At 65.9% G+C, this 55,851-nt stretch carries 54 protein-coding genes and 1 tRNA gene (2 of these 55 cut by a window edge); 28 read left to right on the top strand and 27 right to left on the bottom strand.

Going from position 1 to position 55,851, the window contains the following annotated elements; all coding sequences use genetic code 11:
- Positions 1-2,567: the 3' portion of a DNA polymerase gene (locus ACODS4_RS09415; protein ID WP_488862962.1), read on the top strand. Its footprint begins 97 nt before the window's first position; 2,567 of the gene's 2,664 nt are visible here — the last part of the coding sequence; its start codon lies off the left edge, out of view; it ends in the stop codon at positions 2,565-2,567.
- A gap of 62 nt (positions 2,568-2,629) precedes the next feature.
- On the opposite strand, the gene ACODS4_RS09410 is transcribed toward ACODS4_RS09415, so the two are convergent.
- Positions 2,630-3,586 carry a hypothetical protein gene (locus tag ACODS4_RS09410; RefSeq protein WP_488862960.1) on the bottom strand — a complete coding sequence of 319 codons (957 nt, stop codon included), beginning with the start codon at positions 3,584-3,586 and terminating at the stop codon, positions 2,630-2,632.
- Between the two features lie 845 nt (positions 3,587-4,431).
- Here ACODS4_RS09410 and ACODS4_RS09405 point away from each other — a divergent pair.
- The 7 genes from ACODS4_RS09405 to ACODS4_RS09375 all read left to right on the top strand — a co-directional run bounded on the left by ACODS4_RS09405 (position 4,432) and on the right by ACODS4_RS09375 (position 10,253).
- The gene (locus ACODS4_RS09405) at positions 4,432-4,875 is read left to right on the top strand and encodes a hypothetical protein (RefSeq protein ID WP_488862958.1); all 444 of its coding nucleotides are present in this window, start codon (positions 4,432-4,434) and stop codon (positions 4,873-4,875) included.
- Positions 4,860-5,405 (top strand): 3'-5' exoribonuclease domain-containing protein, encoded by a 546-nt coding sequence (locus ACODS4_RS09400; protein WP_488862956.1) that lies wholly within the window; start codon positions 4,860-4,862, stop codon positions 5,403-5,405. Before ACODS4_RS09405 ends, ACODS4_RS09400 begins: the two co-directional genes overlap by 16 nt.
- 26 nt (positions 5,406-5,431) lie before the next feature.
- Positions 5,432-6,409: a metallophosphoesterase family protein gene (locus tag ACODS4_RS09395; RefSeq protein ID WP_488862954.1), complete on the top strand. Its 978-nt coding sequence runs from the start codon at positions 5,432-5,434 to the stop codon at positions 6,407-6,409.
- On the top strand, positions 6,406-6,681 hold the full coding sequence (locus tag ACODS4_RS09390; protein ID WP_488862952.1) for a hypothetical protein: 276 nt from the start codon (positions 6,406-6,408) through the stop codon (positions 6,679-6,681). The genes ACODS4_RS09395 and ACODS4_RS09390 overlap by 4 nt, the downstream gene beginning before the upstream one ends.
- A complete protein-coding gene (locus tag ACODS4_RS09385; protein WP_488862950.1) occupies positions 6,682-8,838 on the top strand; it encodes an AAA family ATPase in 2,157 nt (718 codons plus the stop codon).
- Positions 8,839-8,931: 93 nt separating this feature from the next.
- Positions 8,932-9,321 (top strand): helix-turn-helix domain-containing protein, encoded by a 390-nt coding sequence (locus ACODS4_RS09380; RefSeq protein ID WP_488862948.1) that lies wholly within the window; start codon positions 8,932-8,934, stop codon positions 9,319-9,321.
- Between the two features lie 41 nt (positions 9,322-9,362).
- Positions 9,363-10,253, top strand: a complete 891-nt coding sequence (locus ACODS4_RS09375) for a tyrosine-type recombinase/integrase (RefSeq protein ID WP_488862946.1) — start codon at positions 9,363-9,365, stop codon at positions 10,251-10,253.
- Between the two features lie 111 nt (positions 10,254-10,364).
- On the opposite strand, the gene ACODS4_RS09370 is transcribed toward ACODS4_RS09375, so the two are convergent.
- Positions 10,365-10,440: transfer RNA gene (locus tag ACODS4_RS09370), tRNA-Ala, on the bottom strand.
- Between the two features lie 138 nt (positions 10,441-10,578).
- Positions 10,579-10,962, bottom strand: a complete 384-nt coding sequence (locus ACODS4_RS09365) for a TIGR02300 family protein (protein WP_488862944.1) — start codon at positions 10,960-10,962, stop codon at positions 10,579-10,581.
- 206 nt (positions 10,963-11,168) lie between these two features.
- Between ACODS4_RS09365 and aroA the strand changes: the two genes are divergently transcribed.
- From aroA to rpsA, 3 genes are all read left to right on the top strand, one after another.
- Entirely contained in the window at positions 11,169-12,506 is a 1,338-nt protein-coding gene (aroA, locus tag ACODS4_RS09360) for a 3-phosphoshikimate 1-carboxyvinyltransferase (RefSeq protein ID WP_488862942.1), read from the top strand.
- Between the two features lie 17 nt (positions 12,507-12,523).
- The gene (gene cmk, locus ACODS4_RS09355) at positions 12,524-13,180 is read left to right on the top strand and encodes a (d)CMP kinase (protein WP_488863159.1); all 657 of its coding nucleotides are present in this window, start codon (positions 12,524-12,526) and stop codon (positions 13,178-13,180) included.
- Between the two features lie 171 nt (positions 13,181-13,351).
- Positions 13,352-15,058 (top strand): 30S ribosomal protein S1, encoded by a 1,707-nt coding sequence (gene rpsA, locus ACODS4_RS09350; RefSeq protein WP_119830376.1) that lies wholly within the window; start codon positions 13,352-13,354, stop codon positions 15,056-15,058.
- Between the two features lie 79 nt (positions 15,059-15,137).
- Here the strand turns inward: rpsA and ACODS4_RS09345 are convergent, their stop codons facing one another.
- Positions 15,138-15,302 (bottom strand): hypothetical protein, encoded by a 165-nt coding sequence (locus ACODS4_RS09345; protein ID WP_488862940.1) that lies wholly within the window; start codon positions 15,300-15,302, stop codon positions 15,138-15,140.
- Here ACODS4_RS09345 and ACODS4_RS09340 point away from each other — a divergent pair.
- Positions 15,301-16,938, top strand: a complete 1,638-nt coding sequence (locus ACODS4_RS09340) for an HD domain-containing phosphohydrolase (RefSeq protein ID WP_488862938.1) — start codon at positions 15,301-15,303, stop codon at positions 16,936-16,938. The genes ACODS4_RS09345 and ACODS4_RS09340 overlap by 2 nt on opposite strands.
- A 160-nt stretch (positions 16,939-17,098) precedes the next feature.
- The gene (locus ACODS4_RS09335) at positions 17,099-17,566 is read left to right on the top strand and encodes a preQ0 transporter (RefSeq protein ID WP_488862936.1); all 468 of its coding nucleotides are present in this window, start codon (positions 17,099-17,101) and stop codon (positions 17,564-17,566) included.
- Between the two features lie 116 nt (positions 17,567-17,682).
- Here ACODS4_RS09335 and ACODS4_RS09330 read toward each other — a convergent pair whose 3' ends face one another.
- The 3 genes from ACODS4_RS09330 to ACODS4_RS09320 all read right to left on the bottom strand — a co-directional run bounded on the left by ACODS4_RS09330 (position 17,683) and on the right by ACODS4_RS09320 (position 19,229).
- A complete protein-coding gene (locus ACODS4_RS09330) occupies positions 17,683-18,045 on the bottom strand; it encodes a hypothetical protein (protein ID WP_488862934.1) in 363 nt (120 codons plus the stop codon).
- Positions 18,046-18,142: 97 nt separating this feature from the next.
- Positions 18,143-18,517: a response regulator gene (locus tag ACODS4_RS09325; protein ID WP_488862932.1), complete on the bottom strand. Its 375-nt coding sequence runs from the start codon at positions 18,515-18,517 to the stop codon at positions 18,143-18,145.
- 100 nt (positions 18,518-18,617) lie between these two features.
- Entirely contained in the window at positions 18,618-19,229 is a 612-nt protein-coding gene (locus tag ACODS4_RS09320) for a LysE family translocator (RefSeq protein WP_488862930.1), read from the bottom strand.
- A gap of 152 nt (positions 19,230-19,381) precedes the next feature.
- Between ACODS4_RS09320 and ACODS4_RS09315 the strand changes: the two genes are divergently transcribed.
- The gene (locus ACODS4_RS09315; RefSeq protein ID WP_488862928.1) at positions 19,382-19,660 is read left to right on the top strand and encodes a hypothetical protein; all 279 of its coding nucleotides are present in this window, start codon (positions 19,382-19,384) and stop codon (positions 19,658-19,660) included.
- Positions 19,661-19,668: 8 nt separating this feature from the next.
- Here ACODS4_RS09315 and ACODS4_RS09310 read toward each other — a convergent pair whose 3' ends face one another.
- The 8 genes from ACODS4_RS09310 to ACODS4_RS09275 form a co-directional block, all read right to left on the bottom strand.
- Complete coding sequence (locus ACODS4_RS09310) at positions 19,669-21,681, bottom strand: molybdopterin biosynthesis protein (RefSeq protein ID WP_488862926.1); 2,013 nt, start codon at positions 21,679-21,681, stop codon at positions 19,669-19,671.
- Between the two features lie 112 nt (positions 21,682-21,793).
- A complete protein-coding gene (locus ACODS4_RS09305; protein ID WP_488862924.1) occupies positions 21,794-22,951 on the bottom strand; it encodes a molybdopterin-binding protein in 1,158 nt (385 codons plus the stop codon).
- Between the two features lie 37 nt (positions 22,952-22,988).
- The gene (locus ACODS4_RS09300; RefSeq protein ID WP_488862922.1) at positions 22,989-23,906 is read right to left on the bottom strand and encodes a diguanylate cyclase; all 918 of its coding nucleotides are present in this window, start codon (positions 23,904-23,906) and stop codon (positions 22,989-22,991) included.
- A gap of 8 nt (positions 23,907-23,914) precedes the next feature.
- A complete protein-coding gene (locus tag ACODS4_RS09295) occupies positions 23,915-27,670 on the bottom strand; it encodes a response regulator (protein ID WP_488862920.1) in 3,756 nt (1,251 codons plus the stop codon).
- Positions 27,671-27,740: 70 nt separating this feature from the next.
- The gene (locus tag ACODS4_RS09290; protein ID WP_488862918.1) at positions 27,741-28,511 is read right to left on the bottom strand and encodes an RNA methyltransferase; all 771 of its coding nucleotides are present in this window, start codon (positions 28,509-28,511) and stop codon (positions 27,741-27,743) included.
- 154 nt (positions 28,512-28,665) lie between these two features.
- Complete coding sequence (lpxD, locus tag ACODS4_RS09285; protein ID WP_488862916.1) at positions 28,666-29,784, bottom strand: UDP-3-O-(3-hydroxymyristoyl)glucosamine N-acyltransferase; 1,119 nt, start codon at positions 29,782-29,784, stop codon at positions 28,666-28,668.
- 98 nt (positions 29,785-29,882) lie between these two features.
- Entirely contained in the window at positions 29,883-30,713 is an 831-nt protein-coding gene (locus tag ACODS4_RS09280) for an ABC transporter permease (protein ID WP_488862914.1), read from the bottom strand.
- The gene (locus ACODS4_RS09275) at positions 30,700-31,551 is read right to left on the bottom strand and encodes an ABC transporter ATP-binding protein (RefSeq protein WP_488862912.1); all 852 of its coding nucleotides are present in this window, start codon (positions 31,549-31,551) and stop codon (positions 30,700-30,702) included. The genes ACODS4_RS09280 and ACODS4_RS09275 overlap by 14 nt, the downstream gene beginning before the upstream one ends.
- Before the next feature lie 102 nt (positions 31,552-31,653).
- Between ACODS4_RS09275 and ACODS4_RS09270 the strand changes: the two genes are divergently transcribed.
- Together ACODS4_RS09270 and ACODS4_RS09265 are read left to right on the top strand one after the other, a co-directional pair.
- Positions 31,654-32,976: an ActS/PrrB/RegB family redox-sensitive histidine kinase gene (locus ACODS4_RS09270; RefSeq protein WP_488862910.1), complete on the top strand. Its 1,323-nt coding sequence runs from the start codon at positions 31,654-31,656 to the stop codon at positions 32,974-32,976.
- A 2-nt stretch (positions 32,977-32,978) separates the two neighbouring features.
- Positions 32,979-33,575, top strand: a complete 597-nt coding sequence (locus ACODS4_RS09265) for an ActR/PrrA/RegA family redox response regulator transcription factor (protein ID WP_476561130.1) — start codon at positions 32,979-32,981, stop codon at positions 33,573-33,575.
- Positions 33,576-33,645: 70 nt separating this feature from the next.
- On the opposite strand, the gene ACODS4_RS09260 is transcribed toward ACODS4_RS09265, so the two are convergent.
- From ACODS4_RS09260 to ACODS4_RS09245, 4 genes are all read right to left on the bottom strand, one after another.
- Entirely contained in the window at positions 33,646-33,849 is a 204-nt protein-coding gene (locus ACODS4_RS09260) for a YgaP family membrane protein (RefSeq protein ID WP_488862908.1), read from the bottom strand.
- Positions 33,850-33,948: 99 nt separating this feature from the next.
- Positions 33,949-34,614 carry a Crp/Fnr family transcriptional regulator gene (locus tag ACODS4_RS09255; RefSeq protein WP_488862906.1) on the bottom strand — a complete coding sequence of 222 codons (666 nt, stop codon included), beginning with the start codon at positions 34,612-34,614 and terminating at the stop codon, positions 33,949-33,951.
- Between the two features lie 80 nt (positions 34,615-34,694).
- Entirely contained in the window at positions 34,695-35,216 is a 522-nt protein-coding gene (locus ACODS4_RS09250) for an MAPEG family protein (RefSeq protein WP_488862904.1), read from the bottom strand.
- 16 nt (positions 35,217-35,232) lie between these two features.
- Positions 35,233-36,189: an acetyl-CoA carboxylase carboxyltransferase subunit alpha gene (locus tag ACODS4_RS09245; RefSeq protein ID WP_488862902.1), complete on the bottom strand. Its 957-nt coding sequence runs from the start codon at positions 36,187-36,189 to the stop codon at positions 35,233-35,235.
- 158 nt (positions 36,190-36,347) lie between these two features.
- On the opposite strand from ACODS4_RS09245, the gene ACODS4_RS09240 reads away from it, so the two are divergent.
- Both ACODS4_RS09240 and ACODS4_RS09235 read left to right on the top strand, forming a co-directional pair.
- Positions 36,348-37,091 (top strand): class I SAM-dependent methyltransferase, encoded by a 744-nt coding sequence (locus ACODS4_RS09240; RefSeq protein WP_488862900.1) that lies wholly within the window; start codon positions 36,348-36,350, stop codon positions 37,089-37,091.
- A 425-nt stretch (positions 37,092-37,516) separates the two neighbouring features.
- Positions 37,517-38,023: a hypothetical protein gene (locus tag ACODS4_RS09235; protein ID WP_488862898.1), complete on the top strand. Its 507-nt coding sequence runs from the start codon at positions 37,517-37,519 to the stop codon at positions 38,021-38,023.
- 413 nt (positions 38,024-38,436) lie between these two features.
- On the opposite strand, the gene aceB is transcribed toward ACODS4_RS09235, so the two are convergent.
- The 4 genes from aceB to ACODS4_RS09215 all read right to left on the bottom strand — a co-directional run bounded on the left by aceB (position 38,437) and on the right by ACODS4_RS09215 (position 43,488).
- On the bottom strand, positions 38,437-40,041 hold the full coding sequence (aceB, locus tag ACODS4_RS09230; protein ID WP_488862896.1) for a malate synthase A: 1,605 nt from the start codon (positions 40,039-40,041) through the stop codon (positions 38,437-38,439).
- 430 nt (positions 40,042-40,471) lie between these two features.
- Complete coding sequence (gene xerD, locus ACODS4_RS09225) at positions 40,472-41,467, bottom strand: site-specific tyrosine recombinase XerD (RefSeq protein WP_488862894.1); 996 nt, start codon at positions 41,465-41,467, stop codon at positions 40,472-40,474.
- Position 41,468: 1 nt separating this feature from the next.
- Positions 41,469-43,367, bottom strand: coding sequence for a hypothetical protein (locus tag ACODS4_RS09220; RefSeq protein ID WP_488862892.1), 1,899 nt, complete (start codon positions 43,365-43,367; stop codon positions 41,469-41,471).
- A complete protein-coding gene (locus tag ACODS4_RS09215; protein ID WP_488862890.1) occupies positions 43,348-43,488 on the bottom strand; it encodes a hypothetical protein in 141 nt (46 codons plus the stop codon). Before ACODS4_RS09215 ends, ACODS4_RS09220 begins: the two co-directional genes overlap by 20 nt.
- Before the next feature lie 310 nt (positions 43,489-43,798).
- Here ACODS4_RS09215 and ACODS4_RS09210 point away from each other — a divergent pair, with 310 nt between their 5' ends.
- From ACODS4_RS09210 to ACODS4_RS09190, 5 genes are all read left to right on the top strand, one after another.
- A complete protein-coding gene (locus ACODS4_RS09210; protein ID WP_488862888.1) occupies positions 43,799-44,446 on the top strand; it encodes a shikimate kinase in 648 nt (215 codons plus the stop codon).
- 4 nt (positions 44,447-44,450) lie between these two features.
- Positions 44,451-45,575: a 3-dehydroquinate synthase gene (gene aroB, locus ACODS4_RS09205; protein WP_488862886.1), complete on the top strand. Its 1,125-nt coding sequence runs from the start codon at positions 44,451-44,453 to the stop codon at positions 45,573-45,575.
- Positions 45,576-45,719: 144 nt separating this feature from the next.
- Positions 45,720-46,196 carry an SRPBCC family protein gene (locus ACODS4_RS09200; RefSeq protein WP_488862884.1) on the top strand — a complete coding sequence of 159 codons (477 nt, stop codon included), beginning with the start codon at positions 45,720-45,722 and terminating at the stop codon, positions 46,194-46,196.
- Between the two features lie 191 nt (positions 46,197-46,387).
- The gene (locus tag ACODS4_RS09195) at positions 46,388-46,846 is read left to right on the top strand and encodes a CBS domain-containing protein (RefSeq protein ID WP_488862883.1); all 459 of its coding nucleotides are present in this window, start codon (positions 46,388-46,390) and stop codon (positions 46,844-46,846) included.
- Positions 46,847-46,976: 130 nt separating this feature from the next.
- Entirely contained in the window at positions 46,977-47,576 is a 600-nt protein-coding gene (locus ACODS4_RS09190; protein WP_488862881.1) for a DUF2889 domain-containing protein, read from the top strand.
- 92 nt (positions 47,577-47,668) lie between these two features.
- Here ACODS4_RS09190 and ACODS4_RS09185 read toward each other — a convergent pair whose 3' ends face one another.
- A complete protein-coding gene (locus tag ACODS4_RS09185) occupies positions 47,669-48,685 on the bottom strand; it encodes a fumarylacetoacetate hydrolase family protein (protein WP_488862879.1) in 1,017 nt (338 codons plus the stop codon).
- Between the two features lie 49 nt (positions 48,686-48,734).
- The gene (locus ACODS4_RS09180) at positions 48,735-49,859 is read right to left on the bottom strand and encodes a homogentisate 1,2-dioxygenase (RefSeq protein WP_488862877.1); all 1,125 of its coding nucleotides are present in this window, start codon (positions 49,857-49,859) and stop codon (positions 48,735-48,737) included.
- Positions 49,860-50,033: 174 nt separating this feature from the next.
- Here ACODS4_RS09180 and ACODS4_RS09175 point away from each other — a divergent pair, with 174 nt between their 5' ends.
- Entirely contained in the window at positions 50,034-50,558 is a 525-nt protein-coding gene (locus ACODS4_RS09175; RefSeq protein ID WP_488862875.1) for a MarR family winged helix-turn-helix transcriptional regulator, read from the top strand.
- Position 50,559: 1 nt separating this feature from the next.
- Here ACODS4_RS09175 and ACODS4_RS09170 read toward each other — a convergent pair whose 3' ends face one another.
- Entirely contained in the window at positions 50,560-51,177 is a 618-nt protein-coding gene (locus ACODS4_RS09170) for a phenylacetic acid degradation protein PaaY (protein WP_488862873.1), read from the bottom strand.
- Between the two features lie 210 nt (positions 51,178-51,387).
- On the opposite strand from ACODS4_RS09170, the gene ACODS4_RS09165 reads away from it, so the two are divergent.
- The 4 genes from ACODS4_RS09165 to ACODS4_RS09150 all read left to right on the top strand — a co-directional run bounded on the left by ACODS4_RS09165 (position 51,388) and on the right by ACODS4_RS09150 (position 55,193).
- Entirely contained in the window at positions 51,388-53,043 is a 1,656-nt protein-coding gene (locus ACODS4_RS09165; protein WP_488862871.1) for an FAD-dependent oxidoreductase, read from the top strand.
- A 34-nt stretch (positions 53,044-53,077) separates the two neighbouring features.
- On the top strand, positions 53,078-53,275 hold the full coding sequence (locus ACODS4_RS09160; RefSeq protein ID WP_488862869.1) for a DUF2783 domain-containing protein: 198 nt from the start codon (positions 53,078-53,080) through the stop codon (positions 53,273-53,275).
- A 212-nt stretch (positions 53,276-53,487) separates the two neighbouring features.
- Positions 53,488-53,748 (top strand): hypothetical protein, encoded by a 261-nt coding sequence (locus tag ACODS4_RS09155; protein WP_488862867.1) that lies wholly within the window; start codon positions 53,488-53,490, stop codon positions 53,746-53,748.
- A 188-nt stretch (positions 53,749-53,936) separates the two neighbouring features.
- On the top strand, positions 53,937-55,193 hold the full coding sequence (locus ACODS4_RS09150) for a TIGR03862 family flavoprotein (protein ID WP_488862865.1): 1,257 nt from the start codon (positions 53,937-53,939) through the stop codon (positions 55,191-55,193).
- On the opposite strand, the gene ACODS4_RS09145 is transcribed toward ACODS4_RS09150, so the two are convergent.
- Positions 55,172-55,851, bottom strand: the end of a protein-coding gene (locus tag ACODS4_RS09145; RefSeq protein ID WP_488862863.1) for a transglycosylase domain-containing protein. 1,573 nt of this gene lie beyond the right edge of the window; the window shows 680 of its 2,253 coding nt (coding positions 1,574-2,253); its start codon lies beyond the right edge, outside the window — the gene reads right to left on this strand; the stop codon is at positions 55,172-55,174. The genes ACODS4_RS09150 and ACODS4_RS09145 overlap by 22 nt on opposite strands.

The following is a 55,851-nucleotide window of genomic DNA, read 5'->3' as shown; positions in this document are numbered from 1 at the left end:
AGGCCGCGCTGACCGGCCTCGACATCGAGACCCACGACGCCGACCGGCACGAAGGGCTGAACCGCTTCATGCGGTGCGACGGCGACGGGCGCAAGGCGAAGAACCGCAAGCTGGTCTTTGACGCCCGTCGCACCACCGTCACGGGCCTGTCGCTCCACCCGGACGGCGCCGATTACGCCTTCTACTTCAACCTCGCCCACGCCGACGTGGAGAACCGCCTGACCTGGGCCGAGGTGAAGGGGGTGCTGGATGCCCGGCCCGAGACCGGCTACTGGGTGATCCACAACGCCGCCTTCGAGCGGGTGATGATGCGCGCCGCGCTCGGCTACGACGTGACCCGCTACATCTGCACCCTTCAGATGGCGGTGTCCGCCTACGGGCCGGACAATTACGACCTCAACCGCTTTTACGCCGCCGACTTCGCCCCCGTCCGGCCGCTGCTGTCCGACGCCCAGACGCTGTTCAGGACCTACAGCTACGGCGACGAGATGACCACGCCGCAGGCCGAGCTGTTCGCCAAGATCGTCGGCAAGGAGAGCGACGCCAGCTACTCCTACAACGGTCTGGTCCACGGCATCGCCTGGGGCTATGGCCTGAAGCAGGCGGTCAAGTCCTGGTTCGGCCACCAAATGTCCAGCTTCGCGGAAACCCTGGGCGAGAATGTCCATATGGGCCAGCTCACCGGCGCCGAGGTCTCGGAATACGGGGCCGAGGACGCCTTCTGGTGCCTGAAGCTGTACCACCGGCTGCTGGACTTCATGCTGCGGGACAACCCGCAGGCCGCCCAGGCGTATTTCACCCAGGAACTGCCGGCGGTCGAGGTCTTCGCCGACATGAATCACCAGGGCTGGCGCCTGAACCATCCCGCCGTCGAGGCCCGCCGCTTGGTCGAGCGGGTCGAGACCGCCAAGGTTCTTCGCCGCCTGCGCGCCGCCTGCGCCGTGCTGCTCCCCTTCCCGGACGACCCCCACGAACGGCTGACGACGCAGGAGAGCTGGTATCGGAAATCCTGGGCGAAGAAACGCCGGGCCATCGAAAGCTGGGTCGCGCTGGGCGACAGCGCCGACGACTGCACCGAGGTGACGCGGCTCGCCGGGTCGATGTCGGAGGGCTGGTCGGGGGCCAAGACCAAGGGCGCCCTGAACCTCACCTATTGGCAGACCGCAAGGGCGCTCCTCTACGATCTGTGCCGGGAAAAGCCCATCGTCATCCAGGGCAAGGTCCAGTCCGACGCCGATTGCCGGGGCAAGCTGGTCATCCGCCTCCAGAAACGGATCAAGGAGGAGGGCGAAACCCCGGAGACCACGGCCAAGCTGGCGGTGATCGCCGGGCTGTCGGCCCTGGCCTCCATCGAACAGCGCTCGAAACTCTACATCGAGCCGTACCTGATGCTGTGCGACCCGGAAACGGGCCGCGTCTACCCGACGATCTCCTCCAAGCTGGCGACCCGGCGCATGGCGATGGAGACCCCGAACGGGCAGCAGCTCGCCAAGCGCGGCGAGTCGGTGTTCGTCCGGGGCTTCTTCCTCGCCGACAACGACCGTGAGGTCCAGGTTTCCGAGGACTGGTCGAGCATCGAGCTGGTCACGATTGGCGAGATGTCCCAGGACCCCGAATTCAAACGGGTGTTCGGCCAGCTTCCCTACGAGGATCTGCATCTGGGCGCCGCCGCCGACGCCCTGGCCGTCGTGATTCCCGAGATGACCGAGGAGCTGCTGAAGGCGCTCGACGGCATGGACGTGGCCGCCGTCCAAGCCATCAACCCGCGCATCCTGATGAACCGGGCGGGCGAGGTGATGGACCCGGCCAAGGCCAAGAAATACTGGCGCACCGAGGTCGGCAAGGGCAGCAACTTCAACTACTGGTACTCAGGCGCCCTGTCCAGCGTCGGCGAGCGGCTGGGCTGGTCGCCCGACCAGATGTGGGAAGCAACCGACCGCTACCGGAACCGCTTCCAGACCGCCGAGGCGTGGCGCACTGACCTGATCGCCTTCGCCCGCCGCCACGGCTACGTTCAGCTCCCGGACGGCCACCGCCGGGTGCGCTTCGAGGCGACCGACCATTGGGCCACGGCGATGCGCCAGAAGTTCAGCCAACACCTGACCCAGAAGGGGCCGAACGACTTCTTCGCCAAGCTGCTGTCGGCGATCCAACGCCGGGCCTGGAACCAGTCGGTCAACGCGATGATCCAGGGCACCTGCGCGGCGATGATGAAGCGCACCCTGGTCCGGCTGCACAGGGAGGCGCGGGCGACCGGCTGGTTCCGGCTGATCGCCCCGATCCACGACGAGGTCGTGGCCTCAGTGAAGGTCAAGCACCTGCACGACTACATCCGCCTGAGCCGGGAGATCATGTGCGACCACCCCGACCTGTTCCCAACCCTGCCGCTGCACTGCACGGTGTCGGTGGGCAAGACCTTTGAACCCTTCGACGCCGTGAAGGCGCCGAAGGGGCAGATCGAACTGGACGAGGCGCCGAAGGTCGATTGGTTGCCGAGGGAGAAGTGGGGCACAACTCTAAACGAAGAGCATGTGGATAGGTTGATTTCACACATTATTTTACAGTGACGAAGTGCCGGTATGTTAAGAATGTGATTCTTACCTTCATTGCACCGAAGCTTACCAGAGATTTACTCATCTTGGTAATCATACATATCACTCCCATACTCTCTAGCAATTTCTTCTATGTCTATGTAATTCATAGGATCTATGTCAAATAGCTCGATAGGATCTAGGTCATCAACTGTATAGAACTCATGTTGGAAGCCAGATGATATGAGTTCATCCAGACCATTAATTTTAAGATTACAACACTTGCAGACAAAAGATATTGGAGAAACCCTAACTTGCTTAATTATTATTTTTTCTTTTAGAATAGGAGAACTTTCCCCCACAGTAGATCCTACGAGAAATCCAAGTTCCGCACAGGACGGGCACTTTTCTTTCTTGACATGCATCTTATTCTTTAACACTGCGGACTCGAAGTCCACTTTAGCCTTTTCTCTCAGATCTCTTTGATCTTCTTGAGATAAACTGAAAAATCTATCCTTATGAAGTCTGATCCAATCTCTCATCCTAGCGTTTCTGTCTCTAGCTATTGCCTTGGCAACATCAGCGGCCTGCTTTCCCTCTTCTTCACCTAATAGAATATTAATGTCCTGATTGGCTTTAGCGCAAGACTTCACGATGAAAGAATATATGCTTGGCATTATATTTTTTGAAGAAATTTGCGCAAACTCCAGAGTATCCCCATGAAGTTCCTGATTACGGGTGTCGATAAGCAGAGCAACCTTCTCCACTTCTGATTTTGTTAATTCGGGTATTATCTTTTGCAAACGATCCAGTGCCTGCCGAAGTTCAATAGTCTTGGGAGGGCTTTGCGAAGGTATTCCGCTTGCATACAGAATGCTATCACTATCGCTCGAAGCGTTTAGAGCAGGATTAACTGACGTTATGGTCCCCCTTATTATAAATTCGCATGAAAAGGCAACATTCAGCAAAAATTGGTCAGACTCTCGCTCAACTGCGGCAGCCCTCTCCCAATAAGTTTGCGCTTTTGTGAAGTATTTTTCCGCGCTCCAGGTCATCCCATCACTCCCATTGCAAACCGCCAAAGACCACGTTTATCGCTTCTATCCATAATTTCCTCCCTTGAATGCAAGCATCTCCAGTTGTCGATTATAGCACATACATATTTGCTCCAGTCAATTTCGATTGAAGCCCTCATATTCAAGTCAACGTAGATTGCGATTTCTCTTGCTTGCCAGTTCAGTGGCTTCATTATAGAAGGATTGTATCTCAATAATAATTTTCCGTTAAAATTTTGAACAAGCCGAGACACAAAGGAAGAACGCCCACAACAGACCGAAAACAAACTCTCGCGATATTTAATTGGAAATGACACAACTAAATCATTGCCGTCATATACAATAGTATTCACCCTTCTGCCTCGCGGGGAAATTAATACTATGTATCTTGCAGGAATAGACTTTGTAGCGAAATCCGTATGAATTGGGAATTTTTCTAGACCAAATATTGATGAGAGAGTGTTTGGCCGTGCTTCATTGGAGCTTTTCGGCACAAGGTGTTGACCTTGAACACAAGGCACTCCCAGGACATCCTCAATCTCATGCAACGTTGGCCTATTTATAGAGCAATTTCCCCGTGGAAAGACTACCCATCCACGTTCTATAAGGAGATGATGCCAATCACTCTCTCTTGTTCGGATGGGTTTCGTCATCAAAGGAGCGCTTTAATGTTATCGATTCAGGTTAATTAATACCACAGAGCGATCAAACAGTAATCAAGAAAAACACCTTTCAACATTGTTGGCAGACGCCTTAGTGACGCACCATTAACCCGGTCCCCACTCCCCACTCTCCCAAACCCTGGGCAGGATGTTTCCACAGCATCCACAACGCCCAGGGCCAGCATGTCCTCCCGCACCAACACCGGCGCCCAGGCGGAAGACGAGTTCGAGCGCCACTGGCAGAGCCAGGGCAAGGCCGCTCACCTCCTCCGTTTCCGGGACAACAAGGACCTCCGGGGCCTGAACCGGGGCAAGGCGCTGGCCGCCTTCAAGCAGCCCTCCGATTACCTCCTTACCCACCAGGGCGTCACCAGCTACGCCGAGGTGAAGTCCAGCGCCCACCCGACCGGCTTCGCCTTCGGCCTGATCGCGCCGCACCAGCTCGGCAGCGCCGAGCGGATCATCGTGGCCGGTGGCCGGTACGAATTCTTCGTCCGCCGCCTGCACCCCACCGAAGGCCGCTGGTTCCGTCTCCCCGCTTGCGTCGTTCTGACCCACCCCCGCCGGTCCCTGTCCTGGACCGAGCTGCACCCCCATGCCGTCGAGATCCCATGCCGCACTATATGATCGACATCGAGACAACCGGCACCCGCCCGGATCGCGCCGCCATTCTCCAGATCGCCGCCGTTCGCTTCGACCCGGTGGCCCGGACCATCGACCATGACGGTCTGTTCAACATGTGCCTGCGGATGCCGGGCTGGCGCTTCTGGGACGACGACACCCGCCGCTGGTGGCAGACCCAGAACCAGGAGATCTTCCAGCGCATCTTGTTCAACGCCCAGGACCCGCGCGCTGTAACGCACGCCTTCCTCCACTGGGTGAACGCCGACCACGCGAAGATCGACGACCGTTATTTCTGGGCCAAGAACGCCGCCTTCGACTTCATGTTCCTGGCCTCCTACGGCACCGATTACGACACCGGGATGCCCTTCTCCTACCGGAACGTGAACGACATGAAGGCGTTCATCCGGGGCCGCTGCTTCCCCGACGACATCCCGGTCATCGACCAAGCCCCGACCGATCAAGCACACGACGCCATCGTGGACTGCATCATGCAGATCGACTGGCTGTTCAAGGCGCTCGACGCCACTCCGTAATCCCCCTCCGTCCCCTGGAGACAGACATGCGTCTGGAGATCAACGGTCTCCAGGTGGAGGCGCTTGGCGACCCCCACCTGGGCAAGACATTCGTCAACGGCGTGCCGCTTCACCGCCGGGGTGAGCGGGAGGCGATGGTCTGGCGGGACTTCCGGGCCAGCCTCGCCAAGGACTGCGACCTTCACGTCTGCGTCGGCGACCTGTTCGACAAGGCTGTCGTCCCCTTCGGTGTGATCCTCGACGCCGCCATGGCCTACCGGACGGCGGCCACCATCCGCCCGCACACCCGGTACATCATCCTGATGGGCAACCATGACGGCAGCCGGGACGCCGATGTCCGCTCGGCCTTCGACCTGTTCGCCGCCCTGGTCCAGGACATCGCCAACCTTCACGTCGTCCGTCAGTCCGCCAGGATCATCGCCGGGCTTGCCTTCTGCCCCTGGGACCCGTTCGTCACCGCCGAGGCGATGATCGCCGACGTGCCGGACGACGTGGCGGCGGTGTTCGGCCATTGGGACATCATCGACGTCGCCCGCCAGTCCCACAATGTCCTGCCGGTCGCGTGGCTGTCCAAGCGCCCGAACGTCCGGGTCTTCACCGGCCACGACCACAAGGCCCGCGTCGAGCGGATCAACGGCGTGACCGTCACCATCATCGGCTCCATGCAGCCCTTCGCCCATGGCGAGGACGCCGATGACCAGGAGCCGCTGTACCGGACGCTCACGCTCGCCGAGTTGGAGCGTTGCGAGCCGGAGCGGTTCATCAACACATGCGTCCGCCTCGACCTGAAGCCGGGCGAGGCGCCGCCGGACCTCGACTGCCTCCAGCTCACGACCCGGCGGATCACCGAGGAGGGCGAACCGGAGGCGCTGACCGTCGCCTTCGACAGCTTCGACATGGAGGGGCTGTTCAAGGGCGCCCTCGGTGAGGCCGGGGTGCCCGACGACATCGCCGCACTGGTCCTGACCCGCTATCTCGAAACCCGCCTGAAGGATACCGAATGATGAGCGCCCTTTTCACCGCCCTGCGCGAGGGCGGCATCGACGATGCCCTTCAGCACCTCGCCGCCACCCAGCGTGAACGCGACGAGGCCCGCCAGCGGGTCGCGCAGTTGGAGCGCCGCGTCACCGACCTCCTCGACGCCAACAACCGCGAGGTCGAGAACCGCCGCCTCCTCGCCAACCAGATGCGCCAATCCGCGCGGCTGCTGACGGCCCTGGCCCAGACGGGAGACCCGAGAATTCTCGCGTCCATCCACACGCTGCTGGAGGTGTGAATGCTGCATCACCTGCACATCAAGAATTGCTTCACCCACGCCGACCGGCGGGTGGAGTTCGCCGCCGGCCTGACCTGCATCACCGGCCCGAACGAGATCGGCAAGTCCCTGCTGCTGGAGATGGTCTCCTACGCCCTGTTCGGCGCCGTCGCCCTCCGGGGCAGCCGACCGGACGGGTTGTTCGTGGAGCTGGGCTTCGCGGTGAAGGGCGTTCCCTACCGCGTCACCCGCCAGGGCGCCAAGGCGCTGCTGCTGCGCGACGGTGCCGAGCTGGCGACCGGCACCAAGCCGGTCAACGCCGCCATCGTCCGGGTCCTGGGCTACGACCACACCGTGTTCGGTATGGCGAACCTCTGCGCCCAAGGCCAGATCGAGGCGTTGGGCGCCATGAAGCCCGCCGAGCGGAAGAAGGCGGTGGACCAGACCATCGGCCTGTCGGTGCTGGACGACATCACCAAATGGTGCGGCGATCAGGCCCTCGGCTTCACCCGCGAGGCCGACACGCTGGAGCGTCTGCTGGTCCAGCCGACCCAGCCGGAGCCGCCGGAGGGCGCGCCCGTCACCGCCGCGATGGTCGCCGCCGCCGAGGCGGACGAGCGCGAGCGGATCGAGCTGCTGGCCTGGATCCGCAACGAACCGACCGTGCCGCCGGAGCCGGTCGCCCCCGGCCCGGAGAGCGCGACAACACTCCAGTCCCTGGTCGATGAACGCCAGCAACTCGCCCTTCAGGTCGCCAGCCTGAAGACGCAGGCCGACGCCATCCCCGACGCCGTCCTGGCCGAGGACGAGATCGCCCTGGCCGAGGCCGGGTGGACGGCCTTCCACCGCGCCCAGGAAAAGGCCCGCGCCCTGGCCGGGCTGGTCGCTCCGACCCTGACCGAGGCCGAGATCGCCGCCGGGCTGTCGGCCTGGGCCGCCTTCCATCGGTCGGAGGAGAAGCGCAAGGCCCTGGCCGGGCTGGTCGAGCCGACGATGAGCCGCGCCGACTGCGACCAGCTTCTCGCCCAATGGGACGCATACGACCTCTGGATTCAGCGCCAGAAGCTGACCGAACATCTGAGCCAATGCCCGAAATGCGGCCATGAATGGGCCGACGACGCGGCGTGGGACCGGGTGAAGGACGCGCCCGAGACGGCGCGGCCCGCCCGTCGCCCCGATCTGCGGGTGATCGACGCCTGGGAGGCGAGCGCCGAGCTGCGCGCCCGATACGCCGACGTGCCGGATGCGCCCAAGCCGGACGTGCCGGAGCTGACCTACCAGAAGGCACAGCTCGCGCTCACCGCCTGGACGGACAGCGCCGACCTCCGCGCCCAGTTCGCCGCCGTGCCGGACGCCCTGATGCCGAGGGTGACGGAAGCCGCCCTCCGGCTGGCCCGCAACGCCCTGGCCGAAGCCGACCGGAAGCGGAGTCTGGTCGCCGAGATGACCGGGATCGCCGCCCGCTTCGTCGCCTTGCCCGACCGGACGGCGGACCTCGCCGCCCGCCGCCGCCACGACGCCAACCGCGCCGTCTGGGAGGTCGCCGTCCAGCGGCACGGCGTCTGGCTGACGGAGCGGGTCGCGAAGGATCTCCGGCTGGACGCCCTCGGCGACACCGGAACCGCCCTGGCCCGACTCCGCGACGCCCACCAGCGATGGGCGATCTTCGAGCGGGAGGTCGCCGCCTTCGAGAAGGCCCACGCCCAGTATGAGCAGGGGGCGGCCAACCTGAAAGCGGCCCGCGCGGCGGCCGAACACTGGTCCAACGCCAAGAAGGCGGTCGCCGACCTCCGCGTCCGGGTGAAGGCGTATCTCCTGCCGAGTCTGAACAAGGTGGCCTCCCTCCTGATCGGCCAGATGACCGGCGGAAAGCGGACCAGCATCCTCGTGGACGAGGATTTCGACATCAAGGTGGACGGCCAGCCGGTCAACACCCTGTCGGGGTCCGGCAAGGCGGTCGCCAACCTGTCGCTTCGGGTCGCCCTGGGTCTGGTCCTGACCAACCGGGTCTTCTCGGTCTTCATGGGCGACGAGCTGGACGCCAGCATGGACAAGGACCGCGCCGGCTGCACCGCCGAAGCCCTGGCCCGCCTGACCGAGACGGTCGGGCAGGTCATCGTCGTCTCGCACAAGCCGTTCGACGCCGACAACAACATCGACCTGGGGATCGCCGCCTGATTTAGGGCCGCACCCCAAACCCAACCTCACCTCGCCTGAAACGCCGCTGCGCGGATGATGGGGGAAACCCCTGTCGTCTGGGAGTGCCCCCTCATGCCCACTTTCGACCTCCTCACTGAACAAGAAGTCGCCACCCTGCTGCGCTGCACGGTCAAGACCGTGCGGCGGGAGCGTGAACGCAAGCGGCTTGGTTTCGTGAAACTCGGAGGGCGCGTCTTCATCGCCCCCGATCAGGTCGAGGCGTACATCCTCAACTCGCGGATCGACCCATGTCCCCACAAGAACGACTCGGAGAACTCGACGGGTTCTGGCTTTCCTGGCACCCGAGAGACAAAAGCCACACCGGCCAAATCTTCCGCACTTGGTATGACAGCGAGGTCCGACAAACTCGCCGATCACTCCTTCTCCCTGGCACAACAGATCTTCAAGAGGCCAAAGTCCTCCTCGCCGAGTGGGTTACAAACCACCGCGTCGAGCAACTGAAGGTCACGCCGAACAAAACCCCCGACGTCACCCCGCTCTCCATGGTCTTCCTCTCCCACTGGGAGAAGCACGCCTCCAAGATCGCCAGCGCCCAGGCGGTGAAGAACAGCCTCGCGGTGTGGGGGGAGTTCTGGGGCAACGCCATGATCGCCGACCTGACCCCCATGCGGCAGGACGACTTCATCCGATGGATGCAGGCCAAGGGTTGGTCGAACGGCTACATCTTCCGCATCCTGGCGGACGGTCGGTCGGCCCTGAACCGCGCGAAGAAATACCAGGAGGTGACGGATGTCCCCTTCGTCTTCAGCGTGAAGTGCCCGGAGCCGCCGGAGCGGGCGCTGACGATGCAGCAGCTCGCCACCATCATCAACCGAACCCATGAGTTCACCCCCAACGGCGCCAAGGTTCCCGGACGGGATCACCTGTTCATGTTCATCCTGGTGGGCATCGCCACCTGGGCGCGACCGGACGCGATCTTCGACCTCACCAGGGATCAGGTGAACTTTGACTCTCGACGGATCGCCCTGAACCCGGAGGGCCGAGGGCAGACCAAGAAGTACCGGCCCGTCGTGGCGATGCCGGACTTCATCACCGAATTCCTGAAGCACTCGGACCACCAGATCGTGAACTATTACGGTCGGAAGGTCGCCTCGGTGCGCGGGTTCTTCCAGGACCTCCAGGGCACGCAAGGTTTGCCCGACTGGCTCCAGGCGAAGTCGATCCGCCACACCATGGCGAAGCACGCCCGCGCCGCCGGAGTGGACGACTGGCATGTTTCCGGTCAGCTCGGCCACCGCAAGCCCGGTCGCTCGACGACCGAAATCTACGCCAAATACGACCCGTCCTACCTGTCGGAAACCCGGCAGTTCACGGACGATTTCGTGCGCCAGCTCCAAAAGCTGGTTCGACCGTCGCTGGGCGTGGAGAGATGAACCGACGTATCCAAAGCGCGCTGCGTATCCCGTGCGTATCCCAAGCCAAATATGCAGCGCTGGCCGAAAAGAGAAAAGGCCAGCAACCCCTTGGGATTGCTGGCCTTTATTTGGTGGAGCCAAGGAGGATCGAACTCCTGACCTCTACAATGCCATTGTAGCGCTCTCCCAGCTGAGCTATGGCCCCTTTGTCTCTGGGAGCCGGTCGTTTCTGACCGGCGTCGGTGGAGCGGGATATTAGCCAGGGAGCGGTGTGATGCAAGCGAAAAATTCGGGGCATCGCGTTTTTTTCCTGACCCCTCCCGCCATCACCAGGGAAGCGGGGTTAGCGCTCCTCTTCGTCCTCGCCCTCGACGACGACTTCGTCCATGTCGTCTTCGCCCAGCTCGGACGTGTCTTCGATCAGAACGTCGTCCTCGTCCTCGACCGGGTCGGCGGCCTCTTCGATGTCGTCAACCGACACGTCGTCCTCGACGCCCTCAAGCTCGGCGGCCTCGGGATCCTCGACCTCGACCTCTTCGTCCTCGACGACGGCGACCTTCTTGGTGTCATCCGCCGGGGCCGGACGGGCCTTGCGGGACTTCAGCAAAGCCTCGGGATCAAACTGCGCGCCGCAGCTCGGGCAGACCGGCGGGTCCTTGCGCATGTCGTAATAGCGAGCGCCGCAGCTCGGGCAGATGCGCTTGACGCCCCATTCGGGTTTGGCCACGCCACGTCCTCCGTCACAAATCTTAGGGAATCTCAAGCTGCGCCCTTTGCCACGCCTTGGAACGCTTGTCAAAAAAAACCTGCGACGCCCGCTTCGCTCGGCTCTTTTCCGCCCGCCCCAAGGGAAAAGCGCCGCTCTCGCGTCGCGCGCGGCGCTGTGCTAGGTACTGCGGCCAAACACCCACCCCATGCCCTGAGGGTTCCCCCATGTCGCAGGCAAAACCGCTGCGTTCCTCGTTCTCCGGCCCGTTGGTCGGCGCCGTCCGGGCGCCCGGAGACAAGTCGATCTCGCATCGGTCGCTGATGCTGGGCGCCATCGCCGTCGGCGAAACCGTCATCCACGGCCTGTTGGAGGGCGAAGACGTGCTGCACACGGCGGCGGCCATGCGGCTGCTGGGCGCACAGGCCGACCGCGACTCCGACGGGGTGTGGCGGGTGCGTGGCGTTGGGCTGGGCGCCTTGCAGGAACCGGCCCAGGTGCTGGACATGGGCAACAGCGGCACCGCCGCGCGGCTGTTGATGGGGCTGGTCGCCGCCCACCCGATCACCTGCGTCTTCACCGGCGACGCCTCGCTCAACAAGCGCCCGATGGCGCGCGTCACCACGCCGCTGGAGCAGATGGGCGCGCGCTTCGTCGGGCGTTCGGGCGGGCGACTGCCGTTGACCGTCGTCGGCAGCGACCGCCTGACCCCGATCACCTACCGCCTGCCGGTCGCCTCGGCGCAGGTGAAGTCGGCGATCATTCTGGCCGGTCTCAACACCCCTGGCGCCACCACGGTGATCGAGGCGGAGCCGACGCGCGACCACACCGAAACCATGCTGCGCCATTTCGGCGCGACCGTGACGACCGAACGGCAAGAGGATGGGGCGCTGGCCGTCACCGTCATCGGCCAGCCGGAGCTGACCGGGCGCGAGATCCATGTGCCGTCCGATCCCAGCTCCGCCGCCTTTCCCGTGGTCGCGGCCCTGCTGCGGCCTGGCTCCGAATTGGTGTTGAAGGACGTCGGGATGAACCCGCGCCGGACCGGCCTGTACGACACGCTGATCGAGATGGGCGCCGACATCACGTTTGAGAACCAGCGCGATCAAGCGGGCGAGCCGGTGGCCGATCTGCGGGTCAAGCACAGCCGCCTGCGCGGCGTGGTGGTGCCCGCCGACCGCGCCCCCAGCATGATCGACGAATACCCGGTGCTCGCCGCCGCCGCCGCCTGCGCGGAAGGGACCACGGTGATGCTCGGGCTGAAAGAGCTGCGGGTGAAGGAAAGCGACCGGCTGGCCATGGTCGCCGACGGCCTGACCGCCTGCGGCGTCGCGCTGGAGGTTGGAGCCGACGACAGCCTGACCGTTCATGGAACAGGGGAGCCGCCCAAGGGCGGGGCGCTGATCGCCACGGCGATGGACCACCGCATCGCCATGAGCTTCCTGGTGCTGGGCGCGGCGACCGCCGAACCGATCCAAATCGATGACGGGGCCTTCATCGAAACCAGCTTCCCCGGCTTCGTGGATTTGATGAACGGGCTGGGCGCGAAGATTTCGGAGGTCTGACCACCATGACCACCCCCATCGTCATCGCCATCGACGGCCCCGCCGCCAGCGGCAAAGGGACGCTGTCCCAGCGCATCGCCGACGCCTTCGGCTTCGCCCATCTCGACACCGGCGTGCTCTACCGCGCCGTCGGCCTGTCGGTGCTGCGCGCGGGCGGCGATCCCGCCGACAACGCCGCCGCCGCGCGGGCCGCGTTGGCGCTGGACCCCGACCACCCGATCCTGCGCGAAGTGGCGCTGCGCACCGACGAAGCGGCGCAGGCGGCCAGCAAGGTCGCGGCGGTGCCGGAGGTGCGGGCCGCCCTGCTCGATTTCCAGCGCCGTTTCACCCAGCATCCGCCGGGCGGCGCGCCGGGATCCGTGCTGGACGGGCGCGACATCGGCACCGTGGTCTGCCCCGACGCCAGCGCCAAGCTGTTCGTCACCGCGTCGCTGGAGGTCCGGGCCGAACGCCGACTCAAGGAGTTGCGGAGCCGGGGGATTCCGGCTATACCGTCCGACGTCCTGGAGGACATGAAGACTCGTGATGCGCGTGACAGCCAGCGAGCGGTGGCCCCGCTCCGTCCGGCTGTTGACGCTTTTGTGCTTGATACCTCCGCTCTCGACGCCGACGAGGTGTTCGCGCGGGCGGTCGATCACATCGGCTCGAAAACCGGACTGCGGCCTGCGGCGTAACGCCGTCGGCAGGCGGATCACGGGGCGGGCGGGTCGAACGCTCTCCACGGAAAACCATCAACCAAGTCGCCGGGCGTGGTGCCCGGCGCGGCGGTTTTGTCGAGACCACACCCATTTTGCCGTGGGCATGGTCGAAACGGGATCGCTTTTGCGCCACCTTTAGGAGTTTCAATGGCACAAGCACTGGCCCGGACGGTCGAAAAGGAAAGCTTCGCGGCTCTGTTGGAAGAGTCGCTCGGCTCCGCCGACTCGCTGGAAGGCACCGTCGTCAAGGGACGCGTCGTCGCCGTCGAGAACGACATGGTCACGATCGACGTCGGCCTGAAGTCGGAAGGCCGCGTCGCGCTGAAGGAATTCGCCGTCGCCGGGCAGGCTCCCGAGCTGAAGGCGGGCGACACGGTCGAGGTCTACCTCGAGCGCATGGAAGACAAAAACGGCGAAGCGATGCTGAGCCGTGAGAAGGCCAAGCGCGAAGAAGCCTGGGCGCTGTTGGAGAAGTCCTTCACCGACCAGAGCCGCGTCACCGGCGTCATCTTCGGGCGCGTCAAGGGCGGCTTCACGGTCGACCTGTCGGGCGCCGTCGCCTTCCTGCCGGGCAGCCAGGTCGACATCCGTCCGGTGCGCGACATTTCGCCGCTGCTGGGCACGCCGCAGCCCTTCCAGATCCTCAAGATGGACCGCTCGCGCGGCAACATCGTCGTGTCGCGTCGCGCCGTTCTCGAAGAGAGCCGCGCCGAGGCCCGTTCGGAGCTGGTGGCCAACCTCAAGGAAGGCCAGATTCTCCAGGGCGTGGTCAAGAACATCACCGACTACGGCGCGTTCGTGGATCTGGGTGGCGTCGATGGCCTGCTGCACGTCACCGACATCGCGTGGCGCCGCATCAACCACCCGTCGGAAGCCTTGCAGATCGGCCAGACCGTCACGGTCCAGGTCATCCGCTTCAACCCGGAAACCCAGCGCATCAGCCTCGGCATGAAGCAGTTGGAAGCCGATCCGTGGGAAGGCGTCGAAGCCAAGTACCCGGTCAGCGCCAAGTTCAAGGGCCGCGTCACCAACATCACCGACTACGGCGCCTTCGTGGAGCTGGAGCCGGGCATCGAGGGTCTGGTGCACGTCTCGGAAATGTCGTGGACCAAGAAGAACGTCCATCCGGGCAAGATCGTTTCGACCTCGCAAGAAGTCGAAGTCATGGTCCTGGACGTCGATCCGCAGAAGCGCCGCATCAGCCTCGGCCTCAAGCAGTGCCTGGACAACCCGTGGGAAACCTTCACGGACAAGTTCGGCCAGGGCACCGAGCTGGAAGGCGAAGTCAAGAACATCACCGAATTCGGTCTGTTCGTTGGCCTGCCGGGCGACATCGACGGCATGGTCCACATGTCGGATCTCGACTGGAACAAGTCGGGTGAAGAGGCGATCGCCGAGTACAAGAAGGGCGACCGCGTCAAGGTCAAGGTTCTCGACGTCGACGTCGAGAAGGAGCGCATCAGCCTCGGCATCAAGCAGCTCGCGAACGATCCGTTCGAGGCCGCCACCGCCGGTCTGAAGAAGAACGAAGTCGTCACCTGCACCGTGACCCAGGTCACGGACGGCGGCATCGAAGTGTCCGTGGGCGAGGGTTACACCGGCTTCATCCGCAAGTCGGACCTGTCCCGCGAGCGTTCGGAGCAGCGTCCGGAGCGTTTCGCCGTCGGCGAAAAGATCGACGCCAAGGTCACGCAGATCGACCGCAGCTCGCGCCGCATCTCGCTGTCCATCAAGGCGCGCGAGATGGAAGAAGAGAAGGCCGCGATGGCCGAATATGGTTCGTCGGACTCGGGCGCCTCGCTGGGCGACATCCTGGGCGCCGCGCTGAAGCGCAAGCAGCAGCACGACGAGTGATCGAACGGCTTTGACCGCCGTCCAAGCCCCGTTTCGGCGGGGTTGGGGCGGCGCCAAAGCGTCGATGACCCGGTGATTTCTAAGAAAAGGCCGCTTCCTGAACCGGGGAAGCGGCCTTTTTGTTGAGGATTCGGCGGTTGGGAAAATGTTTCGTGGCCAAACCGATGATGGTTGAAGGTCCGACGTTGCGCGGGTATTTTTTGACCAGCGGGTGACGCTGACGCGCAACCATCGGGATCGCCATGCCCAACGCCTCTGTTCCGTCAGACGAGATCGCGCCTTCCACCCCGCCCTTTTCCATTTTGGTGGTGGATGGGGCGCCGACGCTGCTGAACCTGGCGCGCGAGGCTTTGACCAATCTCTCGGTCGATGGCGTCGGCGTCCGCCTGATCGGCGCGGTTTCCGCCGCCGAGGCCCGGCAGGCGCTGTACGATCATCCGGAAATCGCCGTCATCCTGCTGGAGCTGGTTCTGGAGCATGACCGGGCCGGTCTTGATCTGATCGCCCACATCCGCAACGATCTGGGCAACCAGCGCACCCGGATTGTCGTCTGCGCCGCCCACCCCAACGCCGTCAGCGAGGAGGAGGTGATCGGCGGCGCCGACGTCAGCGACTATCGCGCCAAGGCCGACCTGTCGCCGCGCGCCTTGCGCACCGCCGTGACCGGCCAGCTTCGCGCCTTCGCCAGCCTTCAGGCGCTGGCGGCGGGGCGCAAGGGCTTGGCCCGGATGCTGGTCGCAACCACCGGCCTGCTGGAACTGCGCACGCCCGAGACCCTGTTTCCCAACATCCTGCCGCGCGTCGTCGGGCTGCTGGGCATGGGGCGTCACGCCCTGCTGTGCGTCCAGGGCGACACCCAGCCGCGCGACCGCAAGATCCGCGTGCGCGCCTCCATCGGACGCTTCGCCCCCTGGAAGGACGTCGAACTGTCGTCCTTGGGCGAGGCGCGGATCGAAGCCGCGTTGGAACGTCTCTCCCCCAGCAGCGAAACCATCGTCGAGCCGGATTTCTGCGCGCTGCGCCTGCGCGCCAACGGCGGCGTCACCGGCATGATCTATGTCGAAGGCCGCAACGACGGCGGCACGCGCGAATGGCAATTGTTGGAGCTGTTCCGCAACAAATGCTCCATCGCCTTTGAAAACGCCCTGCTGTTCGAGGAATTGAACATCGCGCAGAAGGCCACCGTGCTGGCGATGGGGTCGTTGGCGGAATACAAGGACAACGCCGCCCCCGGCCATCTGCAACGGATCGAACGGCTGGTCGGCGACATGGCGCGCGAGCTGCTCAAGCGTGGCCAGTTCGGCGACGAGTTGGACGCCGATTGCGTCGAAAAAATCGGTCTGGCCGCTCTGCTGCACGATGTCGGCATGCTGAGCGTGTCGGACGAAACGCTGGGCACGCCCGGGGAGTTGGCCAGCAACGATCTGGTGGCGATCCGCCGCCACACCGAAATCGGCCACCGCATTCTCAGCACGGTGGCCGCGCCGCTGCGCGAACGCTCGCTGCTGTCCATCGCGGCGGACATCGCCCGGTATCACCACGAACGCTACGACGGCTCCGGCTATGTGGAGGGGTTGGCGGGCGACGCCATTCCCATCGCCGCCCGCATCACCGCCGTGGCCGACGTGTTCGACGCGTTGACGACCCCCCGGCCTTATCGCGGCGCGTGGTCGGTTGAGCAGGCGATTGACTGGATCGTCGAACGGTCCGGTCGGGATTTCGACCCGCGCGTGGTCGATGTTTTTCTTGTCGTGGCGCGCCGCCTGCAAAGCACGGAACCCGACTGGTTCCCCAAGAGCGGCGCCGGGCGGCGCGTGTTGGGTGGTTTGCTGGGCCGCAAGCTGCGCGACCTGTTCGGACGCCGGGCCATCGCCCCGTAAGACCGCGCGCTTTTCATCCCTGAATCGCGGCGGTCCCCCCTTCAACCGGCAAAACGAATCTGCTAGGACAAGCGGCTTCGGGGCGCTCGCATTCACGCGGGTTTGCTCCGGTCATCCGCGCCCGTATCGCCACGGGTCGCCCCTTCCAAGGATCTTGGACATGATCTGGCTTTCCGCCTACATCGGCAGCATTCTCGCCATCAACTACGCGTTCAGCCTGTTCCCGCATCTGGATCTGGTCTGGTCCTGCTGGGTCGGCTTGGTGTTTGTCCTGCGCGACATGGTGCAGGTCCGTTTCGGTCACTGGGCGCTGGCCGCCATGCTCACCGGAACGGTGTTGTCCTATCTGCTGGCCGATCCCTTCGTCGCCACCGCCAGCGTCGCCGCCTTCGCCGTGTCGGAAATGATCGACTGGCTGGTCTTCACCATCACCAAGCGCCCGCTGCGGGATCGCCTGTGGCTGAGCGCCGCCCTGTCGGTGCCGGTCGACACCGCGCTGTTCTTTGGCATGCTGGGCGTCTGGGAACCCAATGTGTGGGCCGCCAGCCTCGCGTCGAAGCTGCTGGGCGTGTCGGTGGTCTGGGCGCTGATGCGCGCCCGCGATGGCCGGACGCCGGTGACGGCCTGACCCGTCGGGCTTTCCCCGTTCCACAGGAGCGGGAAGACGCCGTCACCACACCTACGGAACGCCCACCTCCCCCGTAAGGGAGGTGGCTTTTCCAATCAGGCTTGGCCCGCCGCCGCTCAGCGATGCATGGGCGTCGGCTTCGTGGCGTACCACCAATCGCCGATCAGCGCGCCCGCCGCCGCGCCGATGAGGGTGGAGAATGGCCCGTGCGCCAGCGCGCCGACGCCAACGCCGCCCGCCGCCATGCCGACGCCAATCGCCAACGCCTGCCCCGGCGGCAGACCAAACACCGTCGGGGCGGCGACCGGAGTCGGAGCCATCGCCGGAGCGGGCGCCGGAGTCGGAGCGGGAGTCGGCGCTGGGGCCGGAGCCGCCACGGGCGCGGCAGGAGCGGGGGCGACCGGCGCCGTCTGCGCCTGAACGCTCAAGGGAGCGATGGCCAGAACCGTGACCATCGCCAGCAGGCCGATTGTGCGCATGAGATGTCTCCACACGGAAATGATGAGGCGCGCATCATGACACCGGGACGCCGCCACCGCCAGACGCCTCAACCGCCCCGCCTCAACCGCCCCCGCCTCAACCGATGACGTGCGCCGCCAAAACCTCCGAGGCGAGAAGCGCCGGGTTGATCGGCTTGGCGATCACGCGCGTCACGCCCAGCCGTTCAAACACGGCGGCGGTCATATGCGCGGGAACCTTTTCATCCACCGCCGACAAAACAATGATCCGCGCGTCCGGGCGCAGGTTGCGGGCGGCCTGAATCAACTCGAACCCGTCATGTTCGGGCATGATGATGTCGGTGACGATCACGTCGAAATCCCGGCAGGACAGCGCCTCAATCGCTTGCAAGGCCCCCTCGCAAACGGTGATGTCGTGCCCGTCCTTCGCCAGAATCGCGCGAACGAGGTTGCGCGACACCGAATCGTCATCGACCACCAAAACCTTCGCCATCCACCCTTACCCCTGCGACACAACCAAACCGGATGAGCTTAATATTCGGAACGCAAACAACCAATCCGGAATGACCGCATATCAGCTCGCTCCAAAAGATTCAGCGTTCGGCGAAGGCCAGCTTGACGCCCAAGGCGGCGAAAGCGCCCGCGAAGGTCCGACGCAGCCAGACCAACAGTTGCGGACGCGAAACGACATGGGCGCGGACGGCGGCGGCGCACAGCCCATAACCGGCGAAGACGACAAACGTCATCAGCATGAACACGCCGCTCAACTCCAGCATCTGAGCCAACGGGCTGGCCGCGTCGTCACGAACGAACTGCGGCAGAAAGGCCAGGAAGAAGATCGACAGCTTTGGATTGAGGATGTTGATGAGAATCGCCGAAACGATCACCTGCCCCGCCGAACGCGGGCTGCGGTCCGGTTCGACCGTCAACGCGCTGTGATCCTTCAGGGTCGTCCAAGCCATATACAGCAAATAGAGGACGCCCAGATATTTCAAAGCCTGAAAGGCCAGCGCGCTGGTGTGCAACAACGCCGCCACCCCCAAAATCGCCGCCGCCATGTGCGGCACAATCCCGATGGCGCAGCCGAACGCGGCGATGAGGCTGGCCCGCGATCCCCGCGACAGGCCCGCCGCCAGGGTGAACAAAACCCCAGTGCCGGGCGACACGGCGACGATCAAGGATGTCAGCAAAAATTCGAGGCTCATGGGACGTCCCTCTCACGACGGCGGGGCCAAAGCTTGGATTGGAACGCGGCCCGCTGTCCAGCCCCAACCGGCGCCGGTCAGCCTTGACAGCGCTGCGGTCGCGGCGTTTTGTGCGCTCCCCCCTCATCCACGCCAACCCCGGATCCACCGCCATGACCAACGCCGCCACAACCAACGCCGCCGTGACCGCCGACACCAGCCTCGCCACGCTCGACCGGCTGGATCCGTCCGCGCGCCAGCGTCTGGCGATGTTGCACCCGGTGTTCAGCCCCGCCCAAGCCCTGCCGGGCGAAGCCAGCCTGGGCGCGGTGGCCGACGCCGTTGGTTTGCCGCTGGCCGCCGTGCTGGCGACGGCGGGCGGCGCCATCCGGGTGAACGCGCCGGAGGGTGGTTGCGGCTGCTCTTGCGGAACCGGCCAGACGACGCACTGACCGGGCGTTCAGCGCGCAAAGCCCATCCCACGCAGCGCTTCAACCACCTCCGCCGACTCGATCAGGGCGATGAAGCGCTGAACCGCCGGGCGATCACGCCGGGCGGCGGGAATCACAAAGTCGTAATGCTCCTCCCGCAGCGGCAGGAATCCCAAACCATACAGCGTCGCCGCGCTGGAAATCGCCACGCCCCAATCCGCCCGGCTCTGCGCCACGGCCACCGCCACCGCGTTGTGCGATTTGGCCTGCGTCCAATAGCCGGTCGGACGCAGCCCGCCCAGCAGACGGTCGGTCAGAATGCGGGTGCCGCTGCCCGCGTTGCGGTTGATGAGGATGCAGTCGGCCAACCCGGCCACCCCAGCCAACGCCGCTTCCGTCGTCTTTCCCTCGAAACGCGGATCGCCAGAGCGGAAGACGATGCCCTGCATGCGGCGATAGCCGGTGACAAGCTCCAGCCCCGGCGTCAGAAACGGGGTGTTGTAGAGTTCCGTCGCCGGATCCATCAGGTGGATCGGCGCCACGTCGCACTCGCCGCGCCGCGCCGCCGCCAACCCGCCCATCGAACCGACGTTCAACGCCTTCACCGTCAAGCCTTCGGCGATCAGGCGGCCCAGCACAGCGTTCAACCCAAGGCATTGGCTGCCGACGACGATCAATTCCGCCGGGGCCACCGCGCGGCCCAGCAGGTGAACCGACACCGGGGTCCCGGCCTCCACCGCTTCGGCTTGGGCGTCGATGGCGAGAAAACCATCGGCGTGGCTGAAGGCCGTCACCGCCCCCGACCCCTTGGACAGCGGGTAGGCGGCCAACGCGCCCTCCCCCGCCGCCGTTCCCGCCGGTCCCGCGCCATGCACCAGCGAGACCATGACATATTCGGTGCGCCCGCGCTCCGACCCCAGCCGGACGGGCAAGGTGGCGGACACCGCTTCGGTCGTGGCGGGCGGCAGTCCGGCCAGCGCGCGCAGAACCGGCGCGACAAAGCTGTGAAAGGTGAACATGGCCGAGGTCGGGAAGCCCGGCAGCACCACCACCGGCTTGCCCGCCGTCACCGCCAGACACAGCGGCTTGCCCGGCTTCAGCGCCACGCCATGGGCGACGATGCCGGGATCCTTCAGTTGCGCCACCACCTTGTGCGAGCGGTCGCCCGCCCCTTTCGAGGTGCCGCCCGACAACAGCAGCGCGTCGCAGGCCAACCCCTGCGCCACCCGTTGGTCGAGCGTGTCGTCGTCGTCCGCCGCGATGCCCAGAGGCACCGGCTCGCACCCCAATTCGGCGACGGCGGCGGCGAGGATGGCGGCGTTTGAATCATACACGGCGCCGGGCCGGATCGGCTGGCCGGGCGGCACAAGCTCGTCGCCGGTGGACAGGATGGCCACGCGCGGGCGGCGAAACACCGCCACCTCGGCCAAACCGATGGCGGCCAACACGCCAATCTCGCGCGAGGTCAACGCCTGCCCCCGCCGCAACACCACCTCGCCCCGCCCGATGTCGGATCCGGTGGCGGCGACGAAGGCGCCGGACGTCGCCGGTTTCGACAGGGCGACCAACAGACCGGTTTCACCCGCCGTTGATTCGCCATCCAGCGGCTCGCCATCCAGCGGCTCGGTGTGCTCGACCATCACCACCGCGTCGGCCCCGCGCGGCATCATCCCGCCGGTCGCGATCACCGTGGCGGTTCCCGGCTCCACCGTCAGCGTCGGCGCGTGCCCGGCGGCGAGCACCTCGCCATTCAACCGCAGCAGGACGGGCGCGTCCTCCGTCGCGCCAGCCGTGTCGGCGGCCCGCAACGCAAAGCCGTCCACCACCGAACGGTCAAAACCCGGCACATCGACCCCAGCCGTCACATCCGCCGCCAGCACCCGGCCCAGCGCGGCGGCCAGCGTCACCCGCTCCTCGCCACGCGGGGAAAGGTCCAGATGGCGGTGAAAGCGCGCGCGCGCCTCCTCGCCGCTGACCACGTCGAGAAACTGCTCCTGACGGGCGGCTTGGGCCACGAAACGGCGGATGTCCTCAGTCAGCACGCGCAAGCCCTCGTCACTCGGATCTCAATCAACGGACGCGCATGGTAGCACAGCCGTCCCGCCGCGCAGCGGTCAGCCCGGCGCCGCGCCATCACGCGCCGCACCATCATACTCAGGGCGCGAAACGGCGCATGGTCACGGTCGCGCCCGCTGGAACGCCTTCGCTGTCGGCGGCGATCACGACATAGCCATCGGCGCGCGCCAGCGCCGCCAGACCGGGAATCGCCGAGGAAGCCACCGGCTCGATCCGGCCATCGATGGTGAAGCGGACCCGATAAAGATCGACGCAGCCAATCTCCGACACCAGCTTGCGCGCGGTGACGACCGTCACGGCGGCGAGCGGCGTTTCTTCGGGCCGTCCCGCCATCCGACGCACCGCCCGCCCGCCCAACATCTCATAGACGGTCCAACAGGCCATTGGTTCGCCGGGCAACAAAACCACCGGAACGGCCGCCACCTCTCCCATCCCGGCGCTGTCGCCCGGTCTCAGGGCCACGCCATGCGACGCCAGGGTTCCCGCCTGCGCCAACGCCAACGGCGCGACGTCGTCGGCGCCGACGCCGGTCCGCCCGACGGTCAGAATCAAATCGGCCCCCACCCCGCGCAACGCCGCCGCCAAAGCCGGATCGGCGGGCAGCGGCCCGACGACCTCCGGCGCTCCGCCATCGCGCCGGACCAGAGCCGCCAGCATCGCCCCCAAACACTCCGCCCCGCTGCGGGGGCCGCCAACCAACAGAATGCGCACGCGCGGCGGCGGCGACGCCATCACGCTCTCGACGCCGAAGGCGGCCAACATCCCGATGTCCGACGGGCGCAACAATCGCCCGGTCGCCAGCAACGGCGACGCCCCGGCTTGCGCCGCCGCGCCGCGCCGCTCCACCCCAGCGCCGGGGGCCACGGCGTCAACCGCTTCGACCCAGCCCTGTTGGCTGGACGCAGCCTCGAAAGGCAGGACGGCGTCGGCGCCAGGAGGAAGCGGATCGCCCGCCGACACGGCGCGCGCCAACGGCAAGGCGATTGGGTTGTAGGATCCCGCCCCCAAACTGTCGACGGCGGCCAATGCGAAGCCATCGCGCGCCGCGCGGTCGCAATCAGGCCAGTCTTTGGGAACACAGAAAGGCGTGGCCAACCGCAACCCGACGGCCTCCGCCAACGGCGTCACGACGGGCGGGCGCGCCGCGCAACGTTGATCGACCCAGCCTTGAGCGACGGAAAGGGAGACGCGGCGGCTGAACCCGCGTCCGCGCACGTCGGAAAAGGAACCGCTCATCGGCCAACCCGTCTTGTGTGGACCCGCCCGGTCGGCGTCAAAGCGCCGGAAGCAGAACGCCCTGCACCCGGTTCCGACCGCCGCGCTTGGCCTGATACAGCAATTGGTCGGCCATCTGAGTCAATGTGTCCGCCGACGCGTCCGCCACCGGCGCCACCGTGGCGACTCCCAAGCTGATGGTCACGTGTGAGGCCACTGGCGAAAAATCATGGGGAATCGCGCAGTCCACCACCGCGCCGCGCAAACGTTCCGCCACCTGAAGCGCCCCGTCATTGTCGGTTTCCGGCAGCAGACAGACGAACTCCTCCCCGCCATAGCGGGCGACCAGATCGCCGGTCCGCTTCACTTGATCCGCCAACACCGCCGCCACCGTGCGCAGGCATTCGTCACCCGCCTGATGCCCGTAATGGTCGTTGTAGGATTTGAAGTGATCGACGTCGAGGATGACCAGCGACAAAGGTTGATGCGAACGCGCGCAGCGCCGCCATTCCCGCGCCATGGTGTCGTCAAAACGGCGGCGGTTGGCGATGCCGGTCAGACCGTCCAAGAAAGACAGGCTGCGCAGCAGATCGGCTTGCCGCTTCAACAGCAAATGGTTGCGCACCCGCGCCTTGACGATGGGCGGGCTGATCGGCTTGGTGATGAAGTCGATGGCCCCGACCTCCAACCCCCGCGTCTCATCCTCCACCTCGCTCTTGGCCGAGATGAAGATGACCGGAATGTCGTGGGTGGCCGGGTCGGCCTTGATGCGCGCGCACACCTCGTACCCGTCCATGCCGGGCATCATGATGTCGAGCAAAACCAGATCGGGCAACCGGGCCTGCACCAGATCCAACGCCTTTTCGCCATCGGTGGCGAAATAGATGTCGTAATCGTCTTTCAGAATCCGGCTGAGCACATGGACGTTCGACGGAATGTCGTCCACGACAAGAATTTTCGGGCGCGTCTCGGCCATGGGCGATGTCAGACCGTCGGTAGAGGGACGCCCAACTCCCGCGCAATTCGCTGCACGATGCCAAGCGCCTTTGGAAAGTCCAGACTGTCGATGGCGGCGGTCAGTCCCTTCGTTGCGGATGGGTCGATCACATTCGTCAACAGCGGAGACACTGTAGCAAACTCCTCAGCCGCTGCGAAGTTACTGTCTTGCAACAATCTAACGAATCGCGACAACGCTGTTTCCAAAACAGCACGGTCGGCAATCATAATCTCTGATGTTTGTGACGGAACAGCATCCGAAAGTTTCGCGTCGTCCAAGATCTTCGCCGACTCAAGAACAGCTTTCAATTCACTGCGCAGGATTGGAAGCTGCGCCGCGATTCCCTCCGCGTCATTCAAATGCGCGGCGACCTGCACCGCGTCGGCGGCGGCTGACAGGCGGCGGGCGCCGATGTTCCCCGCCACGCTTTTCAATTCATGCCCCAGCGCCTTGGCGCGCGGCAGATCGCCCGCGTCCAGCGCCGCCGCGACGCCTTCAGCCACCCCGCTGTAATTCTGGGCGAAGCTCGCCACAAACCGGCGCAGCAGACCGACATCGCCATCCAGACGGTTGAGCGCGTCCTCCCGATCAATTCCCGGCAAACGGTCAGGCAGCCCATTCGCCGCGAAGCCGGTTGAAGAAACGGAAACGGCCTCGGCGGCCCCCTGCCCCCCACCCGCCGCAGACACCAGCGGCGGCCCGATCCAACGGGTCAGCACGTCGAACAGTTGATCGATGTCGAAAGGCTTGGGCACATGATCGTTCATCCCCTGATCCAAGCATCGCTGGCGGTCGGCGGGCAAAGCGCTGGCGGTCATGGCGATGATCGGCAACGTCTCGGCGCCGGGAAGGGCGCGAATCGCCGCCGTCGCCTCGAACCCGTCCATATCCGGCATTTGCACGTCCATCAACACCGCGTCAAAACTCTGCGGGTTGCTCAGGATCGCCGCCAACGCTTGCCGCCCGTTTTCAGCGGTGTCCACACGGGCGCCCGCCCGCTCCAAAATCTCGCGCGCCACATCCCGGCTGATGGCGTTGTCCTCGGCCAGCAACAACCGCCGACCGCGCAGCGCCCGACGGGCGCTCCACCCCGGCCCGCACAACGCCGATTGTGGTTTGGCCTCGGAAACAGGCTCCAGCAAAGCCGCGCCGCCGCCGTTCCGGGCGTAAGCCATCGTCACCGCGTCCAGCAGGGTCGAAGCTGTGACCGGCTTGACCAGGAAGCCGGAGACGCCGATGTCCTCGAACTGCGAACCGACGCGCTCGCGCCCATAGCCGCTGATGACGATGATGATCGGCGCCCCGGCTGCGGCGCCCGCGCGGATGCGGCGGGCGACCTCCAGCCCGTCCATCTCCGGCATCTTCCAGTCCATCAACACCACATCATAGGGATGGCCCTCGCGAACCGCCCGTTCCAATTCCGACAGCGCGGCGAGTCCGCTGGCGCACAGCGTCGCCGACCAGCCAAAGGTTTGGGCGATTTCGGCAAGCACCTCGCGCGCGGTGGGGTGATCGTCCACCACCAACACCGACAGGTCGCGCGGCATGGGCCGGACGACCGAAGCGGGGGATGGCGTCGCCTCGCCACGGCGCCCGAAACTCGCCTCAAAATGGAAATCGCTGCCCGCGCCGACCACGCTGTCGACATCCATCGTCCCGCCCATCAGCCCAATCAACCGGGTGCAGATGGCCAGACCTAGACCGGTCCCGCCAAAGCGCCGGGTGGTGGAGCTGTCGCCTTGGCTGAAGGCCTGAAACAACCGCGCTTTCTGTTCCGGCGTGATGCCGATGCCGGTGTCGCGCACCGAAAAACCCAGAACCACCCGATCATCGGCGCGGGAGCGGAGGTTCACCGACACCACCACTTCGCCCTTGTCGGTGAATTTGATCGCGTTGCCAGCCAGATTGATGAGCACCTGCTGAAGCCGCAACGGATCGCCGACAAGGTTGAGCGGCACGTCGTGCGCCACTGAAAACAGAACCTCGATGTCCTTTTCCTGGGCCGCCGCGCCGACGATGATCGACAAATTTTGCAACAGGTCGTCCAGACGGAAATCGACCTGCTCCAACTCGACCCGGCCAGCCTCAACTTTTGAAAAATCCAGAATGTCGTTGAGGATGCCCAGCAATGACTGCGCCGACACCCGCAATTTGCGCAGATAGTCGGTCTGTCGCTGCGACAATTCAGTCTGCTGCAACAGATGAACCAGGCCAAGGATGGCGTTCATCGGCGTGCGGATTTCATGGCTCATGTTGGCCAGAAATTCCGTCTTGGCCCGGCTCGCCGTCTCGGCGGCCAACCGGGCGTTGTTCATCACCTGCTCGGCCCGTTTGCGTTCGGCGATTTCATGGAACACCACGACCACCCCTTCGACCCGCCCCTCCTCCATCATCGGCGAGGCGGTGAACTCGACCAGCACCGCGTTGCCATCCTTGGTCCAATAGGTGTCTTCCAAGCCCCGGCGGGTTTCGCCGCTGTGCAGAACCGCCGTCACCGGGCATTCGATCGACGGATAGGGCGTCCCATCGGATCGCGTGTGATGAATCAGCGTGTGCAGGTTTCGGCCCAGCAATTCGTCGTTGGAAAACCCCGTCAGCGCGCTGGCCGCCGGGTTGGCGAAGGTAATTTGGCCGTTTCGGTTCACGCCGCAAATGCTGTCGGACGCCGAGTGCAGAATCAGATTCATCCGCCGGTTCGCCCCGGCGAAGGCCCGGTTGGCTTCCTCCAGACGGCGGGCGGCGACGTCGAGATGGGCGTTGGTTTCCGCCAACCGCCGCTTTCCAGCGCTTTCCCGTTGCAAGCTGCGAACGGCGGCGGCCACCAATCCCGCGCAACACAGCACGGCGACGGCGACGAACAGGCCGCCGCGAATGGCGCGCCCCTCCCACTCCGCCAATTCGGTGGTTTTGGACAGACCAACGATGGCGATCAGAGGAAGATTCTGGACGCGCTGATAGGACAGGATCCGCGAACCGTCTGGCCCCGGCGCCTCGAACGTCTCGGTTGTGGAATAGGTGGACCGCCGCAGCGCTTCGCGCGCGTCCTCTCCCTCCATCGCTTCAGTCTCTGGGAAACGCAACACCGCCCGGCCATCCGTGCGGTACAAGGCGATGGTGGAGCCACCCCCCAGATTCAGGCTTTCAAACAACTGCCGATAGTAATCAAGATCGACGTTGGCGTGGACCACGCCCTGGAAACGATCCTCCTCCATCATCCGTCGGCTGATTGTAAACGACTTTTGCCCGGTCAGCCGACCGACGATGCGTTCGCCAACATGGAAATCCGCTCCTTCCACATGGACGTAGAAATAAGGACGATCCGACACGTCAATTGGCGGAGTCGGGTATTGGCGGCTGCTCAACAGACTGCGGCCATCGGAACCGTGAATCCAGACCGCTGAAATCTCCGGCAGATCTTCCACCATCTGGTGCATTGACTGCCACAGGGTCCGATTCGTCGACAAACCATCCATGCCAAAATGACGAACCTGGTCGATGACGCGGGTCAACGCCAGGTCGCCGGTCGCCACCGTCCGCCGCACATGCTCCTGAACGATCCGGGCCGCGCCTTGCGCCCGCTCTGCGGAATGACGAAGCGTTTCCTCTCGGTCCACCCATGTGTAATAGGCGCGCAACCCAACGCCAACCACAGCGGCCAAAGCGAAGAGGATGAGCAACAGACGACGCGATCGAAACGGCGAATGGTCCATCGGCTTTGTTTGTGTCGTGCTGTCGTTCATCATCGCCGCAGTCCATCGGGCTTTTCGCCCCGAAATTATTCCATGGACGCCGAGTATAGCCGGGACGACGGCGTTAAGGCGCGCCTTTCCGCTTGCCGGTCAGGGCGGCGATCACGCCATGGAAGGTGCGGACCTCCTGCTCCGTCATCTCCATCCGCTCCAGCGCGTTGCGCAGGGTGCGGATCATCGACGGGCGTTTCGCCGGGCTGGTGAAGAAGCCGGTGCGGTCGAGCGCGCCTTCCAGATGCTCGAAATAATTGACCAGTTCCGCCTTGGTCGCCGGCCGGGTCGCGCCGTAATGGACGAAACGCTCCGGCGGCAAATCGCCGGTTTGGAACCACTCATAGCCGATCAGCAGAACCGCCTGCGCCAGATTGAGTGAGGCGAAGGACGGGTTCAACGGCACGGTGACGAGGGTTTGGGCCAGGGTCAGATCGTCGTTGACCAGTCCGGTGCGCTCCGGCCCGAACAGCACGCCGACGCGATGACCGGCGGCGTAACGCGCCCGCATCTCCTCCGCCGCGACGCGCGGGGTGACGAAGCGCTGGATCATGTCGCGGGTGCGCACGGTGGTGGCGAACACCACCTCAAGATCGGCGACCGCCTCCGCCGTGGTCTCGAACAGGCGGACGTTGTCGATGACGAGATCGGCGCCCGACGCGTTGGCCGTGGCCTTCTCGTTCGGCCAGCCGTCGCGCGGTTTGACCAGACGCAGGTCGGTCAGGCCGCAATTCAGCATGGCCCGCGCGCAGGCGCCGATGTTCTCGCCCATCTGCGGCTGAACCAGGATGATGGACGGGCCGCCCAAAACGGACGGAAGGGTGGGATTCTGGCCGGAGGTCATCGGATCGGACGGTGAGGGTTGCGGGAAAGCGCTGCCCCCTCCCTAACCCTCCCCCGCTTCGCAGGAGAGGGAATCAGCCCCTCTCCTGCGAAGCGGGGGAGGGAGGGACCCACGCGCCAGCGTGGGAGGGTGGGGGCGACGGGGGTGGTGAAACTCAATCCTTCTCAGGCTCAGACGGCGCGACGGGCGGCGCGGTCCCCAACCCATCGACCGCGCGCAAGCGGGCCTTCAGATCGGCGACGTCGGCGAACAGGCGCTTCAGCCGGGCCAGCCCCTTATACTGCTCGAACGCGCGGGCGCGGGGGACGGCGGGATAGCCCATATAGACGGATTTGGCCGGAATGTCGGTGCCGACGCCGGAATTGGCGGCGACCACCGCGTCGCTGCCGATCTTGACATGATCGGCGACGCCGACCTTGCCCGCCAACACCACCCGGTCGCCGATGATCGTGCTGCCCGCCACGCCGACATGGCCGCACAGCATGCAGTTGGTTCCAACCTGCACGTTGTGGCCGATCTGGACGAGGTTGTCGATCTTGGTGCCGTTGCCGATCCGGGTGGCGGTGACGGTGCCCCGGTCGATGGTCGCGCCCGCGCCGATCTCCACGTCATCGCCCAGAATGACCGTGCCGATGGAGTTGACCCGGCGGATCAACACGTTGGTGCCGACGACGCGGCCCGTGGTCTTGGCCGATTCGACGCTGCCCGGCTCGGGCGTGACGAAGCTGAAGCCGTCGTTGCCGACCGCCGCGTTGGGATGGATGATGCAGCGCGCGCCCAGCGCCACCCGCTCGCCGATCCGCGCGCCGGGATGCAGCAGGCTGCCCGCGCCGATCACCGCGTCGGCCCCGACGGTGACGTGCGGCAGGATGACGACCCCGGCCTCGATTCGGGCGCGCGGCCCGACATAGGCGAAGGGCGCGATGGACACGTCGTCCGCCACCACCGCGTCGGGGGCGACGAAGGCCATCGGGTGGATTCCCGGTTCGGCGTGGACCGGCTTTTCAAACACGTCCAGCAGCCCGGCCATGGCGTAGCGCGGGCGCTTCACCACGATGCGGGCCTGGACGGCGTCGGGAACCTCCGCCCCTTCCGCGACCACGGCGGCCACCGCCTTGCTGCCGGGCAGCAGCGCCAGCAGATCCTTGTCCATGGCCAACGCCAGATCCTCCGGCCCCTCGGCCTCGGACGGATGGACGGCGCGCCGGATCACGAGGGTCGAATCGCCCTCGACATGGGCGTCCAGAGCGGCGGCGATCTCGGCGAGAATCATGATGGAACCAAGCTCCACGGAAAATGGGCGAGCGGGCGCGGAAAAAGCGGCGCGGACCCTAACACGGGCGAACCACGCTGGCGAGACGTTCAGGCGCGCTACTCGCCGGTCTGCAACAGCGCGCCGCGCACCCGCGCCCGGTGAAAACCATAGAGGAACACCCCGACCGCCAGCGCCATATAAAGAATGTTCAGTCCGACCGCCCAGGCCAGATGGTCCCAGCGCGTCGCCCCGTCATAGAGCACGCCGCGCATCCCCTCGAACACATGGGTCGAGGGCAGCGACCACGCGACCCATTGCAGCCAGCCGGGCAGGACGGAGACCGGGTAATAGACCGCGCTGACCGGTGCCAGCATGAAGACGACGATCCAGGCCAGCCCTTCCGCCCCCATGCCATAGCGCAGGATCAGCGCGATGATGACCAGCCCCAGCGCCCACCCCAGCACGATGAGATTGAGGAAGAAGGCGAGCAGCGGCAGGCCAAGGCCGAACACCGAATAGCCGAAGAACGGAATCGCCAGCAGCGCGGCGGGCAGAACCCCCATCAGGGTCCGCAACAGGCTCATCGTCATCAGCGCCGTGATCCATTCGGTCGGACGCAACGGGCTGACGAAGAGATGCCCCAGATTGCGCGACCACATTTCCTCAAGAAAGGAGATCGAGACGCCAAGCTGCCCCCGGAACAGCACGTCCCACAACAGCACCGCGCTGACCAGCACGCCCGCCCCTTGCGCCACCCACCCGCTCGACGTCGCCATGAATTGGTTGATGTAGCCCCACAAGATCATCTGCATGGTCGGCCAATAGGCCAGCTCCAGCAGACGCGGCCAGGATCCGCGCAGCAAATACCAATAGCGCAGCACCATCGCGCCAACCCGGCGGACGGAGAAATCCGGGGCGGGAATGGTCGCAACCTCACTCCGCCGCATCGACCGTCTCCCCTTTCGCCGTTTCGCTCCTGTCCGCCCCGCCGCCGTCCACCCGCGCGCGGGCGATGTCGAGGAAGACCTCCTCCAGCGTGGCGCGGCCATAGCGGGCCAGCAGGGCCGACGGCGCGCCCTGATCGACGATGCGCCCCTGGCGCATCACCAGCACGTCGTCGCACAGCCGTTCGACCTCCAGCATGTTGTGCGAAGCCAGCAGGATGGTCGCGCCGGTGCGGGCGCGGTGCTCCTCCAGATAACGGCGAATCCAATCCGCCGTGTCCGGGTCGAGCGAGGCGGTGGGTTCGTCGAGCAACAAGACCTCCGGCTCGTTCAGCAAGGCCTTGGCCAGGGCCACCCGTGTTTTCTGCCCAGCGGACAGCCCGCCGGACGGACGATTGAGAAACCGCGTCAGGTCAAGCTGCTCGGCCAGCTCTTGGACGCGCTTTTTGACGCAGGTCAAACCATAGAGGTGGCCATAGACGGTAAGGTTCTCCTGCACCGTCAATCGATGGGGCAGTTCGACGTAGGGAGAGGAGAAGTTCATGCGCGCAAGCACGGCATGCCGATGGCGCGCCATGTCCACGCCAAGAATCTCCACCCGTCCCGACGTCGGCAGCAGCACCCCCAACAGCATGGAGATGGTCGTCGTTTTCCCCGCCCCGTTGCCGCCCAACAGCCCGGTCACGCCGCCGCGCGCCACGCGGAAGGACACGGCGTCCACCGCCGTCACCGCGCCGCCGCCGGGCGTCGGAAAGCGTTTGGTCAGCGCGTCAACGCGGATGGCGTCGGTTCGCGGATCGGACGGCGGAACCGGCTGGGCGATGGGGGGGCGATGGGTCATGGCCACAGAATATGGACGCGGGCGGGAAAACCGCCAGAGCCGCGCGCGCAACCGAACAATGCCGAAACCGCGATTCACGCGGTCGATCGAGGAAACGCCCCTGTGACGACGCTCGCCTCCACCCTGCCGGTCCCGCTGCCAGCGGCGCCGCATTGGTCCCACCCCGACGGGCGCATCACCCTGCGCACGTTGATCCTGATCCGCTGGGTCGCGATCCTCGGGCAGTTCGCCGCCGTGGGCTTCGTCCATGGCGTGTTGACCTTCCCGCTGCCGCTGGGTCCGGTGCTGGCGACCATCAGCGCGTCGGTTCTGTTGAATCTGGTCGCGATGGCCCAGCGCGGCGGGCGGCTGCGGCTGGCCGACCGCGACGCGGCGCTCTATCTCAGCTACGACATGCTGCAACTGTCGCTGCTGCTCTATCTGACCGGCGGCCTCAGCAACCCGTTCTGCATCCTGCTGCTGGCCCCGATGACGGTTGGCGCGGCGATCCTGTCGCGCTACAGCACGGTGCTGCTGACCGGGCTGAACCTGAATTGCCTGACCGCGCTGGCGCTGTGGCATTTCCCGCTGCCGTGGGAGGAGCCGATCCGCTCGATGGCCCCGCTTTACGCCTTTGGCGTGTGGCTGTCGCTGTCGGTGTCCGCCGTCTTCATCGCCGGTTACGTCTTCCGCGTCGCCGCCGAGGCGCGGCGCTTCGCCGACGCGCTGGCCGCCTCGCAAGTGGCGCTGGCCCGCGAACAGCGGCTGTCGTCGCTGGGCGCGCTGGCCGCCGCCGCCGCGCATGAGCTGGGTTCGCCGCTCGGCACCATCGCCGTGGTGGCGAAGGAGCTGGCGCGCGATCTGCCGCCCGACGGCCCCTATGGCGAGGACATCGACCTTCTGCAAAGCCAGGTGATGCGCTGCCGCGAGATCCTGGCCGATCTGGCCCGCAAGCCCGAGGCCGACGGCGGCGACCCGTTCGAGCGGCTGCCGCTGACCACGCTGATCGAGGCCGCCGCCGCGCCGCATCGTTTGGGCCATGTCGCCTTCACGGTCGAACCCCACCCGGTGGGCGAGGCCGAGGAGCCGGTGTTGCGCCGCAGCCCGGAGATCATCCACGGCATCGGCAACTTCATTCAGAACGCCCACCAATTCGCCCGCCGTCAGGTGACGGTGGCCGCCGCCTGGGACGGCAAGACCGTCACCGTCACCGTGATGGACGACGGCCCCGGCTTTCCCGCCCATCTGTTGGGCCGGATCGGCGAGCCGTATCTGTCGGTGCGCGGCGAACGGTCCGGGCAATCCAGCCACATGGGGTTGGGCATCTTCATCGCCCAGACGCTGCTGGAAAAAACCGGCGCGACGGTGCGTTACGAAAACAACAAGGGCGGCGGCGCCCGAATTTCCGTAAGATGGAAAAAAACCAACATCAAGAAAGAGGACTAGCGGTGGACAACGCCAAGACAACCGACGACCTGCTGTCGGGGGAAACCGTCAAACTCACCTTCACCGGCGACGTGACCCGCAGCCTTTTGATCGTTGACGACGACGCGCCATTTCGCTTGCGACTGGCGCGCGCCATGGAAAAGCGCGGATTTAATGTGGTGGCCGTGGACAGCGTCCAGTTGGGGATCGAGGTGGCGCAGGAATCCGCCCCCGCCTTCGCCGTGGTCGATCTGCGGCTGGGCGACGGCAGTGGGTTGGACGTGGTCGCCGCCCTGCGCGACGCCCGGCCCGACGCCCGCATCGTCATGCTGACCGGCTATGGCAACATCGCCACGGCGGTGGCGGCGGTGAAGGCCGGGGCGGTCGATTACCTGCCCAAGCCCGCCGACGCCGACGCGGTGGAATCGGCGCTGCTGGCCGATGGCCGCACCCTGCCCCAGCCGCCCGACAACCCGATGTCCGCCGACCGCGTGCGGTGGGAACACATCCAGCGCGTGTTCGAGCAGTGCGAGCGCAACGTGTCGGAAACGGCCCGCCGCCTGAAGATGCACCGCCGCACGCTTCAGCGCATCCTGAACAAGCACGCCCCGCGCGGCTGAGCGGAGTCTGGCACACGAAAGGCCCGCCCGGTCATCGGGCGGGCCTTTCGCGTTTTCACGGGCTGAACGGTCAGGCCGCGCGGTCTTCGATCTTGCAGGTTTTGACCCCGAGGATCGTGTAGGCGGGGCAGGAACCGAGGAAAGCGGTCAACAACGGCACGACGCCAACCAACCCCCACAGGGTTTGCGGACCCACGACGGTCAGCGAAATCAGCACAAGCCCAACGATGGCGCGCAACGCCCGGTCAACCGGGCCGACATTCCGGCAAAACATGATGCACCTCTCTGGTCTGGGGAATCCCGTTGTCACGCTCTGGACTACGCCGATCCGCCCGCCCCGTCTGTGACGGAGTCACAAGGGAAAGGAAACGGCTCACCCGTCGGCCAATTCCGCCAGCGCCGACACGTCCCGCAACTCCACCCGCCCGCGCGCCAGGGCGAGCAGCCCGCGCCGCTCGAACTCCTTCAACTGGCGGCTGACCACCTCGCGCGCGGTGCCAAGCTCCACCGCCAAAGCCTGATGGGTGGTCGTCAGGCCGCCGTCGGCGTCGCGGTGATCCAGCAGGAAGCGGGCGAGCCGCAGGTCGATGCGGCCAAAGGCCACCTCCTCCACCAGCATCATCATGCCGGTCAGCCGCGTCCCGAAGGACGCAAAGACGAAATTGCGGAACACCGCCGACCGCGCGACCAGATCGTGAAACGGCCCGGCGGCCAGCGCCACCCCGTCCAGATCGCTTTCGGCCACCGCTTCGGCGCTGTAATCAGCTTGCGTCAACAAACAGGCGGTGGTGACGATGCAGGTTTCGCCGCGCGCCACCCGGTACAGCACGATTTCCCGCCCGTTTTCCGAGGTCATCTGCACCCGCACGGAGCCGTCCAACAGCATCAGAAAGGTGTGGCAACGGTCGCCCGCGCGAAACAGCACGGCCCCGCGCGGCACCGCCACCCGCTGGCCCGACGCCGCCAGCAACGCCCGCCCGTCAGGCTCCAGCCCGCCCAGCGCCGGAAACGCGCTCAGCCAGTCCGTCCGGTCGAGCATTCGGCTCCCCCATCGCTGAAAACCATGTTTTCCCAAGGGAGACTATCGCCCGACCAACGGGCGACGTCCAGCCCGCCCAATCACCCCAGGGCGTGGAGCACGGCCCAGCCCAGCACGGTCAATGTGGTGGACAGCGTCATCGCCATCCCCGGCGCGCGCCAAAACGGATGGATGAGGTAGCCGCCCCAGAACAGCAGGCGGCCCAGCGCGAACAGGCCGACCGCCGCCCGCGCCGCGCCCAATTCGGCGGGCGGCGACAGGGCTATCAGCGCGGCCAAGGCGGGCAGAAAAATCAGGGTCTGTTCGACGCTGTTGCTCAAAATACGCTGGCTGACGCGTTGAAAGGGCGATTCGGCGTCGGTCAGCGGGTTGAAGGCCCGGCCCAAGCCGCGCGCCAGAATGACCGCGCCGACCATGCCGCACAGAACCAGACTCGGCCACAGAGCCAAGCTGGCCCACACCACGAAACGGTCGGCGGACTGGCTCAAAGACGGCGGTGGAACCCGCCCAACCAACCAGAGAAAAGCGGCGAAGGTCAGCGCCGCCGACCCGCCATTCACCATGGCCGCCCGTTTCAGCAAAATCGTGGAACGGTCGGCCATGATGGGAACGCTCCTGTCAACCCAGACCCTTCTGGCCCATCTCCAGGAATTTTTCGCGGCGCTTGGCCCGCAGCGTCGCCGCGTTCAGCCCGTCCATCTCGCGCAGAGACTGCTCGATGGCGTCGCCCAGCGCCTTGACCGTCGCGGCGGGGTCGCGTTGCGCGCCGCCGATGGGTTCCTGAATGATCCGGTCGATGACGCCCAGTTCCTTCAGATCATGGCTGATGAGGCGCAGCGCGATCGCCGCCTCTCCCGCCATGTCGGGGCTGCGCCACAGGATCGACGCGCAGCCTTCCGGCGTAATCACCGAATAGATGGCGTGTTCCAGCATCAGCACGCGGTCGGCGGCGGCGATGGCGATGGCCCCGCCCGAACCGCCTTCGCCGATCACCGAGGCGACCATCGGCACGTTCAGCCGCAGGCAACGGGCGATGCTCGACGCGATGGCCTCGGCCTGCCCGCGCTCTTCGGCCTGGACGCCGGGGAACGCCCCCGCCGTGTCCACCAGCGAAAGGACCGGCAGGTTGAAGCGGTCGGCCAGATCCATCAGGCGCTGGGCCTTGCGGTAGCCTTCGGGCTTGGCCATGCCGAAATTGTGGCGGACCCGCGACTCGGTGTCGTGGCCCTTTTCCTGGCCGATGACGACGACCGACCGGCCCCGGAAGCGCCCCAGCCCGCCGATGACCGCGCGGTCTTCGGCGAAGAAGCGGTCGCCCGCCAGCGGCGTGAAATCCTCGATCAGCCCCTGGACGTAATCCAGGCAATGCGGACGGTTGGGGTGGCGAGCCACCTGAACCTTTTGTCCGGGCGTGAGCTTGGCGTAGGTCTGCCGCAGGAGCTTGTCGACCTTGGTTTGCAGCTTGGCCACTTCGTCGGCGATGTTGATGTCGCCGGCGTTGGTCAGGTGCCGCAATTCCTCGATCTTGCCTTCAAGCTCGGCGATCGGCTTTTCAAATTCCAGAAAGGTCTGCATGCCGGACACTGTGTTTTGGCGGGGCCAGGGTTTCGCACGGCGCGGTTTCGCAAGGCGCGGGCTTGGTTAGCACGCCACGAGCGCGCAAGCCACCGCATAACGACGCGGGCGCCGAAGAGGGTTCCGCGACGACCGCCCTTCCTTTATCGTGAACGCCCATGGGATTCCAGGATCATTTCTCGGCCCACGCGGTCGATTACCGGGCCTTTCGCCCGACCTACCCCGCCGCGTTGTCGGATTTTCTGGCCGCCGCCGCGCCCGCGCGCGGGCTGGCCTGGGACGTCGGTTGCGGCAACGGACAGCTCTCCACCGCGCTGGCCGACCGATTCGCGCGGGTTGTCGCCACCGACGCCAGCGCCGATCAAATCGCCAACGCCGATCCCCGGCCCAACCTGCGCTACGCCGTCGCGCCCGCCGAGGAGAGCGGGCTGGACGACGCGTCTTGCGACCTGATCGTCGCCGCCCAGGCCGCCCACTGGTTCGATCTGGAGCGTTTTTACGCCGAGGTCCGGCGGGTCGCCAAGCCGGGCGCGGCGGTGGCGCTGGTCAGCTATGGGCTGATGCTGGTCGATCCGATCCTTGATCCGGTGATCGAGCGCTTCCACAACGGGACGCTGGCCCCCTATTGGCCCGCCGACCGCTGGAAGGTGATTCGCGCCTACCGCGACCTGCCCTTTCCCTTCGCCGAACAGCCGGTTCCGCCGATGGCGATGCAAGCCGACTGGCCGCTGCCCCGCCTGCTGGACTACATGAACACCTGGAGCGGGGTGAAGGAGGCGACCAAGGCGCTGGGCGTCAGCCCGCTGGACGCCTTCGCCGCCGACGTCGCCCCGCTGTGGGGCGACGGAACGCGGATGATCCGCTGGCCGTTGGGGCTGCGGTTCGGGTTTGTGGACTGTTAAGGTATTCGCATGAGTATCAGTCCATCGCCCTTCGCCCCGCAGTGGACTCAGTGGGATGAACGCCGCCTCAGCCATGGGAATAGATCTTGTCAAAGGCTTGAGGTCAATAGAGCTAAATTGCTTAAAAATAGGTGGACGCCCTGAATTTTAATGGAACCGCTCATTCCAAATATGAAAAATTGAGAATTTTCCACTCCGTAGCTGAAAAATATATTCCTTGGATAAGAGGATATCCTTTGGTAGGGTTATTCCATCCAACCACCCGATTCGATCACTTAGTGACTGTTTGACAACTCGTTCCGACCGCGATCTGTAGTGGCTCACGCTAGCAAAGCGACCCCAGATGTTGATAGCGAAAGCGGTTGTCAAACAATCACTTAATGCAACATCCCCTACCTCAAAATGAGAAATGCAAGGAGAAAATCATGAATAATTTAGTAATTAGCGGAGATTATACCGATTTCTCGGATGAGAGTGGTCCTCTCGGAATAAGCATAAGATCTTTTTCACCAATTGGCACATTTGCCGGTATGGGATCTCTTGATTTGGAAGCCAGAGAAATAATCGACGTTGACAATAGAAGCATTGAATATTTTATAGTTGCAACCGTGAAACCATCGGATCAATATGGACGCGAAGGCGTTGTCATTATTAGCTACGATGACGTTGGCCGGACATGCGCTGCTATTGATAGACTTAAACTTGCTCATCCAGGCGTAACAAAGTTTAAAAACTTTGAGATCAAATTTAGCACACCGAGCAAATTTAGCATTACAGTCTTTAGCCAACTTCGCGGTGGAATTGGTGTTTCCATATCTGCTGATGGTTCATCAATGTTTCTCAATGATGTGCGAAAACTGGACGATCTGAAAGCAGCACTCCAGAAGGGCGCAAATTATATCGATGAAAATCGCATTAAGAATAACTTTTAATAGTATTTTGCGTTGCGCGGCCACCCCATTGAGGGTTTTCACCAAAGAACTTCACCCAAATCTCGGTAGAAACCTCAGTGACTGTTTGACAACTCGTTCCGACTGCGATCTGTAGTGGCTCACGCTGGCGAAGCGACCCCAGATGTTGATAGCGAAAGCGGTTGTCAAACAGTCACTCATGTTGTTGCCGGATATTTTATTTTTCCAAAAACACAATAGCCCTGATTACCCCCACTCTTCAGAAAATATCCGATCATGCTATCTATTATATAGAATACACCCCTGCATCCCAAGTAGATAAGGACGCAGGGGGTCTACGAATTTCCCTCTAAAAATTCTTAGCAACCGTCTTTTTTAGATACCGATATTTCGCTTCCTGAAAATTTACGTCACAATCTACGTGTCCGTTTCCCTCACCCCTCCGCCGCCATCAGCCGGTCATAGGCGGGCAAGGTCAGGAACTCGACGAAATCCGGGCGGGCGACCAGATCGCGGAACAGCGTGGCGGCGGCGGCGTATTGCCCCGCGTCGAACGTCGCGGCGCCGACGCGCGTCTTCCAGGCCGCCAGTTCCTCGGCGATCACCGAATCCACCAGTTCCACCGTAACGGCCCGGCCATCGTCCAGCGCCGCGCCGTGATGGATCCATTGCCAAACCTGGCTGCGGCTGATTTCGGCGGTCGCCGCGTCCTCCATCAGGTTGAACAGCGGCACGCAGCCCGAACCGCGCAGCCACGCCTCGATGTAGCCGATGCCGACGGCGACGTTGTTGCGCAGGCCCGCTTCGGTCTTCGCCCCTTGCGGCACGGTCAGCAGATCGGCGGCGGCGACGGTCAGGTCGGCGCGCTTGCGGGCGATCTGGTTGGGGGTGGGCATGTAGGCGTCAAAGACCGCCATCGCCACCGGCACCAGCCCCGGATGCGCCACCCAGGTGCCGTCATGGCCGTTCGACGCCTCGCGCTCCTTGTCGGCGCGGACGCGGGAGAAGGCGGTTTCGTTGGCGGCGGGGTCGTCCTTCACCGGGATGAAAGCGGCCATGCCGCCAATCGCGGGCGCGTTGCGGCGGTGGCAGGTCTTGACCGCCAATTGGCTGTAGGAGGACAGGAAATGGGTCGCCATCGTCACCTCCGCCCGGTCGGGCAGGACGGCGGCGGGGTCGTTGCGGAACTTCTTGATGAAGCTGAAGATGTAATCCCAGCGCCCGCAATTCAGCCCGGCGGAATGGTCGCGCAGCTCATAAAGGATCTCGTCCATCTCGAAGGCGGCGAGGATGGTTTCGATCAGCACCGTGGCCTTGATCGTCCCGTGGGCGAGGCCGAGAACCTCCTCCGCCACCGTGAAGACCTCGCGCCACAGCCGCGCCTCGAAATGGCTTTCCAGCTTGGGCAGGTAGAAATAGGGGCCGCTGCCGCGCGCCACCAGCTCCTTGGCGTTGTGAAAGACGAACAGGCCGAAGTCGAACAGCGCGGCGGAGATCGGCGCGCCGTCCATCCACACATGGCGCTCTTCCAGGTGCCAGCCGCGCGGGCGGATTTTCAGCACGGCGGGGCGGTCGGTCAGACGGTATTTCTTGCCCGTGGCGGGATCGTCGTAGGAAATCACCCGCCGCACGGCGTCGCGGACGTTGATCTGCCCCGCGATCTGGTTGGCCCAGGTCGGGCAGTTCGAGTCCTCGAAATCGGCCATGAACAGCTTCGCGCCCGAATTCAGCGCGTTGATGACCATCTTGCGGTCCACCGGCCCGGTGATCTCCACCCGTCGGTCGAGCAGATCGGCGGGCAGCGGGGCGATGGTCCAATCCGCGTCGCGGATCGCGCGGGTTTCCGGCAGGAAATCGGGCTTCCGCCCCTGGTCAAGCAACGCCTGACGCTTGACCCGGATGTCGAGCAGCCGCAGCCGTTCCGGCCCGAACCGCCCCTCCAGCTCCGCCAGGAAAGCCAACGCCTCGGGCGTCAAAACCGTCTCGTATCCGGGTTCCATCGGACCACGGATCTCAAGACCCGAGATGATGTTGGCCATGACGCTGCTCCCCATTCCTTATCGCGACGGACCGCTCTGCGACGGTTGAACACCTGCTATAGCACGACGCGCGTCCAGGTTGGGGACGGCCTAACGTCGCAGTGCGGCGGGGTGGTTGGGGGGGCCGGATGGATGCGGTTCTGGGTGGGGGAGTAAATTTTTTGACACAGATAAACACAGATGGACACAGATGGACACAGATGAATAAAATAAGATCGGGTTAAACTTGCTCAACAGAGGCAGCGATTTTGAAAGATTATTTTAAAATCTACATAAATATAATTTGACAACCTTCCAGGATAATGCTTAATTATCCATTGAATATTTATAGAAATTCCCGCTTCAATCAATCTGATATCTTGCTATTAAATTAGGCTCATCCCAAAATTCATCTGTGTTTATCTGTGTTCATCGGTGTCAAAAAAACCCCTCACTCCGACGGCTCCGTTATTTTCCGCCGGGCCAGCGGATGATGCTCCCGCATCACCGCCCGCAACCGTTCCGTCACGACATGCGTGTAGATCTGCGTCGTCGCGATGTCCGCGTGGCCCAACATCTTCTGGACCGACCGCAGATCGGCGCCATGGTCCAGCAGATGGGTGGCGAAGGCGTGGCGCAGGACGTGCGGGCTGACCTTTTCCGGGTCGATGTTCGATTCGACCGCCAGTTCCTTCAGCAGTTGGGCGAAGCGCTGCCGGGTCAGATGGCCGTCGGTGGAGCTGCGCGACGGAAACAGGAAGGGGGTTTGCGCCGCCTCGCGCCCCGGCACGACGAAATGGCCGCGCAGGGGGAGATAATCGGCCAGCGCCGCCACCGCCGGATCGGACAGCGGCACCATGCGTTCCTTTCCGCCCTTGCCGCGCACGACCAGCCCGCGCCCGTCGCGCAAAATCGCCGTCATCGGCAGGCCGACCAGCTCCGACACGCGCAGCCCGGTGGCGTAGAGCACCTCCAGCAGCGCCACCAGCCGCAGCCCTTCCGGCCCGCCGCGCGCCTCGGCGGTGGCGATCATGGCGTTGACCTCGGCCTCGGTCAGAATCTTGGGCAGCGAGCGCCCCTGTTTCGGGCTGTCGAGGGCGGAGGCCGGATCGTCGGCCCGCAGCCCTTCCGACACCAGAAAGCGGTAAAACTGCCGCATCGCCGACAGACGCCGGGCGATGGTGCGCGGGGCGGGTGGTTCGGGCGCGTCGTCGCGGGTCTGAAAGGCCAGATAGCCGCGCAAATCATCCGTGCCCGCCCGGTCCAGCGGCGTGCCGCGTTGGGCCAGCCAGCGGCCCAGATCGGCCAAATCCCGCTCATAGGCCATGCGGGTGTTGGCGGCCGCGCCGCGTTCGGCGGTCAGCATGTCGAGAAAGGCGTCGATGTGGGGAGAGGCCGCCAGCGGACGGGGTTTGCACGGGCGTCCGCGACGTTTGGGCTGCGTCATTTCACGATCCTGTCGGGGCGGCCAAGGCCGCCATCGCTTCGCGGGCCAGGGCGCGGGCGTCCGGCTCCAGCCCCACCGCCCGCAGATTGGCGGCGACCCGCGCCACCAGCAGGGGCGACGCCCCGGCGGGACCGGCCTCGCCCAACAGCAGCAGCGCCGCCGCCACCGTTTCGCCGACCCGTCCGCCGGTCGCCGCGTCGCCCAGCCGTTGCCACAACGCCGGATCGGCGCCGCCCGCCACCCCGCCCGGCGGTCCGGCTCCGTCGGTCGCCGCCAGCCACGCCGAATCGGGCACCGCCACGCCGACGGCCTGGAGCAGGACCAGTTGACCGACCAGCCGCGCCCGCGCGGCGGCGTCCGCCCCGCGCAGCGCCTCGTCCAGCCACGCCGCCACCCCCGCCGATTCAGCCCCGCGCGGGAGCAGGCCGGAAACCGCCGCCAAGGGCCACAGCCACGCCACGTCCGCCGTCCGCCCGCGCAGCGCCAGATCCAGCCAGCGCTTGGCCGCGTCCAACCGTCCAAGCGCGCAATAAAGCCGCACCGCCGCCGGGGCCAAGCTTGCCGCGTCGGCGGTCGGCGACACGGTGTCGAGCAGGCTCGCCGCCGCCCCGCCGACCGGCCCGGCGCGCCACAGCGGATCGACCAGATCGACGGCCAGCGCCGCCAGCCCGATCCGCCGCGTTCCCTCCATCGTTCCCGCCATCGCCTGTTGGACCAACGCGCGGCTGCGGGCGGAGCGGTCGCGGCTGGCGATCTCCTTCGCCCGCGACAGCTCGTCGCCGCGCGCCGGAACCTGCGCGTAGAGATCGAGCAGTTGGCGGGAATCGAGGAACAGCGACGCCGCCGCCCGCTCCCCCGCCGACACCCGCGTCATCGGGTCGCTCGCCGGGTTGGTGGCGACCGCCGCCAGCAGGGCCGGATCGGTCAGCGACAGCGCGTCCGGCGGAACCGGCAGGCGGGCGGCGCGCATGGAGGCCAGCGCGATGGGGGTGGCGTCGAGCAGGCCGCGCGCGGGCGGCGGGCCACCGACCAGCGCCTCGGCCACCGGCAGGAAGGGATCGGCCCGCCCGGCGCGCTCGCGCAGCATCGCCAGCGCCAGATCGGCCCCGGCCCGATCGCCCAAGCGCGCCCGGCAATAGAGATCCAGCTTGCGCCAATAGAGATCGTCAAAGCCCTGGCCGCGCGCCTGCGCCTTGGCGCATTCCATCGGACCGACCAGCAATTCGGCGTCGGTCAGAGCGCGGGCGGCGGCCTCGTCGGCGGCCAGCAGGCCGGGCAGCCGGTCGGCCAGCTCCGACGCGGCGCGCGGATCGCCCAGCCGGGCCAGCGCCTCAACCCGCAAGGCGCCAAAACGGCGGGCGGCGGGCGCGGCGGGGAAGGTTTCAGGCTGTGGTCCCGCTGGCTGAAGCCCGGCGGGGGCCAGCGCGGGCGACCCGGCGCTCAGCAACAGACGGCGTTGCAGGGCCTTCGCCGCTGGCGAGGGGGCATTGACCGGCAGCGCGGCGATCAGCGGCAGCAGATCGGCTTGGGAGATCCCACGCCAGGGATCGCCGCCCAACCCGTCCGCGCCGCTCAACAGACCGGCGCCGTCGGGATCGGGCGGCCCCAGCGCTTGCGTCGTCACCGGCGCGGGGCGGGGAACCACCGGCACGACCGCCATGGAGGGCGGGCTGGGGGCAGAGCTGGGAGGGGGCGCGGCCAAGACGGGTGCGGATGGAGCGGGCGCGGCGACGCTGGGCGCCGAACGGGACTCGGGCAAGGACGCGGGCGGCGTCAGGCGAATCGGCGGGCCAACGACCTGCGCCGCAGCCCCGGACGCGACGCCGGACAGCGCGAGAGCGAGCGCCAGCGCCCGCCGAGCCACGCCCAATCGGGACGTTTCAGCGCGGGAACCGCACATCCGGCAAGACCTTCTCCACCGCCTTCGACGGAGCCGGCATGTCCCAGGACGCCAGGAAAATCATGCCGCCGCAGAAAATCAGCAGCAGCAAAACGACAAGGACGGAGACGAACCGGCTCATGGCACCAAAGGAGATGTTGTGGCGGGGATACGACAGGGCGAACGACCCTATCACGTCTGCGACCGCGCGGCTTGGGACAAGAAACGGTCTTTCTGCTAGGCAGGCCGCAACCGTCCGGCCAGCGTCAGCCCGAAGGCCGCCGTTCGCACAGCGCGCGCAGTGTAGCCGCAGGACGCGCCGCCGCGCAACAGACGGAACCGTGAAGAATGCGCGCGCCAAGCGTCGCGCCCCGCGTTCCGGGATGGCGCCCGGGGGGTTATGCTTGGTATGACGGTGGATCGTCACGGTTTGGTGATATGGGTAAGGCAAAATGGGACTGCGCAAGGCGATGACCGATCCGCTTCCGACATTGACGGAGGCCATGACGCCGCGTCTTCCCCGCACGGTGGTGCTGGTCGGGCTGATGGGCGCTGGAAAAAGCGCCATCGGTCGCCGACTGGCCGCGCGCCTGAACCTGCCCTTCCGCGACGCCGACATCGAAATCGAAGCGGCGGCGGGCTGCACCATCGCCGAGATTTTCGCCCGCGACGGCGAGCCGGTGTTCCGCGCGGTGGAGCGAAAAATCATCGCCCGCCTGCTGACCGAAGAGCCGGTTCACATTCTGGCGACCGGCGGCGGCGCCTTCATGGACGCCGACACCCGCGCCACCGTCCACAACCACGGCGTTTCGGTGTGGCTGCGCGCCGAGCTGGACGTGCTGATCGCCCGCACCGCCAAGCGCACCCACCGCCCGCTGCTCAACCAGGGCAACCCGCGCGACGTGCTGAGCCGTCTGATGGCGCTGCGTTACCCGACCTACGCCGAAGCCGACCTGACCGTCGTCAGCGACGAGCGCCCGCCCGACACCACGGTGGAGCTGGTGATCGAGGCGCTGGAGCGGCATTTCGGGATTCCCCTGCCCCACCGCGCCGGACACGCCGCCCACCCCGCCACCAGCAAACCCGTCGGGACACCCTAAAACCATGACCGCTTCGCTCGACACCGTCCGCCTCGACCTCGGCGCCCGCAGCTATGACATTCTGGTTGGCGACGGCGTGCTGTCCGACGCGGGCGAGCGCATCGCCGCCGTCACCAAGGGCCGCGCGCCCATCGTCGTCACCGACGCCAACGTCGCGCCGCTGCATCTGGACAGCCTGAACGCCGCGATGATCGAGGCCGGGATCGCCCCCTCCCCCGCCATCATCCTGCCCGCTGGGGAGAAGACCAAGGATTTCGGCCATTTCCAGACGCTGCTGGACGACATTCTCGGGCGCGGAATCGAACGCTCCACCGTGCTGTTGGCGCTGGGCGGCGGGGTGATCGGCGACATCACCGGCTTCGCCGCCGCCTCGGCCCTGCGCGGAATCGACTTCATCCAGGTTCCCACCACCCTGCTGTCGCAGGTGGACAGCTCCGTCGGCGGCAAGACCGGCATCAACAGCCGTCACGGCAAGAATCTGATCGGCGCCTTCCACCAGCCCCGGCTGGTCATCGCCGACACCGCCACGCTCGACACCCTGCCCAAGCGCGAGGTGTTGGCCGGTTACGCCGAAGTGGTCAAATACGGCCTGATCCGCCTGCCTGACTTCTTCACTTGGCTGGAAAACAACGGCCAGCGCGTGGTGGACGGCGACAGCGCCGCCCGCCGCCACGCCGTCACCACCAGTTGCCGGGCCAAGGCCGACATCGTCGGCGTGGACGAACGGGAAAGCGGCGACCGCGCCCTGCTCAACCTCGGCCACACCTTCGGCCACGCGCTGGAGGCGGCGACCGGCTTCGGCCAAACCCTGCTGCACGGCGAAGGGGTGTCCATCGGCATGGTGCTGGCCTTCGACCTGTCGGTGAAACTCGGCCTGTGCCCGGCGGAGGACGCGCGGCGCGCCCGCGCTCATCTGGCGTCGGTCGGCCTGCCGGTGCGCCCGACCGACATTCCCGGCGTCGCCTGGAACGTCGATGAGCTGATCCGGTCGATGGCCAAGGACAAGAAGGTGTCGGATGGCCGCATCACCTTCATCCTCGCCAACGGCATTGGCAAGGCCTTCACCCGCCGCGACGTCGACGCCGACGCCGTGCGCGCCGTGCTGAGCGAATCGGTGACGGCGGCGTAAGACCCTCCACGCGGATCCCTCACGCGCACGGATCATCCGCCTATCGTCTCATTGCGCGGCGGGCGTGCGCCTTTTCATACTCTCCCTCGACGACGCGCGCGGCACGGCGCGCGGTCGCGCACCGCATCGGGGGAGAACACGCGCATGAAAATCCATCTGGCCGCCGCCGCTCTGGCTTTGCTCGCGCAACCGGCCTTGGCGCTGGAGGTGAAGGAATCCACGCGGATCGCCGCGCCCATCGACCAGGTTTGGGCGCAGATCGGCGATTTCTGCGGCATCGCCGCGTGGCACCCGGCGGTCGAAGGCTGCACGCTGCGCCAGCGCGACGGGGCGCAAGAGCGCGACATCGCCCTGAAGGGCGGCGGCTCCATCGTCGAACGCCGCCAGGCCGTCTCCGCCGCCAAGCATTGGCTGCGTTACAGCATCGTCAGCGGCCCGCTGCCGGTGGAAAACTACGTCTCCACCCTGCGCCTGACCGCCGTGGACGCCAAAACCACCCGAATCGTCTGGTCGTCCCGCTTCAAGGCCAAGGGCGCGCCCGACGCCGAGGCGAAAACCGTCATCGCCGGGATCTACACCGCCGGGTTCGATGGATTGCGCAAGGCCTTGAGCGGGAAATGACCGAACACGGCGAAAGGATCTGAATCCTTGGCGGACGGTCCCGAGAACTCGGCTTAATGGAGTAGTCTCTGGACAATTCGATTGATTGACTGCGACGGCGACAAACTGTCAGGATCGTCGCTTCGCAACGCATGAGTCGCGTTGAAGAGCATCGTTTGTCCACAAAATCCACCGCCGAGGGAGAGGGACACATGCCGACCCGCAAGTTGATGCCCGACGTCATCAAGAATCAGGAATTGTCGTGCCTGCCGCCGACCGCGAGCGCGCGCGACGCCGCCCTGCTGATGGCCGAACGCCGCATCGCCGCCGTTCTGGTGACGGAGGGGCGAACCCTGAAGGGGATCGTCACCGAACGCGACATGACCGTGCGGGTGGTGGCCGCCGGTCTGGACCCGGCGACCACGCCGCTGTCCACCGTGATGACCGCCGATCCCGACACCCTGCCGCCTTCCTCCCCGGCGATCGCCGCGATGGAGTTGATGGAACGGCACAATTACCGCCATCTGCCCGTCGCGGTCGATGGCGAGGCCGTCGGCATGGTGTCGATTCGCGACCTGTTCGCCGTGGTCCGCACCCATCTGGAGGAGGAAATCCGCGACCGCGAGGCCTTCATGTTCGGGTCGGGCTATTCGGCGGAGGGATCCGCCTAAGCGTCCCGCCATTGACGCAAAGGTAACGCTGCATTGCGGCGGGGTTGGCTTGACCAACGGGCCAGCCCCGCCGATAGTTCGTGATGTCACAGGACATTCCGTCGCCAGACATGACGAACCGAGAGCACCGATGCCCCTCTCCGCCCCCGCCGCGCGCACGCCGATCCACACCCGCAAGGTGACGTGCGAAGGCTTCCGCCGCGCCGATGGGTTGTGGGACATCGAAGGCCACATCACCGACGTCAAAAGCTACGCCTTCCACACCGAAGAGCGCGGTCATATGGAGCCGGGCGACCCGATCCACCAGATGTGGATGCGCCTGACCGTGGACGACCAGTTGACCGTTCACGCGGTGGAAGCGGTGACGGAGCACAGCCCCTACCGCGCCTGCCCGTCGATCACCCCGCGCTTTCAGGCGCTGGTTGGTTTGCGGATTGGCCCAGGCTGGACCCGCGCGGTCAAGGATCGGCTGGGCGGCCCGCAGGGCTGCACCCATCTGGTCGAGTTGCTGGGACCGATGGCGACCACCGCCTTTCAAACCGTCTTCCCCATCCTGACCCGCGAGAAGGCTGACAAGGCGAAAGCCGAAGGGCGCAGCGTCCAGGACGGCAAAGAACGCCCGACCCTGCTCAACATGTGCCACATTTTTTCCAGCGACGGCGAGGTCGTGCGCACGCATTGGCCGGACCATTACACCGGCGACCGCGCGGCGGACGAAGCGGCGGAGTAAGCTTCCCCGTCGCACGCTCCAAAAAAGAAACCCCCGTCCGAACCGGACAGGGGGTTGGGGAGTTCAAAACGCCACCAGCGCGACAAACGCCTTTACGGGCCGTCGTAGCGGACGACCTCCTGGTCGATGGCGCCGAAGACGCTGGCGCCAGAGTCGTCGAACAGCTCGATGCGCACGCGGTCGCCAAAGCGCAGGAACGGGGTTTTCGGGGCGCCCGACGCGATGGTTTCGATGGTGCGCAGTTCAGCCAGACAGGAATAACCCACGCCGCCCTCCGACACCGGCTTGCCGGGGCCGCCGTCCAGCTTGTTGGACACGGTGCCGGAGCCGACGACGCTGCCCGCCGCCAGATGGCGGGTTTTGGCGGCGTGGGCCACCAGGGTCGGGAAGTCGAAAGTCATGTCCACGCCCGCGTCGGGCGCGCCGAACAGGTCGCCGTTCAGCCGCGACACCAGCGGACGATGCAGCTTGGCCCCGTCCCAGGCCGCGCCCAGCTCGTCCGGCGTCACCGCGACGGGGGAGAAGCTCGACGCCGGTTTGGATTGGAAGAAGCCGAAGCCCTTGCCCAGCTCCGCCGGGATCAGGTTGCGCAACGACACGTCGTTGACCAGCATCAACAGCTTGATGTGGCCGCGCGCGGCGTCCGCCGACACGCCCATCGGCACGTCGTCGGTGACGACGGCGATTTCCGCCTCGAAATCGACGCCCCAGGCTTCCGTCGCCGCCGGGATCGGGTCGGTCGGGGCGAGGAAGCCGTCCGAACAGCCCTGATACATCAGCGGGTCGGTCCAGAAGCTGGGCGGCATTTCCGCCCCGCGCGCCTTGCGGACCAACTCCACATGGTTGACGTAGGCCGAACCGTCGGCCCACTGATAGGCGCGCGGCAGCGGCGAAGCCGCCTGCGCCGGGTCGAAGGGAACCCCCGCCGCCGGGTCGGCGTTCAGCCCGGCGTAGACCGCCTCCAGCTTTGGGGCCAGCGCCGCCCAATCGTCCAGCGCCGCTTGCAGCGTCCGGGCGATGGCGGGAACCTCCTGCGCGCGGGACAGGTCGCGCGCCACCACCACCAGGGTTCCGTCGCGCCCGCCCGCCTTCAAACTCGCCAGCTTCATCGTTGTCTCTTCCCTCGTGATCTTTGCAGCCGCAAGGCCTGCGCGGCCCTTATTTCGTCTTCCAACTGTCGGCGTAGCCGGACCATTCGGCGTCTTCCATCGCGGCGTAGACGTCCAGCGGGTCGCGGGTGTCGATCATCACCGCGACCTCGTCGGTTTCCTTGCGGTCGTATTTCTGCGCCGTCTCGTAGGCCTTCGGATGCGGCCCGTGCGGGAAGCCCGAGGGGTGGTACGTGACCATGCCGGGGTGGATGTTGTCCCGCGAGAAGAACTGGCCCTGGTGGTAGAACAGGACCTCGTCGTAATCCTCGTTGGAATGGTAATAGGGCAGCTTCAGCGCCTCCGGGTCCGATTCGATGGGGCGCGGCACGAAGGTGCAGACGATGAAGCGATTGGCCACCCAGGTGCTGTGCGCCGACGGCGGCAGATGGTAGCGGTGGCTCATCAACGGGCGGATGTCGCGCCAGTTCAGCCGCACCGGGGCCAGATCGCCGTGCCAACCCACCGCGTCCAGCGGGTTGAACGGGTAGGTCATCGAACAGACCTGCCCGCGCTTGCGCACGCGGATGTGGGTTTCGCGCTCGCTCTTCTGGCTTTGGAAGGCGTCGTCGAGCAGCGGGACGTCCAGCATGGCCGGATCGAAGATGGCGTGGGCGCCGACGATGCCCTTGGCGGGCAGGCGGTAGGCGTCGTTCGTCGCCTCCACCATCAGCACGGTCGCCCCGCCCTCGCTCTCCAGCCGCCAGGCCGTGTTGCGCGGCAGGACGACGTAATCGCCCTCCACCGCCGTCAGATGACCATAATCGCAAAACAGTTCGCCGCCGCCCTGGTGGAAGAACAGCAGATCGTCGCCGTCGGCGTTGCGGACCAGATGCTCCATCTTGCCCTTGAACCGCCACAGCCGGACCTGCGTCGCGGCGTTGCCCATCAGGCTGGGGGCCGACAGCGGGCAATCCAGCGGTTGGTCGGCCTTGTTCAGATCAAAGGCGCGCGGGCGCAGCGGCCCGTCGAAGCGGGTCCAGCCGGTGGGCGGGTGGGCGTGGTGAAACTGGGTGGCGGGACCAAAGAACCCCTCGCGCCCCACCTCCCGCTCATAGGTTCCGGCGGGAAGCCGGACATGGGCCTGACGGGTCGCGGTGCCTTCGACCTTCGGGAACGAGATCCAGTTCTTCAATGCGTCCTCCCACGGGGATCGGTGGCGGGCTTTTCCGCCCGGTTGTCGTATGTTGACAAGATAGTTTCGTTTGAAACTGTTGCAAGCACAAAATTCCGGGTCAGGATGGATTTTCAGCGCTGCAACGTTTCGGCAGCCGGTTCGCCCCGCCCTCTTTGCTCAAGAAGCCCGCCCATGCCGCCCGTCCGCCGTTCCCGCTCCGCCAAGCCCGCTTCGGCGTCGCTGCACCTGACGCGCTTCCTGCCTTACCGCCTGTCGGTGTTGGCCAACACGGTCAGCCACACGGTGGCCAAGCTTTATGAAACGCGGTTCGGCATCACCATCCCGGAATGGCGGATCATCGCCGTGCTGGGCGGCGGCGAAACGCTGAGCGCCGGGGAAATCGCCCAGCGCACGGCGATGGACAAGGTGCAGGTCAGCCGGGCCATCAGCCGGATGCTGGACTCCGCCCTGATCCTGCGCGAATCGGGCGACGCCGACCGCCGCAAGGCGTTGCTGACTTTGACCGCCAAGGCCTTGGCCATCTACGCGGAAATCGTGCCGATGGCCCTGGCCTATGAAGCCGAGTTGACCACCGCCCTGTCGGACGAAGAACGGGCGACGCTCGACCAGTTGCTGACCCGCTTGCAGGCCCGCGCCGACGAATTGGCGGCGGCCCCCGCCCGCCAGGGCGCCGGAGACGAAGACGACGGCGCCTGATTCAACCGCCCTTGGTCCGGTGCAGCGGCTGGACGGTTCCGGCGTCCACACGGGGGCGGTTCGGCTCCTCGGCGGTCAGCGCCTCGCAGGCGACCATGGTGGCGAGCGAGCGTTCCGCCAGCCGCTGATACTCCCGGGTTCCTTCCGCCTTCCAGGCGATCTCCTGCGCACTCAAGTCCCGCATCACCTTGGCTGGCAGACCGGCAACCAGCGTGCGCGGCGGCACGATGAAACCCGCCTTGACGAAGGCCATGGCGGCGACGATGGCCTGTTCGCCGATCACCGCGCCGTCCATCACCACCACGTTCATGCCGACCAGCGCGCCGCGCTTGACCACACAGCCGTGCAGCACCGCGCCGTGGCCGACATGGCCGTCCAGCTCGATGATCGCGTCATGGCCGGGAAAGGCGTGCATGGTGCAATTGTCCTGCACGTTGCTGCCCGCCTCCAGAAGGATGCGCCCGAAATCGCCGCGCAGGCTGGCGCAAGGGCCGACGTAGCAGTTCGGGCCAACCACCACGTCGCCGATCAGCACCGCCGAGGGGTGGACGAAGGCGGTCGGGTCGATCACGGGAACGACGCCGTCAATCGCGTAGACGGCAGGGCGCGGCAGGCTCATCGGAACATCCTCGTCGGTCGCAAACGGCTTATAGGCCGGGTCACGCTACACCGCCGCCGCGCTGTACGCGATACTGATTTTCCGCCATCATGAGCATGTCTGTATCGTGTTATGATGGGGACAAGATCCGCGCTTGATTGGTATCAAATGAAACTGTATCGTTCGCAACAATAACAATCCGCCCAAAGCCATCCCCAGGGGGAAACATCCATGCATGCGGCCTACAGCTATCCGAAATTTCCCTACCAGCCGTCGGTGGAGCAGCGCACCGGCGCGCGGCCCCGTCATCCGGTGGTCGTCGTCGGGGCCGGGCCGGTCGGCCTGACCGCCGCCATCGATCTGGCGCAAAAGGGCGTGCCGGTGGTGGTGATCGACGCCGAGGACACGGTCAGCGTCGGCAGCCGCGCAGTCTGCTACGCCAAGCGCGCGTTGGAGGTGTGGGACCGGCTGGGGGCCGGGCGACGGATGATCGACAAGGGCGTGGTGTGGAAGATCGGCAAGGTCTTCAACGGCGACGGTCTGGTCTATCAATTCGACCTGCTGCCGGAGCCGGACCACAAGATCCCGGCCTTCATCAACCTTCAGCAATATTACCTGGAGGATTATCTGGTCGCCGAGACCCAAAAGCAGGATCTCATCGACCTGCGTTGGCTGTCGCGCGTCCTGTCCGTGAAGCAGGAGGCCGACCACGCCGTCTTGCAGGTGGAAACCCCCGACGGGGTCTACGCGCTGGAGGCCGATTGGGTGATCGCCTGCGACGGGGCGAAATCCTCGGTGCGCAAGATGCTGGGGCTGGAGTTCCAGGGGGAGGTGTTCAAGGACCGCTTCCTGATCGCCGACGTCATCATGAAGGCCGACTTCCCCGCCGAACGCTGGTTCTGGTTCGACCCGCCGTTCCACCGCAAGCAATCGGCCCTGCTGCACATGCAGCCTGACAATGTGTGGCGCATCGACTTCCAACTGGGGTGGGACGCCGACCCGGAGGAGGAAAAGAAGCCCGAGCGCGTCATCCCCCGCCTGAAGGCGATGCTGGGCGACGATGCCCAGTTCGAGCTGGAATGGGTGTCGGTCTACACCTTCCAATGCCGCCGCCTGGACAATTTCCGGGCGGGCCGGGTGTTTTTCGCGGGCGATTCGGCGCATCAGGTGTCGCCGTTCGGCGCGCGCGGGGCCAACAGCGGTGTGCCCGACGCCGACAATCTGGCCTGGAAACTGAAGCTGGTCATCGACGGGCTGGCCCCGGAAAGCCTGCTCGACAGCTATTCCGACGAACGGGTGGCGGCGGCGAAGGAGAACATCCTCAACTCCACCCGCTCCACCGACTTCATCACCCCGAAAAGCGCGATGAGCCGCATGTTCCGCGACGCCGTGCTGGAATTGGCCGAGGAGTTTCCCTTCGCCCGCTCCCTGGTGAATTCCGGGCGCCTGTCCACCCCGACCACCTACCTCGACAGCCCGCTCAACACGCCCGACCGTGACGTCTTCGGCGGCAAGATGGTTCCGGGCGCCCCCGCCACCGACGCGCCGGTGGAACGCGACGGCCAAGCCGGTTGGCTGATGGACGCGCTGGACGGGCGCTTCGTCGTCCTCTACGCCGCCGGGACGGAGCCGGTTCCGGCGACGGTCGCCGCCGCGCTGGACGATCTGGCCCGTGGGCCGCTGCCGCTGGTCTGGCGCGCCGTCACCGACCGCCGCAGCGGACACGCCAACGAGTTGGTGGACAGCGCCGGGCGGATGCGCGAGCGCTATGACCTGACGCCCGGCAGCGTCTATCTGATCCGCCCCGACCAGCATGTCGCCGCCCGCTGGCGCGCCTTCGACGCCGCCGCCCTGTCCGCCGCGCTGAACCGCGCCGTCGGTCGCTGACCATTCCTTGTCTGTTTTCAGGAGTTCCGTCCCCATGGCCTCGCTTGTCACCGACACCCGATTCGCCGCCCCCGACGACGTCTATCAGGCCCTGATCGACAGCCACCGCGACCTGACGCCCGACCAGAGCGCCATGCTGAACGCCAAGCTGATCCTGCTGCTGGCCAACCACATCGGCGACGCCGAGGTGGTGGCGCAAGCCCTGGCCATCGCCCGCAAGGGCGTGGTGTAAAGCGCCGCAAGGGCGTCATGTAAAAGCGCCGCAAGGGGCTTGTTCGTCGCTGGGAAAGGGTTCTACAACAAGGGGGAGGCTGATTGTCGCGGAAGCCCGGCGCCCCAAGCGCGCCTGACGCCCGCCGCGACGTCGGCCACCCCCATCGGCCTGTGCGCCGGTCCTGTCCGATGGGGCGACGAACAACGACCGGAGATAAGGACGCCCCCGCGATGTCGAACCAGCACAAACAAGCCATGGACGCGGTTCTGCAAGCCGCCGCGCACGACATCGTCGCCACCCTGCAAGAGCGGGAGGTCACGGATCGCCACAGCGAAGAGGCCGACCTCGCCGTTCTTGACGTCGCGATTCTGCACGCCTACCGCGTCTTCATGCGCATCTGCGAAGAAAACGGCATGGAGGTGGACGCCGGCTATTTCGCCGACCTCGCCGCCGACCTCGCCGACGAGGTGGCGCAGGACGAAGAGGAATGATCGGGGCGGACGCTTGATCGCCCGCTCGCGCCTGCCCCCTCCCTCCCACGCTGACGCGCGGGTCCCTCCCTCCCCCGCTGCGCGGGAGAGGGCGTTTGCCTCTTCGCCGCCTGTCCCCTCTCCCGCGACAGCGGGGGAGGGTTAGGGAGGGGGCAAAGCCGCCGCGCACGCTCACCCGAAAGCCCGCCATGCCCTCCCCCGCCCCATCCCCCGCCCCGTCTCCCGACGTCGCGGTGATCGGCGCCGGTCCCGCCGGGCTGATGGCGGCGGAGATCGCGGCCAGCGCCGGGTTGCGCGTCGTCATCTTCGACCAAACGCCCAGCCCGGCGCGCAAGCTGCTGCTGGCCGGGCGCGGCGGCCTGAACCTCACCCATTCCGAACCGCTCGACCGTTTCCTGCCGCGCTATGGCGCCGCCGAACCGCTGTTCCGCCGCCTGCTGACCGATTTTCCGCCCGACGCCTTGCGCGATTGGGCGGCGGGTCTGGGCGTCGAGACCTTCGTCGGCAGCAGCGGGCGGGTTTTTCCGGTCGGCATGAAGGCGTCCACCCTGGTGCGGGCGTGGCTGCGCCGGTTGGACGGGCTGGGCGTCGCCCTGCGCCGCCGCCACCGCTGGACCGGCTGGGACGCCGACGGGCGGCTGACCGTGGAAAACGCCGACGGCGAAGCCATCACGCTGGCCCCTCGCGCCACCCTGCTGGCGCTGGGCGGGGCGAGCTGGCCGCGCACCGGCTCCGACGGGCGATGGACCGGGATTTTGGCCGCGCGCGGGGTGGAGATCGCCCCGTTCCGCCCGTCCAACATGGGGTTTGAGGTTCCCTGGTCCGACCATCTGCGCGCCCGCTTCGCCGGGCAGCCGGTGAAAAGCGTCAGTCTGTCCGCCGCCGGGCGGCGGATCAAGGGCGAGTTCGTCATCACCGACAGCGGCATCGAAGGCGGCGCAATCTACGCGCTGAGCGCTCCGCTGCGCGACGCCGTCGCGGCGGACGGCCACGCCATCCTGACGCTCGACCTGCTGCCCGATCTGACCGAAGCGGTGCTTCTCAACCGCCTGCGCCAGCGCGGGGCCGAATCGCTGGCGACCTTCCTGAAAAAGGCGCTGGGCCTGACCGGCGTCCGCGCCGCCCTGCTGCGCGAATTCACCCCCGCCGCCGCCCTGTCCGACCCGGCGGCGCTGGCCCGCAGCCTGAAGGCGCTGCCCATGCCGCTGACCGGCGTCCGCCCCATCGACCGCGCCATCTCCAGCGCGGGCGGCGTGCTGTTGTCGGAGTTGGACGACCAGTTCATGCTGACACGCGCGCCCGGCGTTTTCCTGGCCGGTGAAATGCTGGATTGGGAGGCCCCGACCGGCGGCTATCTCCTGCAAGGCTGCTTCGCCATGGGCGTCGCCGTGGGCCGGGGGATCGTCGCGCGCCTGGACACGCCCTACCGCTGCGACGTTCCGTAATCATACTGAACCTTCGGCGCGCTGCCGCCGCCGGTCAGTTTGCTGATGAGCGAGCCGATGCCGCCGCTCTCCTCGCGCGGGATCGCCACCGGGCCTTGAACCGCTGAACTGACTGGACTGACGCCGGGCAAGCCGCCCGCCGACGCCATCGGCGCGTTCCAGGCGGGCGCGCCGTCCAGACCGGGCAGCGGGCGCGGCGGTTTGCCCGCGTGGGCGTCCATCATGAAGCCCTGCCACAGCTTGGCGGGCAGCGTGCCGCCGGTGACTTTCTTCATCGCTTCGTTGTTGTCGTTGCCCAGCCACACCCCGGCGACCAGATCGGCGGTGAAGCCGACGAACCAGGCGTCGCGGTATTCCTGCGTCGTGCCGGACTTCGCCGCCGCCGGGCGGTCGAGCCTGGCGCTTTTGCCGGTGCCGAACTCGATCACCCCGCTCATCATCCGCGCCAACTGCACGGCCAGCGCCGGATCGACGACGGCGGCGGACCCGCCGCCCTGGCGGCGGTAGAGCACCGCGCCATCCGCCCCCTTGATCTCGCTGATGGCGTAGGCCCAGACCGGCGCGCCCCGGTTGGCGATGCCCGCATAGGCGCGAACCAGATCGAACAGAGTCACCTCGCTGGTGCCGAGCGCCAGCGACAGATCCTTAATCATCGGCG

It is taken from the genome of Azospirillum sp. FG154 (assembly GCF_057809575.1).
This window is presented reverse-complemented; position numbering and strand designations above follow the sequence as displayed.

Bases quoted from the DNA above. Each gene is read 5' to 3' on its own strand.
- ACODS4_RS09410 (WP_488862960.1), bottom strand. From the start codon at position 3,586: ATGACCTGGAGCGCGGAAAAATACTTCACAAAAGCGCAAACTTATTGG.
- ACODS4_RS09405 (WP_488862958.1), top strand. From the start codon at position 4,432: ATGTCCTCCCGCACCAACACCGGCGCCCAGGCGGAAGACGAGTTCGAG.
- ACODS4_RS09400 (WP_488862956.1), top strand. From the start codon at position 4,860: ATGCCGCACTATATGATCGACATCGAGACAACCGGCACCCGCCCGGAT.
- ACODS4_RS09395 (WP_488862954.1), top strand. From the start codon at position 5,432: ATGCGTCTGGAGATCAACGGTCTCCAGGTGGAGGCGCTTGGCGACCCC.
- ACODS4_RS09390 (WP_488862952.1), top strand. From the start codon at position 6,406: ATGATGAGCGCCCTTTTCACCGCCCTGCGCGAGGGCGGCATCGACGAT.
- ACODS4_RS09385 (WP_488862950.1), top strand. From the start codon at position 6,682: ATGCTGCATCACCTGCACATCAAGAATTGCTTCACCCACGCCGACCGG.
- ACODS4_RS09380 (WP_488862948.1), top strand. From the start codon at position 8,932: ATGCCCACTTTCGACCTCCTCACTGAACAAGAAGTCGCCACCCTGCTG.
- ACODS4_RS09375 (WP_488862946.1), top strand. From the start codon at position 9,363: ATGGTCTTCCTCTCCCACTGGGAGAAGCACGCCTCCAAGATCGCCAGC.
- aroA (WP_488862942.1), top strand. From the start codon at position 11,169: ATGTCGCAGGCAAAACCGCTGCGTTCCTCGTTCTCCGGCCCGTTGGTC.
- rpsA (WP_119830376.1), top strand. From the start codon at position 13,352: ATGGCACAAGCACTGGCCCGGACGGTCGAAAAGGAAAGCTTCGCGGCT.
- ACODS4_RS09340 (WP_488862938.1), top strand. From the start codon at position 15,301: ATGCCCAACGCCTCTGTTCCGTCAGACGAGATCGCGCCTTCCACCCCG.
- ACODS4_RS09345 (WP_488862940.1), bottom strand. From the start codon at position 15,302: ATGGCGATCCCGATGGTTGCGCGTCAGCGTCACCCGCTGGTCAAAAAA.
- ACODS4_RS09335 (WP_488862936.1), top strand. From the start codon at position 17,099: ATGATCTGGCTTTCCGCCTACATCGGCAGCATTCTCGCCATCAACTAC.
- ACODS4_RS09330 (WP_488862934.1), bottom strand. From the start codon at position 18,045: ATGCGCACAATCGGCCTGCTGGCGATGGTCACGGTTCTGGCCATCGCT.
- ACODS4_RS09325 (WP_488862932.1), bottom strand. From the start codon at position 18,517: ATGGCGAAGGTTTTGGTGGTCGATGACGATTCGGTGTCGCGCAACCTC.
- ACODS4_RS09320 (WP_488862930.1), bottom strand. From the start codon at position 19,229: ATGAGCCTCGAATTTTTGCTGACATCCTTGATCGTCGCCGTGTCGCCC.
- ACODS4_RS09315 (WP_488862928.1), top strand. From the start codon at position 19,382: ATGACCAACGCCGCCACAACCAACGCCGCCGTGACCGCCGACACCAGC.
- ACODS4_RS09305 (WP_488862924.1), bottom strand. From the start codon at position 22,951: ATGAGCGGTTCCTTTTCCGACGTGCGCGGACGCGGGTTCAGCCGCCGC.
- ACODS4_RS09300 (WP_488862922.1), bottom strand. From the start codon at position 23,906: ATGGCCGAGACGCGCCCGAAAATTCTTGTCGTGGACGACATTCCGTCG.
- ACODS4_RS09295 (WP_488862920.1), bottom strand. From the start codon at position 27,670: ATGATGAACGACAGCACGACACAAACAAAGCCGATGGACCATTCGCCG.
- ACODS4_RS09290 (WP_488862918.1), bottom strand. From the start codon at position 28,511: ATGACCTCCGGCCAGAATCCCACCCTTCCGTCCGTTTTGGGCGGCCCG.
- lpxD (WP_488862916.1), bottom strand. From the start codon at position 29,784: ATGATTCTCGCCGAGATCGCCGCCGCTCTGGACGCCCATGTCGAGGGC.
- ACODS4_RS09280 (WP_488862914.1), bottom strand. From the start codon at position 30,713: ATGCGGCGGAGTGAGGTTGCGACCATTCCCGCCCCGGATTTCTCCGTC.
- ACODS4_RS09275 (WP_488862912.1), bottom strand. From the start codon at position 31,551: ATGACCCATCGCCCCCCCATCGCCCAGCCGGTTCCGCCGTCCGATCCG.
- ACODS4_RS09260 (WP_488862908.1), bottom strand. From the start codon at position 33,849: ATGTTTTGCCGGAATGTCGGCCCGGTTGACCGGGCGTTGCGCGCCATC.
- ACODS4_RS09255 (WP_488862906.1), bottom strand. From the start codon at position 34,614: ATGCTCGACCGGACGGACTGGCTGAGCGCGTTTCCGGCGCTGGGCGGG.
- ACODS4_RS09250 (WP_488862904.1), bottom strand. From the start codon at position 35,216: ATGGCCGACCGTTCCACGATTTTGCTGAAACGGGCGGCCATGGTGAAT.
- ACODS4_RS09245 (WP_488862902.1), bottom strand. From the start codon at position 36,189: ATGCAGACCTTTCTGGAATTTGAAAAGCCGATCGCCGAGCTTGAAGGC.
- ACODS4_RS09240 (WP_488862900.1), top strand. From the start codon at position 36,348: ATGGGATTCCAGGATCATTTCTCGGCCCACGCGGTCGATTACCGGGCC.
- ACODS4_RS09235 (WP_488862898.1), top strand. From the start codon at position 37,517: ATGAATAATTTAGTAATTAGCGGAGATTATACCGATTTCTCGGATGAG.
- aceB (WP_488862896.1), bottom strand. From the start codon at position 40,041: ATGGCCAACATCATCTCGGGTCTTGAGATCCGTGGTCCGATGGAACCC.
- xerD (WP_488862894.1), bottom strand. From the start codon at position 41,467: ATGACGCAGCCCAAACGTCGCGGACGCCCGTGCAAACCCCGTCCGCTG.
- ACODS4_RS09220 (WP_488862892.1), bottom strand. From the start codon at position 43,367: ATGTGCGGTTCCCGCGCTGAAACGTCCCGATTGGGCGTGGCTCGGCGG.
- ACODS4_RS09215 (WP_488862890.1), bottom strand. From the start codon at position 43,488: ATGAGCCGGTTCGTCTCCGTCCTTGTCGTTTTGCTGCTGCTGATTTTC.
- ACODS4_RS09210 (WP_488862888.1), top strand. From the start codon at position 43,799: ATGGGACTGCGCAAGGCGATGACCGATCCGCTTCCGACATTGACGGAG.
- aroB (WP_488862886.1), top strand. From the start codon at position 44,451: ATGACCGCTTCGCTCGACACCGTCCGCCTCGACCTCGGCGCCCGCAGC.
- ACODS4_RS09200 (WP_488862884.1), top strand. From the start codon at position 45,720: ATGAAAATCCATCTGGCCGCCGCCGCTCTGGCTTTGCTCGCGCAACCG.
- ACODS4_RS09195 (WP_488862883.1), top strand. From the start codon at position 46,388: ATGCCGACCCGCAAGTTGATGCCCGACGTCATCAAGAATCAGGAATTG.
- ACODS4_RS09190 (WP_488862881.1), top strand. From the start codon at position 46,977: ATGCCCCTCTCCGCCCCCGCCGCGCGCACGCCGATCCACACCCGCAAG.
- ACODS4_RS09185 (WP_488862879.1), bottom strand. From the start codon at position 48,685: ATGAAGCTGGCGAGTTTGAAGGCGGGCGGGCGCGACGGAACCCTGGTG.
- ACODS4_RS09175 (WP_488862875.1), top strand. From the start codon at position 50,034: ATGCCGCCCGTCCGCCGTTCCCGCTCCGCCAAGCCCGCTTCGGCGTCG.
- ACODS4_RS09170 (WP_488862873.1), bottom strand. From the start codon at position 51,177: ATGAGCCTGCCGCGCCCTGCCGTCTACGCGATTGACGGCGTCGTTCCC.
- ACODS4_RS09165 (WP_488862871.1), top strand. From the start codon at position 51,388: ATGCATGCGGCCTACAGCTATCCGAAATTTCCCTACCAGCCGTCGGTG.
- ACODS4_RS09160 (WP_488862869.1), top strand. From the start codon at position 53,078: ATGGCCTCGCTTGTCACCGACACCCGATTCGCCGCCCCCGACGACGTC.
- ACODS4_RS09155 (WP_488862867.1), top strand. From the start codon at position 53,488: ATGTCGAACCAGCACAAACAAGCCATGGACGCGGTTCTGCAAGCCGCC.
- ACODS4_RS09150 (WP_488862865.1), top strand. From the start codon at position 53,937: ATGCCCTCCCCCGCCCCATCCCCCGCCCCGTCTCCCGACGTCGCGGTG.